48 protein-coding genes are annotated in these 43,840 nt (G+C 26.9%); 11 read left to right on the forward strand and 37 right to left on the reverse strand.

The window, feature by feature from the left end; genetic code table 11:
* The 4 genes from MBCUT_RS03620 to MBCUT_RS03635 all read right to left on the reverse strand — a co-directional run.
* Nucleotides 1–3,633 (reverse strand): beta strand repeat-containing protein (locus MBCUT_RS03620; protein ID WP_157082462.1); only part of this gene is annotated, 3,633 nt, incomplete at its 3' end.
* A gap of 717 nt (nucleotides 3,634–4,350) precedes the next feature.
* A complete protein-coding gene (locus MBCUT_RS03625) occupies nucleotides 4,351–5,178 on the reverse strand; it encodes a BRO family protein (protein ID WP_067258985.1) in 828 nt (275 codons plus the stop codon).
* Nucleotides 5,179–5,773: 595 nt separating this feature from the next.
* Complete coding sequence (locus tag MBCUT_RS03630; RefSeq protein WP_067258988.1) at nucleotides 5,774–6,979, reverse strand: glycosyltransferase; 1,206 nt, start codon at nucleotides 6,977–6,979, stop codon at nucleotides 5,774–5,776.
* A 255-nt stretch (nucleotides 6,980–7,234) separates the two neighbouring features.
* Nucleotides 7,235–8,230: an NAD-dependent epimerase/dehydratase family protein gene (locus MBCUT_RS03635; RefSeq protein ID WP_067258990.1), complete on the reverse strand. Its 996-nt coding sequence runs from the start codon at nucleotides 8,228–8,230 to the stop codon at nucleotides 7,235–7,237.
* 419 nt (nucleotides 8,231–8,649) lie between these two features.
* Here MBCUT_RS03635 and MBCUT_RS11255 point away from each other — a divergent pair, with 419 nt between their 5' ends.
* The 7 genes from MBCUT_RS11255 to MBCUT_RS03650 all read left to right on the forward strand — a co-directional run bounded on the left by MBCUT_RS11255 (nucleotide 8,650) and on the right by MBCUT_RS03650 (nucleotide 11,915).
* Nucleotides 8,650–8,832 (forward strand): hypothetical protein, encoded by a 183-nt coding sequence (locus MBCUT_RS11255; RefSeq protein ID WP_169805383.1) that lies wholly within the window; start codon nucleotides 8,650–8,652, stop codon nucleotides 8,830–8,832.
* A 117-nt stretch (nucleotides 8,833–8,949) separates the two neighbouring features.
* On the forward strand, nucleotides 8,950–9,078 hold the full coding sequence (locus MBCUT_RS11260) for a hypothetical protein (protein ID WP_245634934.1): 129 nt from the start codon (nucleotides 8,950–8,952) through the stop codon (nucleotides 9,076–9,078).
* Nucleotides 9,079–9,141: 63 nt separating this feature from the next.
* A complete protein-coding gene (locus MBCUT_RS10815) occupies nucleotides 9,142–9,315 on the forward strand; it encodes a hypothetical protein (RefSeq protein ID WP_157082463.1) in 174 nt (57 codons plus the stop codon).
* On the forward strand, nucleotides 9,284–9,418 hold the full coding sequence (locus tag MBCUT_RS11695; protein WP_281177929.1) for an OB-fold nucleic acid binding domain-containing protein: 135 nt from the start codon (nucleotides 9,284–9,286) through the stop codon (nucleotides 9,416–9,418). Before MBCUT_RS10815 ends, MBCUT_RS11695 begins: the two co-directional genes overlap by 32 nt.
* 109 nt (nucleotides 9,419–9,527) lie before the next feature.
* Complete coding sequence (locus MBCUT_RS11875) at nucleotides 9,528–9,695, forward strand: hypothetical protein (RefSeq protein WP_449288491.1); 168 nt, start codon at nucleotides 9,528–9,530, stop codon at nucleotides 9,693–9,695.
* Between the two features lie 56 nt (nucleotides 9,696–9,751).
* Nucleotides 9,752–10,126, forward strand: a complete 375-nt coding sequence (locus MBCUT_RS03645; RefSeq protein WP_067258992.1) for a calcium-binding protein — start codon at nucleotides 9,752–9,754, stop codon at nucleotides 10,124–10,126.
* An 85-nt stretch (nucleotides 10,127–10,211) separates the two neighbouring features.
* Nucleotides 10,212–11,915 carry an SWIM zinc finger family protein gene (locus MBCUT_RS03650; RefSeq protein ID WP_067258996.1) on the forward strand — a complete coding sequence of 568 codons (1,704 nt, stop codon included), beginning with the start codon at nucleotides 10,212–10,214 and terminating at the stop codon, nucleotides 11,913–11,915.
* A gap of 328 nt (nucleotides 11,916–12,243) precedes the next feature.
* Here MBCUT_RS03650 and MBCUT_RS03655 read toward each other — a convergent pair whose 3' ends face one another.
* The 4 genes from MBCUT_RS03655 to MBCUT_RS03670 all read right to left on the reverse strand — a co-directional run bounded on the left by MBCUT_RS03655 (nucleotide 12,244) and on the right by MBCUT_RS03670 (nucleotide 14,878).
* On the reverse strand, nucleotides 12,244–12,435 hold the full coding sequence (locus MBCUT_RS03655; protein WP_067258998.1) for a hypothetical protein: 192 nt from the start codon (nucleotides 12,433–12,435) through the stop codon (nucleotides 12,244–12,246).
* 166 nt (nucleotides 12,436–12,601) lie between these two features.
* On the reverse strand, nucleotides 12,602–12,850 hold the full coding sequence (locus tag MBCUT_RS03660; protein ID WP_157082464.1) for a hypothetical protein: 249 nt from the start codon (nucleotides 12,848–12,850) through the stop codon (nucleotides 12,602–12,604).
* 68 nt (nucleotides 12,851–12,918) lie between these two features.
* Entirely contained in the window at nucleotides 12,919–13,779 is an 861-nt protein-coding gene (locus MBCUT_RS03665; RefSeq protein ID WP_067259003.1) for an Rpn family recombination-promoting nuclease/putative transposase, read from the reverse strand.
* A gap of 172 nt (nucleotides 13,780–13,951) precedes the next feature.
* The gene (locus MBCUT_RS03670; protein WP_067259005.1) at nucleotides 13,952–14,878 is read right to left on the reverse strand and encodes a tetratricopeptide repeat protein; all 927 of its coding nucleotides are present in this window, start codon (nucleotides 14,876–14,878) and stop codon (nucleotides 13,952–13,954) included.
* Nucleotides 14,879–15,775: 897 nt separating this feature from the next.
* Here MBCUT_RS03670 and MBCUT_RS11265 point away from each other — a divergent pair.
* The gene (locus MBCUT_RS11265; RefSeq protein ID WP_067259008.1) at nucleotides 15,776–16,033 is read left to right on the forward strand and encodes a hypothetical protein; all 258 of its coding nucleotides are present in this window, start codon (nucleotides 15,776–15,778) and stop codon (nucleotides 16,031–16,033) included.
* 153 nt (nucleotides 16,034–16,186) lie between these two features.
* Here the strand turns inward: MBCUT_RS11265 and MBCUT_RS03680 are convergent, their stop codons facing one another.
* From MBCUT_RS03680 to MBCUT_RS03695, 4 genes are all read right to left on the reverse strand, one after another.
* Nucleotides 16,187–16,714: a hypothetical protein gene (locus tag MBCUT_RS03680; protein ID WP_157082466.1), complete on the reverse strand. Its 528-nt coding sequence runs from the start codon at nucleotides 16,712–16,714 to the stop codon at nucleotides 16,187–16,189.
* Between the two features lie 16 nt (nucleotides 16,715–16,730).
* A complete protein-coding gene (locus MBCUT_RS03685; protein ID WP_169805384.1) occupies nucleotides 16,731–17,087 on the reverse strand; it encodes a hypothetical protein in 357 nt (118 codons plus the stop codon).
* A gap of 104 nt (nucleotides 17,088–17,191) precedes the next feature.
* Complete coding sequence (locus tag MBCUT_RS03690; protein WP_067259016.1) at nucleotides 17,192–17,707, reverse strand: hypothetical protein; 516 nt, start codon at nucleotides 17,705–17,707, stop codon at nucleotides 17,192–17,194.
* Between the two features lie 81 nt (nucleotides 17,708–17,788).
* Nucleotides 17,789–18,442: a hypothetical protein gene (locus MBCUT_RS03695; protein ID WP_067259019.1), complete on the reverse strand. Its 654-nt coding sequence runs from the start codon at nucleotides 18,440–18,442 to the stop codon at nucleotides 17,789–17,791.
* A gap of 270 nt (nucleotides 18,443–18,712) precedes the next feature.
* On the opposite strand from MBCUT_RS03695, the gene MBCUT_RS03700 reads away from it, so the two are divergent.
* Nucleotides 18,713–18,931, forward strand: a complete 219-nt coding sequence (locus tag MBCUT_RS03700; RefSeq protein ID WP_245634935.1) for a MarR family transcriptional regulator — start codon at nucleotides 18,713–18,715, stop codon at nucleotides 18,929–18,931.
* Between the two features lie 226 nt (nucleotides 18,932–19,157).
* Here the strand turns inward: MBCUT_RS03700 and MBCUT_RS03705 are convergent, their stop codons facing one another.
* The 25 genes from MBCUT_RS03705 to MBCUT_RS03825 all read right to left on the reverse strand — a co-directional run bounded on the left by MBCUT_RS03705 (nucleotide 19,158) and on the right by MBCUT_RS03825 (nucleotide 40,261).
* Complete coding sequence (locus MBCUT_RS03705; RefSeq protein WP_157082467.1) at nucleotides 19,158–19,697, reverse strand: hypothetical protein; 540 nt, start codon at nucleotides 19,695–19,697, stop codon at nucleotides 19,158–19,160.
* Nucleotides 19,672–20,265 carry a hypothetical protein gene (locus tag MBCUT_RS03710; RefSeq protein WP_067259026.1) on the reverse strand — a complete coding sequence of 198 codons (594 nt, stop codon included), beginning with the start codon at nucleotides 20,263–20,265 and terminating at the stop codon, nucleotides 19,672–19,674. Before MBCUT_RS03710 ends, MBCUT_RS03705 begins: the two co-directional genes overlap by 26 nt.
* A gap of 472 nt (nucleotides 20,266–20,737) precedes the next feature.
* Nucleotides 20,738–21,781: an epoxyqueuosine reductase gene (locus tag MBCUT_RS03715; protein ID WP_067259028.1), complete on the reverse strand. Its 1,044-nt coding sequence runs from the start codon at nucleotides 21,779–21,781 to the stop codon at nucleotides 20,738–20,740.
* A 402-nt stretch (nucleotides 21,782–22,183) separates the two neighbouring features.
* Entirely contained in the window at nucleotides 22,184–22,819 is a 636-nt protein-coding gene (locus MBCUT_RS03720) for a CBS domain-containing protein (RefSeq protein ID WP_067259030.1), read from the reverse strand.
* A 276-nt stretch (nucleotides 22,820–23,095) separates the two neighbouring features.
* Nucleotides 23,096–24,025: a 4Fe-4S binding protein gene (locus MBCUT_RS03725; protein WP_067259033.1), complete on the reverse strand. Its 930-nt coding sequence runs from the start codon at nucleotides 24,023–24,025 to the stop codon at nucleotides 23,096–23,098.
* Nucleotides 24,026–24,380: 355 nt separating this feature from the next.
* The gene (locus MBCUT_RS03730) at nucleotides 24,381–25,367 is read right to left on the reverse strand and encodes a carbohydrate kinase family protein (protein ID WP_067259035.1); all 987 of its coding nucleotides are present in this window, start codon (nucleotides 25,365–25,367) and stop codon (nucleotides 24,381–24,383) included.
* A gap of 397 nt (nucleotides 25,368–25,764) precedes the next feature.
* The gene (locus tag MBCUT_RS03735; protein WP_067259082.1) at nucleotides 25,765–26,652 is read right to left on the reverse strand and encodes a formylmethanofuran--tetrahydromethanopterin N-formyltransferase; all 888 of its coding nucleotides are present in this window, start codon (nucleotides 26,650–26,652) and stop codon (nucleotides 25,765–25,767) included.
* A 364-nt stretch (nucleotides 26,653–27,016) separates the two neighbouring features.
* The gene (locus tag MBCUT_RS03740) at nucleotides 27,017–28,072 is read right to left on the reverse strand and encodes a hypothetical protein (protein ID WP_084270703.1); all 1,056 of its coding nucleotides are present in this window, start codon (nucleotides 28,070–28,072) and stop codon (nucleotides 27,017–27,019) included.
* Between the two features lie 169 nt (nucleotides 28,073–28,241).
* A complete protein-coding gene (locus MBCUT_RS03745; RefSeq protein WP_394327049.1) occupies nucleotides 28,242–29,597 on the reverse strand; it encodes a 4Fe-4S binding protein in 1,356 nt (451 codons plus the stop codon).
* A gap of 302 nt (nucleotides 29,598–29,899) precedes the next feature.
* On the reverse strand, nucleotides 29,900–30,934 hold the full coding sequence (locus MBCUT_RS03750; RefSeq protein ID WP_067259038.1) for a 4Fe-4S binding protein: 1,035 nt from the start codon (nucleotides 30,932–30,934) through the stop codon (nucleotides 29,900–29,902).
* Nucleotides 30,935–31,274: 340 nt separating this feature from the next.
* Nucleotides 31,275–32,399: a hydrogenase large subunit gene (locus MBCUT_RS03755; protein WP_067259041.1), complete on the reverse strand. Its 1,125-nt coding sequence runs from the start codon at nucleotides 32,397–32,399 to the stop codon at nucleotides 31,275–31,277.
* Nucleotides 32,396–32,845 (reverse strand): NADH-quinone oxidoreductase subunit B family protein, encoded by a 450-nt coding sequence (locus tag MBCUT_RS03760; protein ID WP_067259044.1) that lies wholly within the window; start codon nucleotides 32,843–32,845, stop codon nucleotides 32,396–32,398. The genes MBCUT_RS03755 and MBCUT_RS03760 overlap by 4 nt, the downstream gene beginning before the upstream one ends.
* A gap of 498 nt (nucleotides 32,846–33,343) precedes the next feature.
* Nucleotides 33,344–33,727 (reverse strand): DUF1959 family protein, encoded by a 384-nt coding sequence (locus MBCUT_RS03765; RefSeq protein ID WP_067259047.1) that lies wholly within the window; start codon nucleotides 33,725–33,727, stop codon nucleotides 33,344–33,346.
* 53 nt (nucleotides 33,728–33,780) lie between these two features.
* Nucleotides 33,781–34,104 carry an energy-converting hydrogenase subunit EhaL family protein gene (locus tag MBCUT_RS03770; RefSeq protein ID WP_067259049.1) on the reverse strand — a complete coding sequence of 108 codons (324 nt, stop codon included), beginning with the start codon at nucleotides 34,102–34,104 and terminating at the stop codon, nucleotides 33,781–33,783.
* 209 nt (nucleotides 34,105–34,313) lie between these two features.
* Nucleotides 34,314–34,571, reverse strand: a complete 258-nt coding sequence (locus MBCUT_RS03775; protein WP_067259051.1) for a hypothetical protein — start codon at nucleotides 34,569–34,571, stop codon at nucleotides 34,314–34,316.
* A 90-nt stretch (nucleotides 34,572–34,661) separates the two neighbouring features.
* Entirely contained in the window at nucleotides 34,662–35,525 is an 864-nt protein-coding gene (locus MBCUT_RS03780; RefSeq protein ID WP_067259054.1) for a respiratory chain complex I subunit 1 family protein, read from the reverse strand.
* A 45-nt stretch (nucleotides 35,526–35,570) separates the two neighbouring features.
* Nucleotides 35,571–35,786 carry a DUF788 domain-containing protein gene (locus tag MBCUT_RS03785; protein WP_067259057.1) on the reverse strand — a complete coding sequence of 72 codons (216 nt, stop codon included), beginning with the start codon at nucleotides 35,784–35,786 and terminating at the stop codon, nucleotides 35,571–35,573.
* A 372-nt stretch (nucleotides 35,787–36,158) separates the two neighbouring features.
* The gene (locus MBCUT_RS03790) at nucleotides 36,159–36,839 is read right to left on the reverse strand and encodes a proton-conducting transporter transmembrane domain-containing protein (protein ID WP_067259059.1); all 681 of its coding nucleotides are present in this window, start codon (nucleotides 36,837–36,839) and stop codon (nucleotides 36,159–36,161) included.
* Nucleotides 36,840–36,995: 156 nt separating this feature from the next.
* Nucleotides 36,996–37,667 carry an EhaG family protein gene (locus MBCUT_RS03795; protein ID WP_067259062.1) on the reverse strand — a complete coding sequence of 224 codons (672 nt, stop codon included), beginning with the start codon at nucleotides 37,665–37,667 and terminating at the stop codon, nucleotides 36,996–36,998.
* Entirely contained in the window at nucleotides 37,668–38,219 is a 552-nt protein-coding gene (locus MBCUT_RS03800) for an EhaF family protein (RefSeq protein WP_067259064.1), read from the reverse strand.
* Complete coding sequence (locus MBCUT_RS03805) at nucleotides 38,216–38,476, reverse strand: EhaE family protein (RefSeq protein WP_067259066.1); 261 nt, start codon at nucleotides 38,474–38,476, stop codon at nucleotides 38,216–38,218. Before MBCUT_RS03805 ends, MBCUT_RS03800 begins: the two co-directional genes overlap by 4 nt.
* On the reverse strand, nucleotides 38,469–38,747 hold the full coding sequence (locus tag MBCUT_RS03810) for a DUF2108 domain-containing protein (RefSeq protein ID WP_067259067.1): 279 nt from the start codon (nucleotides 38,745–38,747) through the stop codon (nucleotides 38,469–38,471). Before MBCUT_RS03810 ends, MBCUT_RS03805 begins: the two co-directional genes overlap by 8 nt.
* Nucleotides 38,748–38,881: 134 nt before the next feature.
* Nucleotides 38,882–39,133, reverse strand: coding sequence for a DUF2109 domain-containing protein (locus MBCUT_RS03815; protein WP_067259069.1), 252 nt, complete (start codon nucleotides 39,131–39,133; stop codon nucleotides 38,882–38,884).
* Between the two features lie 298 nt (nucleotides 39,134–39,431).
* A complete protein-coding gene (locus MBCUT_RS03820; RefSeq protein WP_067259071.1) occupies nucleotides 39,432–39,932 on the reverse strand; it encodes a hypothetical protein in 501 nt (166 codons plus the stop codon).
* The gene (locus MBCUT_RS03825) at nucleotides 39,929–40,261 is read right to left on the reverse strand and encodes an energy-converting hydrogenase A subunit A EhaA (protein WP_067259073.1); all 333 of its coding nucleotides are present in this window, start codon (nucleotides 40,259–40,261) and stop codon (nucleotides 39,929–39,931) included. The genes MBCUT_RS03820 and MBCUT_RS03825 overlap by 4 nt, the downstream gene beginning before the upstream one ends.
* Nucleotides 40,262–40,966: 705 nt before the next feature.
* Between MBCUT_RS03825 and MBCUT_RS03830 the strand changes: the two genes are divergently transcribed.
* Entirely contained in the window at nucleotides 40,967–41,911 is a 945-nt protein-coding gene (locus tag MBCUT_RS03830; RefSeq protein ID WP_067259076.1) for an NAD-dependent epimerase/dehydratase family protein, read from the forward strand.
* A 292-nt stretch (nucleotides 41,912–42,203) separates the two neighbouring features.
* Complete coding sequence (locus tag MBCUT_RS03835; RefSeq protein ID WP_067259078.1) at nucleotides 42,204–43,628, forward strand: flippase; 1,425 nt, start codon at nucleotides 42,204–42,206, stop codon at nucleotides 43,626–43,628.
* Nucleotides 43,629–43,840 lie beyond the last annotated feature (212 nt).

A 43,840-nucleotide genomic window follows, 5' to 3' on the forward strand; every position in this document is an offset into this window, starting at 1 on the left:
ATGACCAGAAAGACCAACAACAACATTAATAGAACCAGTACGAACAGTAGTATAATTCAAACTCCAACCACCAGAACCATTAACAGCAACATTAAACTGTATACCATCAACAGTAACAGTAACACTAGATATCCCAGTATAATTAACTAAAACACCGCTAATAGTAGTATTTAGACCAATATTTACAGGATTAGGATTAACAACAACAGTTGAATTAGTACTATTCTTAGCTACAGTAAAAGTTGTAGAATTACTGAAATCAGAGAAATTGCTATGACCAGAAAGACCAACAACGACATTAATAGAACCAGTACGAACAGTAGTATAATTCAAACTCCAACCACCAGTACTATTAACACTCACTACTTGAATATTACCATCAACAATAACATTAACACTAGTTATCCCAGTATAATTAGCTAAAACACCACTAATAGTAGTATTTACACCAATATTTACAGGATTAGGACTAACAACGATAGTTGAATTAGTACTATTCTTAGCTACAGTGAAAGTTGTAGAATTACTGAAATCAGAGAAATTGCTATGACCAGAAAGACCAACAACAACATTAATAGAACCAGTACGAACAGTAGTATAATTCAAACTCCAACCACCAGAACCATTAACAGCAACATTAAACTGTATACCATCAACAGTAACAGTAACACTAGATATTCCAGTATAATTAGCTAAAACACCGCTAATAGTAGTATTTAGACCAATATTTACAGGATTAGGATTAACAACGATAGTTGAATTAGTACTATTCTTATCTACAGTGAAAGTTGTAGAATTAATAAAGCTTGTGTAATTATCATTACCATTAAAAAAAACAATTACAGTTAAAGTGCCAGTTCGAGTTGTAGTATAATTCAAACTCCAACCACCAGTACTATTAACAGTCACTAATTTAATATCTCCATCAATAATAACAGTAATCTGACTTATCCCAGTATAATTAGCTAAAACACCGCTAATAGTAGTATTTACACCGATATTTACAGGATTAGGATTAACAACGATAGTTGAATTAGTACTGCTCCTATTTACTGTGAAAGTAGTAGAGTTATTAAAAGCTGTATAATTTTCATTACCAGCAAAGCTAACGATAACCTCTAAACCAGTTCCAGTTCGGTTGGTAGTATAATTTAACTCCCAATAACCAGAACCATCAACAGCCACATTAAATAGTGTGCCATCAACAGTAACATTAACAAAACCAATACCTGTATGATTAGCTAAAACACCACTAATAGTGATATTTTCACCAAAATTCACAGAATCAGGATTAACAACGATAGTAGAATTAGTACTGTTCCTATTTACTGTGAAAGTAGTAGAGTTACTAAAAGCTGTATAATTTTCATTACCAGCAAAGCTAACGATAACCTCTAAACCAGTTCCAGTTCGGATGGTAGTATGATTTAACTCCCAGTAACCTGAAGCATCAACAGCTACATCAGTAAATAGTGTGCCATCAACAGTAACATTAACAAAACCAATACCTGTATGATTAGCTAAAACACCACTAATAGTGATATTTTCACCAATATTCACAGAATCAGGGTTCACAATAATAGTAGAATTAGTACTGTTCTTATTTACTGTGAAAGTAGTAGAGTTACTAAAAGCTGTATAATTTTCATTACCAGCAAAGTTAACGATAACTTCTAAATCAGTTCCGGTTCGGTTGGTAGTATAATTTAACTCCCAATAACCAGAACCATCAACAGCCACATTAAATAGTGTGCCATCAACAGTGACATTAATACTAGTTACTCCAGTATGATTAGCTAAAACACCACTAATAGTGATATTTTCACCAATATTCACAGAATCAGGGTTCACAATAATAGTAGAATTAGTAAAAGCTTTTGTCGCATTAAAAGGCATAGCTACATTTTCACTATCTAAAGAAGCAGCTACATACTGAGTTCCTACAGATAAAATAGTAAATACATAACTAAAATTTCCATCACGGCTAGAATTATAAGCGTTACTATTAAAAGTACCATTAATAACAAAATCAGGTAAATTTCCAACACCAGTATTAATCAAAGTATCATTCAATACTAACAGATAAAAACTAACATTATCATCAAAATGAACATCATCCAAACTACTAGAGTTAGTAATATTCAAAATATAATGATTATTAGTAATAATACCCAAAGTTTTACCAGTTATATCATTAACTCCCCACCAATTATAGTCAAAACTGCTACCACTATCAAAACCAGTAATATTCACACCAGTATTAGCTAATATACGATTATACTCAACAGTAACATTAACCAAAGAACCAGAATTTAAATCAGAGAAATCCAAACCAACACCACCAATAGCAAATATATTATTACCCTTAATAATAAAATCGCTAACATTATAAGTACCAGATGCGAAATAAAAACCACTGCCAGTAGAATTAACAGTATTATTCAAAAAATAAAAACCATTATTAGCACTAGTAACATACATCCCATAATTACCACCAGTAATGTTGTTGTTGGCAAAGGTAAATTGTGAGTTATTGTTGTATGAATCCAGAAAAACGCCCTGGGTTGTTCCTGTGATGTTGTTGTTAGTGACTGTAAATTGTGAGTTGTTGTTCGAATCTCCACGCAGAGTAAAAGCAGTGTTGGTTGCTCCTGTGATGTTGTTGTTGATGAAGGTAACTTGTGAGTTGTTGCTCATGGGTGTATCCACATTAACATTATTGCCGGCTGTTCCTGTGATGCTATTGTTGGTGAAGGTAACTTGTGAGTTGTTGTTCCTGTCTGCATACAGATAAACATTACAGGTGGTTGCTCCTGTGATGCTATTGTTAGTGAAGGTAAATTGTGAGTTGTTGCTGCCGGTTACATCCAGATAAACATTATAGTTGCCTGTTCCTGTGATGCTGTTGTTGATGAAGGTAACTTGTGAGTTGTTGTTCCTGTCTGCATACAGATAAACACCACTCCTTCCTCTCATGGTGTTGTTTTCAAAAATTAAACCAATAGAACAACCACGAGCATCAAAACGAACACCACGAGAATTAATCCCAGTATTAGCAGTTATATTGTTATTAATCAAAGAAACATCAATAACAACCCCACTATTCTGTATAGCAGAAACATAAACAGCACCACGATTAACATTATTTACTGAAGAAACAATAAGATTATCCTCAATAGTTATATTATTTAAATCCCCACCAGAACTAGCTAAATTAATACTAACACCAGAACTTGTAATATTATTACCACTAATATTTAAATTACTGGAATTTGAAGTTATAGCTGTAGTATAACCAACAATAGTTAAATTAATAATACGAACATTCGGTGCAGTGATATTAAACAAAATACCGGACCCAGAACCTGTTATTACTGGATTATTTTTACCCTGAATAGTAACATTACTACGATTCACATTAATCTGACTTAAAATACCATTGTATGAATCACTAGTAAGATTAATTTCTAACTCAGCATCAGTATCAGTATCAATAATATTCTGAAAATCCTGAGTGTTGTTAGAATTAGTAAAATCATAAGAACCAGCACTAACACTAGATATAGTAAATAAAAGCATTATAGCTAAAACCATTAAACTAAATGACATAAATCGTTTATTTTTTATAAACATTATTTTTTCATCTCCTTATACAATCAATCAGATACAAAATAAATCTATAAAATATTTAATAAAATTTATAGAAAGTTAGAAAATAGAAAATAATCACTATATATCTAAACAAGAATAATTATATTCTATGCCACATATAAACTTTATTGAAAAATAATATATATATATATATATATATCATAAACAAAGAAATAAAAAATAAAGACAAAAATATTTATTATGAAATATTATAAATCGAAAATATGAAAATTTTTTAAAATAAGTTATATGATGATTAAGCTTTGTATCAATACTATACACTCATATAATAAAATAATGTTTTAATTTTTTATTATAGAATAAAATATCTTTTAAATAAATAATTAAGATTTATGTATAATTATTTGATAAAAATGAGTTTAGATATTAGAATATTTATATAGAAATTAAAAATTGTTTTGTTGAAACAATTACAAATATCTAACTAAAAATAAATTTTGCACTATAAAAATATAAAAAATCAGAGATTTTTTTAACTTATCCAATATAAAAATGAAAATTTTTTAAAAAAATATAAAAGCTCATACAATAAGTCCAGCACCAAACTTTTGGAACAAAATTTGTCGATTATATAATAAATAAGCTGCAAAAATTAGTGGAAAAAAATTAAGTTTCTGACTATATAATAATTAGTTTTCTCCTTACAGCACTTTTTTTGTGTTGTTGATGGGAATTTTTTTATTTTTCATCTAACAATTTAGGATTCTTAGAATTTTTCTTAGTTAGTACACTTTGCCCAATTCTTTTTTCTAGATTTTTCCTAGCATCTCCAGCAACACTCCCTCCTTCATATGCAATTTGTTTACTTTCTTCAAAGCCCTTTGGATTTTCAGCTTTTGATATTTCTGTTGTAGATGCTTCCGCTAACAAATTGAGAACTAATTCTATATTGTTCATACTATCTCTAAGATTTTCTTTTTTAAGTCCTTTATAATCTTTATATTCTCTAGTTGTCATTCCAGACCAGGCTTTACTAACTTCATTTGTTAAAATAGCATATTCTATTCCTTCTTCAACGCCTGCACGGTTCCATTCTGCAGTAAGTTCTTTTCGAAATTCTATTGTTTTTAATCTTTGAGTAATCCAATCTTCAGAGTACCCTTTTTTCCGGTAATTACTTATTGCTCTTTCAATAGCTAATTGAGGATCAGTTATTTCATCCAATCTTTCTTTACCTATCTTAGCTAACCATCTTTTAAATGGTTCTGCGTTTGGTGATGGTATTGATTGAATAATTCTTAACATCTGTTCAGTATCAGCTACATCAGTTTTATAAAATTTACCATCAGAAGAAGGCATTTTCAGTTTGTCACAATTTGTGACAGACTCATTTCCTTCTTTTTTAAGTCTTTGTTTTAATGTACTCCAATAAGAGTTAGGGTTTTTACTCTCACTCAATACAGCTACTACATCGATTACTGAGAAAAACCATTCTTCTTTATTTTCATCCCATTTAGTCCTTATTTTATGATCATTGAATAATTTTATCTGATTTTCATTTGTCATTTTTTATCACTATAATTTAGTTTAATTTTTCATATTATTAATTATTTACAAAATATCATAGGTGTTATTTTGTTAACTTTTCTAATTTATCAAAATCAATATTATTAACTTTATCATTCAAATTTTCAACAATTGGAGTGAGTCTATTTATCTCATTGTTTAACATCCCATTCTCTTGTTTTTGTTCTGAACAGTTTTTTCAATGTTAAATATTATTTAGATCTTTTAATCATACTTGCATTGCCATACAAAGCAATATTATCCAAACATAAAATATACTCTTCCCCAAAGCAATATAATCTTCAAACATGTAAGAACAGTTATTAAGACATATTTTATCAATTATTTAGTATTTAAATGATTTATATGGAAATTAATTTCATGAAAATTTCTAAAAAAAGTGAATTATGAGACACTCCACTAATAAATTTTTTTAAAAAATATGAGCCATGGTCAAAAGTCTAAACCATTAAATCAAAATGGTCTTAAATTCATTTGTTTAGAAAAGAAGAAAATTTTTTTCTTGAAAAATGACTTTTGATCATGACTCATTATAAAATAAAAATAGAAAAAAATGATAAAAAATAGCTAAATTTCATTTATGATAATTTTCAACTAAATCAGAAAGTGTATTTTCAAAATCATCGGTTATCTTTGTCCAATCATTGGATTCAACATACTTTCGACCAGCAATAGCTATTTTTTCATATTCATTATTATCAAGAATGTTATGAACTGTGGTTAAAACTTCTTTAGCTTCATCAACATAGACGATTCCATTATTTTGACCAAATTCTTTAGCTATTCCAGGGAGATCTGTAGCTATTACGACTTTTTGCATGGCCAAATATTCATATAATTTAATTGGAACTATATCTCTCATTATCTTCTCATCTTTATAGGCTGGAAGTAAACAAAAATCAGCTAAGCTTAAAAATTCTGGTATCCTTGTATAAGGTTGTTTTCCTGTGAGAATTAATTGATCCTTTAAATCATACTGCTCTCTAATTTTAACAATAGGTTCATAATCATCACCATCCCCTACTATCACTATTTTTGTATTTGGGTAAAGTTCTTTATTTTTTCCAAGTTCAATAGCTAATTCACGCATACCAGAGAATGTATAAATCCAACCCATAAAGAAAAGTACAATATCATTGCCACTTATACCATATTCGTGTCTAAGACTTGTATCATCCAAATCAGGGTCAAATTCATCAAAATTTATACCAGCATCAATAACAAGAGTATTTTCTTCAGTTGACCCAAGTTCAATAGCTAATTCCTTTAATTTTTGATTTATTGTAATAATCAGATCAGAATTAGCTATTACTTTTTGAATAGCTATTTTTCCAAAAGGCTGTAATATCCTCTCAGGAATTAAATTATATATTAAATCTATTAAATAATAAACAAAAGGAATATTATTTTTTTTAGCATATTCTGAGGCAATAGCAGCATTCATAATGCCCAAACATAAAATTAAATCAGGTTGAAAATCCTCGATCTGTTTTTTAATCTCTTTTCTATGAGAAAAAGCAAGTGAAACATAACTTAGCACTGGAATTCTCACGAAACCCGGCCTTATTACTTGAATATTAGCTCTTTCATCTACTTTAGAAACATTATTATAAATTTTACTATGATATAGTAAATTTTTTGAACCATCTTTAGCCCAATCAATGGGATAATCAATTACTTTGATTTCATGACCCTTCATAGCCATTCTATCCATAAGATGATGCTGTTGATGTGGATTTCTCTCTAACCAATCTGATTCTTGAACAAGTAAAATTTTCATGACAATCCTCTAAATAAATTTTAAGATGATAATATTTTATTATGATTTAAAGCATATTAAAAAAATACTACAAAAAACCCGAAATATCTTAAAATGATATATAATAAACACTTTAAAAAATATCTTAAAATGATATAAATAAACACTTTAAAAAATATCTTAAAATGATATATAATAAACACTTTAAAAAATATCTTAAAATGATATATAATAAACACTTTAAAAAATATCTTAAAATGATATATAATAAACACTTTAAAATTCTACACTGTCTTCAATATCGTTCCAATTATCAACAAACCAATTATAAGTCTGTTTTAAACCATCATCAAAAGAAACAGAAGGTTTGTAATCCAAAATATCTTCAGCTTTTTCAATAGAAGATAAAAGTTTAGTTTTTGCATCCCAATCTCTTCTTGCCATGTAAGCTATTCCTTCTTTATTTCCAGTTAAACTATTGACTTTGTTAGCCATGTCAATAACTTTATGATCTTTACCAGAACCAAGATTTATAGCTTCACCAATGGCTTCTTGTTTTATTCCCATAGCTAGTAAACCATCGACAATGTCTCCCACAAAAGTCCAATCCCTTGTTTCACTTCCATCACCAGTGATAGGAAGTGCATGATTAGTCATAGACCAATAAAAAAAGTTTGGAATCACATTCCTATACTTTCCTGGAACCTCACCAGGTCCAAAAACATTGAAAAATCTTGCATTTACTATTGGAATATCATATAAATTATGGAAATAATTAGTATATAACTCTCCAAGAAGTTTAGTTACTTGATAAGGAGTATGAAGAGAAATTGAAACATCATGTTCCTCAAAAGGCATCTTTGAATCAAGACCATAAACACCACAACCAGAAGATGAGTAAACAAATCTTTCAACCCCAGTTAACTGAGCATACTGAAGAACCTTCAAAATACCAATACCATTTACCATTAGATCATGCTCAGGATTATCCACACTATTTTGATTAGCAAAATGAGCTGCAAGATGGAAAACATGCGATGGTTTTTCTTTAAAAACTCTTTTTAAAACACCATCATCAAGAATATCTCCTTTTATGAATTCAATATTATCAAAATCAGCAATATTCCATTCATAAGCTGAAGAAAGATTATCAAGAATTATAACTTTCTCTGCATCGAGTTCAGCTATTTTTCTTGACAAATTACTTCCAACACAACCTGCCCCACCAGTTACAAGAACCACTTTACCCTGATATTCATTAAATTGACTCATTTTAAACCTCAAAAATTCTATTGTGAATATTTTATCATAAAATTATTATGAACATTTTATCATAAAATTATTATGAACATTTTATCATAAAATTATTATGAACATTTTATCATAAAATTATTATGAACATTTTATCATAAAATTATTGTGAATATTTTATCATAAAATAAATTATCTTTAATCTTAATATTAATTTAATTATTAATAAATTTTAGTAATTGAGAATACTAAAAGAAATAAAAATATCCATAGTATCTTTAAAAAAACTATTCATACGAAACCTCAAATATTAAAAATAACCCAAATAGTATTATGACACCAATGCTGTCAAGTTAATTTTTTTTTATTTTCTGTTGAGATGGTATTTAGTGTTTTTTACTTTTGTTGTGTTTAAAATTTTCTATTACTATTTATTATTAATGTTATGCCTATATGAAGGCAAAGTAAGGACACAAAATCTACAATGTGGGACACTACTAAAGATTACAGGCTTTTATTATGACATGAAAACTATTATTATGTTTGTTAGAACTCCTCGAAGTGGAAGTTTCAGGGGACAGTGGAACAAAAAATGGGTATTGAAAGTGATTTTCAAACTTTAAATTAATCTTATCCAGATCCAGAGGATTTAGCTAACACTCCAGAAATAGGTAATCTTCAAGAAAAAAAGAGAACTTGTTGTAAGATATCTGGGAGGGGAAGATTGGGCTCATCAGTTCATGGCTCAAACTCCCAAACAAGAGAAAGAAAAAGCTGAAGAAGGTATAGCAAAAGCAAGGTTTTTCATCGATACATTTCTTGGGTTAAAGAATAGGATACTATTTGGACCAATCAATGATCTATTGTAGCTATTGATATTAAAGTAGGAGAAATAATGAGTATTATTAAACATCCAAAAAAATGATGGGCTTATGATTTCTAACGTAAACCTTGTAAAAAGAGCTATAAATGTTGTTATTAATGATTTAACTGTTAAAGAAGGTAATAATGTAGCTATAGCTATGTTACCTCCAGAAACTTTTGAAGGATTAGTTAGTGAGGGAATGTTTTTCATTGAGTGGGCATGTTTTTTTCACTTTAGCTGATGATTCTGGTGAAATTGAAGCTACTGCCTATGAGCCAACTAAAGAGTTTAGAGGAGTTGTTAAAAAACTTCTATCTGGTGATCAAGTTCAGCTATTTGGTTGAATAGGCTGTAGTGGAACTTTTAATATAGAAAAAATTAGAATAATTGCTCTCAATAAAAAACACCATTTTGAAAATCCTATTTGTATTTGTGGAAAAAGAATGACTTCTGCTGGAAAAAAACAAAGGATTTAAATGTAAAAAATGTGATAATAAAACCGTTAGTAGTGAAAAAGTAGCTATTGAAGAGGGAAGGAATTTAGTTGAAGGCAAATTCTATGAAACTCCTGTGGTTGCTTGTAGACACCTAGCTAAGGCACTTTGTAGAGTGAATTTTTGATTTAATTTAAAGTTTTATATAATTAATAATAATTAATAATATTTAGGTTGGTTTATATGGATAAAGATGATTATCGTTCTCAAATAGAAGATAAAGTAATAGTTGACTGTTATGATGATGAAGAAATTTCTAATGCTTGGGATTGTTATATGACAGAGCGGTTGTGTGGTTCATTTCCTGCAAAAATAGTCTGCAAAAATCCGAAAATTCCAGTTGATGAAGTGGTAACTGTAAAAGATAATTTGCACCAATTTGATGAAATTGGAACTATCTTCTGGAAAAAATCTGATGCTTATACCATAGATTATCTTGAAGTTCAATGGAATAATGAAGAGTTTGATATTGATATAAATGACTTAGAGGCATTGGATAAAAACAATGATACTCTTGAAGCTATCAAATACTGGAATTATTGGATTACAGAGTTTTAAAGTATTGGATTTTAAATAATAAATGATTGATTTTAAAATATTAAAGTATTTTTGAAGTATTTTTGAGGAACTTTTGAGGAATTTAATGAAAATTAAAGATTTATTAAATAAAGTAGGTGGAGAAATATTCTCTAGAGGAGAAGACTATTATGAAAATGATTACATTTCTTTTTTAACATATAATCCTCAAAAACGTAGCTATTATGGTGAAGTGGAAGGAAGTGGATTTGAAGATTATCAAGTAAGAATTGATCTTGATGAAGAGAATAATGTTGATTTTTACGATTGTAACTGTCCATATGATTGGAGTGACACATGTAAGCATTTAATAGCTATTTTTTTAGCTATTAAAGATGGAAATTATATAGAATCTAATGAAAAAGATATAGAATCAGTTAAAAATATTGAAAAAATGGAAGATGATAAAGAAGATATATTAGATCTTGTAAATAATGCTTCAAAAGAAGATTTAATAGAATTTATTACAGAAAAAGGATTTAAATATGATGATTTTATAACTGATTTATATAGATTCCTCAAAAAACCAGAGGTCACTGAAGAAATTAAATTTTTAGTTGGGGATGTTAAAAGTATTATCAGTGATGCTAGCTATTTTAAATTTGATGATCATCCATATTACTATCAAGATGAAACATCTAAATATACAGATGATTTAGAAAAAATCCTTTCTCAAGCAGAAGAGTCTTTAAACAAAGAGAGATATATGGTTCCTTTCCATGTTTCAATAGAGATTATTAAGGGGGTTAATAGTTTATATGAATTCTCATTTGAGGGTTATTCAATAGATGGTTTAGATTATGATTCTTTTGAGATATTAAAAGAATCTTGTGATTTAATTGAAACTTATGGAACGATGGAAGAAAAAGAAAATGCTTTTAAACTTCTAATTAAAAACTCAGAAAAAGAGTTTATTTCAACTGAATATAATTATAATTTTATTTATGAAACTTTGAAATTTCTAAATAAATCAAATAAAAATGAAATATACGGTGTAATAGACAATATTGGTGATAGTGAATATTATTACTCCAAAAACATGATTTTAAAATCAAAGATTATCGAAATTATTGATGGTAAAGAAGAATCTGAAAAGTTTAAAATGAATAATACCCAAATCGATGAATTTGCTATGGACTTAATAGAAAATGCAATTAATAATAATGATTTCGACTTTGCTGAAAAGTTAGCTTTAGAAAAAGTGAATGAAAATGAGGGATTGCCGAATCAGGTAAAATGGGAAAAAATTTTACATAATATTTATAGATCATTTAAAATTATTAATAAACAAATAAAAATAGCTAATAATCTTCTTAAGAAAGGAAATTCAAAGTATTATTATATTTTAAAGGAATTGTATAAAAATTGTGGTTTATTAGAAGAAAAACAAGAGGAACTGATTACAAATCTTATTGAAAACTCTAGTTTTGATTGCTATGGTCCAATTTTAAAAGAAGAAAAACAATGGGATTTATTATGGCAAGGAGTCAAAGACCATCCTGATACTATTTTTCAATATGGTCCAGAATTATTAAAAATATATGATGAAGAGGTTTATAAATTTTATTACCATCATCTGATTACTCAAGGAGAAATTGCAAATCATAGAAAAGCATATAAATTATTCGTCAAAGACTTAAGAAAGTTATATGATGTAGGGGGAGATAAATATGCAGATAAAGTTTTTGATTACTTTAGAGAGAATTATAAAATAAGAAGGGCTATGCAAGAAGAATTAAATGTTTTAAATTCAAAAAGAAATAGAAATTAGATTATAAGAGCATTTTTTGGGATGTTCTATACACATTTTTTTACTCACAATAGTTTCAATCTTTAAATATTTGGCAGTTTTTACTATATTTTTTGTTGGAATATGTATTCTTAAGTAGAATATGTATTCTTATTTTGAATATGTGTTATATGTATTCTTTGTTGGAATAGCTATTCTTAAGTAGAATATGTATTCTTATTTTGAATATATGTTATATGTATTCTTTGTTGGAATAGCTATTCTTACGTAGAATATGTATTCTTATTTTGAATATGTATTATATGCATTCTTTGTTGGAATAGCTATTCTCGAAGTGACTGTCAATTTGTTAGTTGATGCAATTTTTAAAATTGAATTTTAAGCTTGAATTTACAAATACTTGATTTTTAGAAAAGAAATTTTTCTTAGCAACTAACATTTTGACAGTCTCTAATTTCTTTTTAGGATCTGTTATTGCTCTAGATACATCTTCTACAACTTGGATATTATTATCCCTACACCAGTTACATATTTCTCTCATAGGTTGTTCTGCAGTATATCCAGCAAAAATAGTTAAAAATATAGAAGGAATCTCATTTTCAATGGACGGATTTAAATTTAAAAATTCTTCTAACTTTTTCCTATCTATTAATCCTAAGTTAGTTTTTATAGTAAATACTTCTTTATTTAAAAATTTAGCTATTTGTTTAAAACCATGCCAAGCTCCTTTGATCAGGAATTATTATTGGGCCTTCTGTAGCATTCATAGCTACCATTATAGCTGCATTTCCACTGTTTACAATTTCACAATAATCATGGTTTATTTTTGAGAGAATTTTAGTCTTTATATCTCTTTTTTCATCATTATTTCTATTTTGAGAAATCATTGGAGATTTAGCTACTTTTATCATCCTGTTTTTTGTTTCCTGTGAGGATTCTCGGTATAATAATTTCATATTTTAGTCAAAATTTATTATATAATTTTCATTGAATTGTTTTGAAAGATTATTATTATGATCTAATACTATAATTTTTCAATAGTGTCTTTAGATAATCCTGTAGCTTTAGCAATATCTTCGATAGAAATTCCTATTTTTTTAAAGTTAGTAGCTACCTCTATTATTCCTTCTTTTTTTCCTTTTTCCATTCCTTCTTCAATTTGATTTTCTATTTTCATTCTTTCCATTTCTATTAAATGATATACTCTTAGTGCTTCTCTATCTTGTACAGCTTCTTCAATTTTTTCTATGGCTGCTTTTAATCCTTCATCCATTTTTACCAACTCTTTTCTTTTGTTGTGTGTTGTTTCATTATCAATGAAAGTTAAGTATAAATGTTCTTTGTTTGTTAGGTCTTTTTTAATTTCTCTGAACTTTTTTAATTCAATTATGTGTATTTCTAATTTGAATGTGAATTTGTCATTGATTTTATCTTTTTCATTGATTAATCTATATACATTATGATAATATGGGGATTTGTTCATATTAAAGTTTACTATTGCTATCACTATGATTTTTTTAATTTTATTATAGTTTTCTCCTTTGTTTAAAGAATCTATCATTAATCTGCATAAATAGTAAATTAGTCTGTTTTTGAAATCTTTTGTATTTTGTAATTGTAGCTCTATGTTTATTATAGTATTATTTCCATCTTCTGCTATGAAATCGAGTATGCATGTTTTATTTCCTATAATTTCTGGGGCTATTTTTTGGTTTTTAATCTTAAAATCATCTTTGATAATTATTCCTAATGCTTCAAGAAATGTTCTTTGCTGTTTTTCATTACCTTTCTCACAGAGATATTTGAAAAATATAAAATCATTTAAGGAATTATAATTATCTAAAGATAATTTATTTTTTATTTCTCTTAATTTCTTATTTTTCATTGATTATAGGTATTATATTAAGTTATATTTAAAATTTAGCTAGTTTAAAAGATAAATTTTACACTTTGGTCTTTTTATGTCTTGTTTAGCTAAATTTAACAATGAAAAATTAAAGGACATGTTTTCAGAAAAAAATGGAGTTATGTTAAAAGATAGTATAATATCATATATTCTACATAAAGTTATTAATTCTTTCTTCAAAGACTTTTTCTGCTTCTTCTTCTCTTCCAAGATCATTCAGAACATCATACTTTAAATCCAAGGCAACATCATAATATCGTGGGTCATGTTCTTCTAATGATTGGTTAAGATAATCTAATATTTCATTTAGATCTTTATTTTTTAAGTACATGAAGTTGGCTCGACTAAAAAGAGCATAACCAAATCCAGGCTTATTTTTTAAAGCTTCATCAACTAAACTAATAGCTTTATCATAATCTCCTTTTTTTAGATAATATCCTCCTTTATCTACTAAAGCCCAATTAGGACGAATATTATTTTTAATCCTGTATTCAGTTATTTCTTTAAATTCATCATCTCTTTCTAAAACCATTAAACAAAATGTTTTCTTGGAGTTAGCATTTTCATGATTAGGGAAATCTTTTAATATTTCATCACAAGCATCAATAGCTTCTTTATACATTTCTAATTTTGAAAATAAATTGGCCTTTACAAAATAAATATCTTCCCAACATGGACTATTCTTATCAAGATAGTTGATGAAATCAATAGAATTATCAAACTCTATATTCTCAAGCAAAATACTTGCCAAATAATCATAAAAATCTGAATCTAATTTGTATGTTTCTTTAGAAAGTTCATTAGCTTTATCATATTCTTTCATTTCTATTAAATACTCTAGTAGAACACCAATGTATTTAGTTGTAGATAAATTATTTAAAATATCTTTAAAAATATTAAAAGCTTTTATTTCTTTTTTCAATTCTATAAATGCTATAAATTTGTAAATATATGGTTCAGATTGGTTGGAATTTGATTTGATTATTTCATCAGCTAATTTTATAACTCTTTTAAAATTGCCATTTTTCATTTGCTTTTCCATTTTTTTTAAAAGTTTATCCTTGTTTCTTTTTGACATATTAATCAATAAATTGTTTATTCTTAATAGAAATTCTTATATTTATTTTTTATTTTTATTATTTATATTTTTATTATTTATATTTTTATTATTTATATTTTTATTTTATTTTGGCACAGTCAAGTAGGTTACTGATTTTGGTATTTATTTTCTATGGGCTTATTTTAGGTTGAGTGCGATTTATATATGATAATTATTTGTTAATAGTTCATTAGTCCATTTATTCATTGATTCTTCAAATTTTTCATCTGATTTTTTCTTTCTATATTCATATTTAAGGTATATTCTAAAAGTCACATTATCAGCAACAACATCTAAAATTTACTGACATTTATCAATAGCAGATGCACAATAAATATTATTCTGAATAAACATAATTAAACATATATATTTACTAATATATAAATATTTTCAACTTTAAACAGTTACTAGAAAATATTAACCTCATAAAACAATAAAATAAAGATATATAAAAACCTATTCCCCATTTAAACTATTTAAAAAAGATTTAATAACGACGAATAATCAATAAAAACTATTAATAATAAAGTAATACTATAAAAGTATTACTATAAAATCAATGAAAAATAAAGAAATATAACAAGATATCTCAAAAATTCAAGCCTAAAAAAAGATTATCATAAATAATACTAATAAAGTAATACCAAAAAATTTTCAAATCAGTGACCTACTTGACTATGCCAAAATAATCTACAATTAGAAGAAAATTAATTTTTCATTTTTACTCTATTAGTCGAGTAATTATATAAAAAAAGTTACTCTAAAAATAGAGTAAGTATATAAAAGGTTATTCTAAAAGTAGAACAACTATATATAAAAAATAGAGCATATTTAGGAGTATTAGCTGAACATTTAATTGCTTCTTACTTTTTCAGAATGAAAAAACAATTAGAATACCAACTGGTATTTTTTTATCCTCCAGAAAAAGAAAGTGTTGATTTCCTCTTAAGCAAAATTGATGGAGAGATAGTTCCAGTAGAAGTAGGAATTGGAAATAAAGGTAAAAGACAAGTGAATAATGCAATGAATAAATATAATTCAGAGTATAGAATCGCTATTTCAGACAAAACAACCCTGATTAAAAAAGAAAAGGATATTATTTATATCCCCCTAACAACATTTTCGTTTATTTAAGCTCATTATTTATCAAAATGTCCACATTAATATATACAGCATACTAATACCATTTTAATAACAAATAAGATCGTTACTTTATATATCTAATTTATTATTTTGATTAATACTGACTGTTTAGTATTTTCATTCATTGCATTTTGAAATTGTGCATCATCCCATTACAATATCTTGCCCCGTTAGATTCATGTAAGATCCTATAAATGGATTATAACCAAAATGATTAGTCTTTATCTTTTTCCCATTATTAGTAACTTCTCCACTTCCTTTATACAGTGCATGATTCCATCCATCCATAAAACCATTATCATAGCCAATATTTGCACCATGATTATAACCTGTAAAGTAGCCAGTTGAATTTCCATGCGAATATCCTTCAGTATATCCAATAGCAGTACCAATAAAGAAAAATCCTACTATTAAAAACAAAATAGCAATTATTAATATTATAAGTCCATGTTTTCTCGCTCTTTTATCGTCTCTTGTTATTAGATGTGCTCCAACTATAAATCCAAGTATTCCTCCTAAAAATGACAAAAGATATCCTAAAATTATTTCATTTTTGTAATTTTTGTCCTCTTTATTACTATTTTCCATTTCTTTTTCTCTATCATCCCCCATAATTTCTTTATCGGTTACTTTATTACTATTTTCTATTTCTTTTTTTACTTCATCTTCCATAATTTCACATCTTTTATTAAACTCTTTTAAATGAACCATATAATTCATTAGGACTTATATAAGAATCTTTATTCAAATCTTCGAGATCAAAAACCTTTTGAACCATGTTTAAATCATATTTAACCGTTTTTTGTTGAAGAGAAGACGAGAAAGAATCCATACTATCAAACCAACCTGTGTACTCATTAAAATCTATTTTTCCATCTTCATTTTCATCGAATGCATTAAATGTTGTAACTACCAAACCATAATCTTTGTCTAATGATTTACTTAATCCAAGATTATATGGATCTTCAATTGTTTTTATAGAATATGACACACCTATAACAACAAGCAAAATAGAAATAATTATAATTTTATTTAATTTTCTCATTACAAATCCTCCTAATAACTTTAAGAAATTATTAAAGACATCCCCATTTTTAAGAAATTTTTTTAAATTGACCATATTTGTTTTGCACTATAATCCATAAAATATTAATACATTATTTTAATGGATTCTAATACATTTTTATAATCTTCAGCATTTGTACTTTTAAGTGATATTTCCATAGTGAATTTTTCATTATTTGATAAGAATCTAACAACCATAACATCCCCATAAAGCCCCTCTTTATATTTGCTATCCATTGAATATACCATTAATCCTCCAGGCACACTATCAAGTTCATATGGAAAAGTATATGTATTTTTATCATATTTTTCATATTCACCAAAACCACTAGGATACACATTAATAGAAACATATTCCCTATTATCTACACCGTTGATGTTAAAATGAGCCTCATTCACTTCAGATTGATTCAAACTAAGATGCGATGGGATTGAAAAAGTTATCCCTCCAACTACAACATTTTGTGTGATAATGTTTCCTGTATTGATATTTATATTATTTATTTGTTTAATTTGTCCATCTATTGCAAATAATAATCCAACTAATATTATGATACAGGCAATAACTACTACAACTACTATCTTACTATTTTTATCCATATTTTCAACACCCCAACTTAAAATATCAATGACTCCAACTATTAATAAAATAAAGAAAAGTTAAAAATTAGGAAGAATGACTCATTTCTCCCCTAAATAGTTTCCAGATAAGCTTAAATTTTGTAATCTATCTTTAACTTCTGGATTTTGTTTTAAAAAAGTACCTATATTCTCAATAGCAACATCAACCTTTAAATTTTTTTGATCTTGAAGAATCTTATTTTCTTGTTCTGAAAATTCATCTTGATCTATTGTTGCTATATAGAAATTTCTAGTAAGTTCATATCTTTTAAGTTCTAATTTGTGCCAATCTAGAGATAATTTTTGTTTTTTTAATATTAAATCAATGTATTTTTGGTCAGTTGCATTAGAATATTTTATATTTTCTAAATAATCTATTTCTTTGCCTAATGATTTAATTATGTCTAGTGTAATTCCATAACCTTCGTCTGCTTCACCATAATCTCCAGGTTTAAATTGTATATCAGTGTAGGGATTTGAACTGCCGCTGAAATTTATCATTATTTCATTTGTATCCTCATATAAACCATAAGCACTTATCAAGTCAGAATCAGAATTAGAGCTTCCAACATTTCCAGTGCTTGTTAAACTTATCGAAAGGAAATATATTATAAAAATTAGAATTACTACTATAACCCCAATTTTGAGTTTACTCACTCTACTATCCATAGTCTCTTTATCTATTTTATAAAATAACTTATCTTTGATGTCCATTTAAACGCTCCAAACAAACAAATTTTATTAATAAATACTTTTTATCTGTTAGAAATTTGTAGTAATACTATTAAATTGAAAATTATTACAAGTAAATGTTCCATATAACATAATTATTAGTTATAATAACCCATATATAAAACTTTGTATAAGTTCAGTATTAGTTCAGTGTAACTAATGTGGATTGAGTTATAAATTTTAGAAAAGTTCTTATTTAGTATGAAAGAAAAATTAGAAAAAGAGCTAATAGATGGAATATCACTAGTTGAGATGTCATCTTATCGAGAAAAAGTACTGCTCGATTTAAAAGAAAAAATCAAAACACCTTCTAGAATAGCTAAATCAACTGATATAAGAACAAACCATGTGAGTAACGCACTCAAAGAATTAAAAGAGCACAAATTAGTTGATTGTCTAAATCCCGAGAAAAGGCAAGGAAGAATCTATAAAATTACAAAACTTGGAGAAGAAGTTTTAAAATATATATAATAATAAAATATTCAATTTGTAATATGTTTAATTTGTAATTTTAATTTGTAATTTGAAAAAATAGGGCACAGTCAAGTAGGTTACTGATTTTGGTATTTATTTTCTATGGGCTTATTTTAGGTTGAATACGATTTATATATGATAATTATTTGTTAATAGTTTATTAGTCCATTCATTTATTGATTCTTCAAATTTTTCATCTGATTTTTTCTTTCTATATTCATATTTAAGGTATATTCTTTTTTCTGATCCTTTCATAATGTGCATTCTTCTCTTTACATGTTTTAGGAAGAGTTATTTGGAAATTGAGTTCGGGGGAGTTTGAAGTTTTTGGAACACCATCAACCTTTAAATACCAAAAGAAATCATTAAAATTAGGTATTATAAATTTATTCATCAATTGCTGAATACAAGGATGTAAAAGTTCTAAATTATCCACCATATCTTTAAGTATTAAATCAATTTCTTCTAAATCCTCATTTAAAATCATGTCTATGATTTTCTGCTTCTGCTCTTTAATAAGTTTTCTATCCTTTCTGTTTATTTTACCTCCTTTCTTTTTGTAACTAGCTATTATGTTTTTAATGTTCGTGTTTATAGTTTTAGGTGCGTGTTTTAAACATAATTGTCTTTTAAACCCATATTTTTCTAGTGATTCTTTATATTTAAGGTTTAAATCCACGGCAATGTATTTTTCTTCTGGTAAATATGGAGCAATTGTTTTAAAGTATTCATCCAAGTTAGCTGCGGTTTCTTTGGAGTACATTTTTATCAAAAACCACATTTTCATTAGATGCGTCATTCATGCAAAAGTAGAATGAATTCCATCCTCCATGTGCTTTACACCATAAACTATCAAATATGTACTTGCCAGATGATTTTGAAGGTATAGTATTAGGATTTTCAATCTTAAAGATTATATTTTCAATTGTTTGGTGAGAAACACTCACATTATCGTTTTTGTTTAAAAAGTCTGCAGTGACTCTTAATGGTGCATGGACAGGAGCATTATGATCTTTAACAGTTTCTATGAATTCATGAGAGTAAATAGAGTTTTTAGGAACTATATCCTCAATATTAGCTTCAAAAAACTGAGATTTTCCATTTTCATGTTTATCTTTACATACATAAGTCTGTATCTTAAAATACTCTTTCCCTGTGCTGAAAATGATTAAACGCTCACGACTACCATTTTTATCAACATTCATGCTTCCACAAACTGGACAAATCCTTATTTTATCTTTTAAACATTTGAAATTCTTCTTAAACTTTAATTTAATATTGCCTACAATCTTTAAAGAATTTTCCACCCATTTACAAAATTTATCTGACATAAAAGTCACATTATCAGCAACAACATCTAAAATTTACTGACATTTATCAATAGCAGATGCACAATAAATATTATTCTGAATAAACATAATTAAACATATATATTTACTAATATATAAATATTTTCAACTTTAAACAGCTATTAAAAAACATTAACCTCATAAAACAATAAAATAAAGATATAAAAAAACCTATTCCCCATTTAAACTATTTAAAAAAAATTTAATAACAACGAATAATCAATGAAAACTATTAATAATAAAGTAATACTATAAAAGTATTACTACAAAATCAATGAAAAATAAAGGAATATAACAAAATATCTCAAAAATTCAAGCCTAAAAAAAGATTATCATAAGTAATACTAATAAATTAATACCAAAAAATTTTCAAATCAGTGACCTACTTGACTATGCCAAAATAAATCAAAAATAGGGTAGAAGAATGATACTAATTGTTTATATAAAAAATAAGTTAATCTTCATCTACAAATAGCTTTTTTCTGTCATTTGGTATATTGGCTATAAATTTTTCAGCTTCTTCATTGGTAACTGCTTTTCTATCCCCATTTTCATCTTCTATGACTACTCCACTTTTTATAAGAGATTTATATCTGTTCTTTCGTGTTTTTTTGTCTGGGTGACAGATGAATTGGCAGTTTGAACAAGAGTATTCCATTTGATAACCTGGAGCTAATGGATGATAGAAAACTCCTGCATTACGTTTTCTTTCTAGGTATGCTGGTTTATATTTTAGAATTGATGGAACAATATTTTCATCATCACCAGGTATTTTAAATCTAGCAGAAGACCAAGTAGACCATTTTTTAGAAGGATGTAATCCACAATATCCTGCACAAACTAAAACACACCTTTTTTTCTCATTGTACTTTCGTGTTTCATATTCCTCACCACCAATATCTAATTTAATATTTTCTTTATTTAGATATTTAGACATACAAACAGCAGTACATAGATTACATTTATCACAATAATTCTCTTCTGCAGGTAATTGTTTACTAGGTATCAAATCAGCATTGGTGACAACAGTTGCTAAAGCAATAGCTGAACCTTCATTTTTAGTTAATAATAATCCAGAATGACCCAAAAATCCAACTCCTGACATAACACCTAAAAATATGTGAGAAAGAGGAGGTTTTCTCTCATCAAGTCCATTGGGAGCATCTTTTCTATAAGCATAGTTTGGTGCAGTAGCAACGGCATCATAATCTAATTGATCTAATAAACTAGCTATTTCTAAGCCAATACCTCCTGCAAATGTAGTTGTTCTGATTTTATTTAAATTAAGATCTTGATTTTCTTTACTAAGATATGGTTCTATTAATCTTTGATCAAAAGGAACAGCGAATACAATAGCTGATTTAGCAGTATCTAATACATAGCTTAGATCAACAGTATCCGGACCATTTTTTGCCATTTCTTGACTCACAATCCCTACTTCACATGCCCCTAAATCTAAAGCCATGCTTTTTACTAGTTCTGTAATCTCTTTATCCATATACTTTCTCCAAAATTTTAAATAAACTTAATTTAAATTAGAAAGCTTATAAAAATCCATATTAATTAAGATATTATGTTTATTATAATTATAGTTAGTATATTATATTTACTATAAATATATATTTTATGGTCATTATAATGTAGTTAGTAATATAAGTAGACTACTGAAAATTTGAAACACACAATATAATAATAACAGTTAAAAAAATTCCACAATATGCTATAATAAAAATTAGCAAGACGAAAATAAGATTAATTAGCTTAAAAATGATAAAAATAAACAAAAACTAAGAAAATAACAACTAAAAAGAAATAAAAATGATAAAAATAAACAAAAACTAAGAAAATAACAACTAAAAAGAAATAAAAATGATAAAAATAAACAAAAACTAATAGCTAGCTATTTTCTTGCTTTCCCAACTTTACGAGCTATTACTAATTCTCCAACAGCTATTAAACCAGTGAAAAATCTTTCAAGACCACCAGTAGCCCAAATAGCTTCACCAAAAGTTGAATTCTTAATATTTCGCTCGTAATCCTCTGGTTTGATTCTTTTGCCTGTGGTTCTCCTACTAATTATAGCTGAAGCTTCCATTAGCTCATCCCAACTAACACCTTTAAGTTGTTCTTCCATAGCCTCATAAATTTTAGAAACTTTTACTTCATAAAGAGATGATAAAGTATCTACAATATCAAAAGAACGTATAACTCCTGTTACAACATCATTTTCATTTAATACAGGAATGCTGATTAATTTATGTTTTGAAGTTTCTATAACTGATAATCTAGAAGGATCATTTTCATGGAGATATCGAATTTCCTCTTTTGGGTGCATGATTTCAGAAACTATTTTTTTTCCCTCTCTTAATCCTTTAGTAACATCTAATGAAGTAATCCATCCTACGAGTCTCATCTCTTCATTTACAACTGGTGTTGTGAATCTCCTAGAATTTTCCATTTTTATAGACGCATCAGCGACAGTATTCTCAGGATATACATAGATGAAATTCTTATCCATCATTTCTTTTGCTTTCATTAAAATACCTCTATTTATCACAAATATTATTAATTAATCATCTTAAATATAGAACTATTTAAATTCTTAAAACTGCATTTATTATAGAAAGAAGATTATTATTATATTCTTAATTTATATTATATATTTATTAGATATAACTATTGTTATTCTTATTGATGATTAGCTATTATTAATTTATTATAATTACTATTGTTCTTATAATTAATATTATTGAGATTATAACTAATTATTGTTAATTTTAGAATTCATTATTTTTCTTTTAGGTCCATGTTTTCAATCCTTATTTTCATCAAAATCCTTAACCTCATCAAAATCTTTAGTTTCATCAAGATTCTCAGTCTCATCAAAATCTTTAGTTTCATCAAGATTCTCAGTCTCATCTAAGCCATTATTTAAATTCTTTAAACTTAGAGCATTGACTGGACATTTTGTAGAGCAAACATTACATCTAATACATTTTTCATTATCTAGGACTACTTTGTCATCTTCCAGCTTGATAGCTTCTACAGGACAGGATTCTTCACATAGGAAACATTGAACACAGGTATCTTGATCAATACATAATTTTTTAGTTTCAATTATAGGACCTAAAGTTCTTTTAAGCTCTATTCCTCCTTTTGAACAAAGATTAGCACAAGATCCGCAACCAATACAAAGGTTTTTATCTATATAAGGATATTTTCTATCTTCTAGATCTGGATAACTTTTTTCATTGGCAGCTTCGATTACTGATTTATCTTTTAAAGAAATAGCATTAGTAGGGCAGAATCTAATACAACTTCTGCAATCTCCACATAATTCCATATTAATTGATATATCTTCCATTCTCAGAACACGATGAGGAACATTAATTTCTTTTAAAACAAATTCTGCATCATCCTTTTCTCCATTGATCTTTGATTTTGTCTCCAATGCATAGATACATGAAACAGGACAAGTTTGAGCACAAATTTCACATTTAACACAATTTTCTTTAATTCTTGATCTTTTTACAACGTTTGAAGAAGAGATTGCATCAACTGGACACTCTTCAACACAAAGATCACATCTAACACATCGAGGAGAAATGGTTATAAATTTGTCATCTACCTCATAATCTCCAATATCAACTTGAAAATCATCGATATCATCATCCAAATCTACTGATTTCAACACAACTTCCCTTTGTAGATCTTTCATCGGTTTTTTAAATTTTATTTCCATGAAATACTCCCAATATTTTAATTAGTTCTAAATCTAAAAATATTACAACTTTACAATAATCATAAATCTAAATATTACAACTTTACAATAATCATAAATCTAAATATTACAACTTTACAATAATCATAAATCTAAATATTACAACTTTACAATAATCATAAATCTAAATATTACAACTTTATAAAATAATTATGAATCTAAATATTATGAGTTATAATAATTTTAATAATTAATAGTATATAATATCATATTAATTATATCTTACTATTTACTCTTAGAGACTGTAGTAATATTCTATTATTAATGAAATATCACATCTGTTTTACAAATATCTCCTTGTTTACTATTAAAGTGCCTAAATATCAGAATCAATTGTTTTTTCAAATTCAAGTAATTTGTTTTCATTAGGCATGCCTGTTATTCCAATGTTTTCAACAGATTTAGAAGCCACCCAATTTCCAATCAAACAAGACTTTTCAAGAGAATATCCTTTGAGATAAGAATATAAAAATCCACTATTGAATGAATCCCCTGCAGCTGTTGTATCGATAGTATCTACTTCAAATATAGGAACTTTGACTTCTTGATTTTTATCATTAATCCCATAAACCCCTTTAGTTCCTCTTTTAACTACAACAATGTCAATTCCATCTTCTAAAACATATTTAGCTAAATCTCTGAAAGTTAAGTCTTCATGGATTAGATTATATTTATTAGAATAATGTTCTTTAAATAATATAAAAAGCTCTTTTTCATTGATTAAAAGAATATTTGTTCTGTTTAATATTTTTTCAATAGCTTTAAATCCTTTTTTAGCATATAACATACCAGGATCAAAACTTAAAATCATAGAAGCAGGTAAGATATCTAACAATTCGATTTGAGTATTAAAAGAATCACCAACAAAAGAAGAATAATGAATTATTTTAGCCATATCTATTTGTTCAATATTAAGTTCATTCATAGAAATTTCATCATTAACTCCAGAATCAATATAAAGGGCACGATCTCCATTTTCATCAACAAATCCTAATACATTTCCAGAATGGCCTTTTTCAGCTTCAATCAAATTATTAACAAAAACACCTTCAGAAATAAGATTCATTTCTAGTATTTCTCCTTCTTCATCATCAGCTATTTTTCCAATATATGAAGTAGAAACACCTAACCGAGAAAGTCCAATAATAGTATTAGCTGCAGAACCACCACAATTTAAATCAAATTCTTTAATGTAGCTTTCTTCATCTTCTCGAGCAATATCATTTACATAATATAATTTATCAAGATTAAGAGCCCCAAAACCAATAATATCAACATCAATCTTATTATCTAAAATACTCATGTTTTCACCTAAATTGAATACTTCTACAAGAGATTATTCTTTTTATAATAATACATAAAATGCAATTATTTTGATTAAAGTTATACTGATTAAAATTATTTTATTAAAGTTATACTTAATTCTAGTTATTTTAAATTTAAAGATTTTAAAGCTATTAAAATTATTTTATTAAAGTTATACTTAATTCTAGTTATTTTAAATTTAAAGATTTTAAAGCTATTAAAATTATTTTATTAAAGTTATACTGATTAAAATTATATTAATTAAGATTATATTGATTAAAATTATGATTTTAAGAAGTTAAAACACTCAAATAATTTTTATGTTTATTAAAATCCATAACAAATCTCTATGATCCATATAACTCCCATATCATTCAGAATAAGCTTGAGATGATTTAGAACAAATCCAATAAATTAATGTTATATTCTCCAAGTTCTCCATTGAAATTTCCTGCAGATATTTTTACAACGCCATCAATATTCAAAATTGATTCAATAGCTATTTTTGTGGCTTCTTTTACAACACCCATATTAATTCCATTTATAACTATTTCTGGAATATACTTAACATTATTAGGGACTTTTGAAATATATTCTAAATTTTTTTTAAGGGATGGGCAGTATGGATGATTTGTAGTTGGGCCAATCCAAGGATAATTCGTTTCAACCTTAGATGCAGCAGAACAGATTCCAAAAGGAGCTATTATTCCGCTTAATTTATATAGTTCATCGATAATTATCTTTCCTGCTTTGAGAACTGATTCTTTAGTTTCACACATATACCAAAAATTAGCCCCCATTATTCCTTCACCATAACCTAATTCAGATTCTATCTGAAAATCAGGAACAGCTATTGGAATATTTATCATTTCACGACCATATTTATTTTCAATCCATTCATAACCATCCCCACAATGACCAACTTGTTTCATCATCCCTATTGTACCTTTAGGTTCTGTGGTATAATTGAAAACTCTTGTAAATGGTTTTACTAGAATATCTTGGCGAATTCTATATGATAATTCAAGTTCAAATTTCTCTAAATCATCTGATCCAAACCAATATTGAACGATAGCTCCATCTCTCCCATCAGGAGTTTCATCAGGAGAAACAAATCTCTCAACACCACCCTCAATTCTTCCAATAACAGCACCAGGAGTAGATGTTGAGTCAAATGCAGCTTGCTTCAAAGTATCTTTATCATCAGCAGTTATTAAAGCCCTTATATATTTTCCAGAAAAGCATTCAAAGAATGTATCCTCAATTAAATTTTTATTATCCATTCCTACACCAAAAATTGTTGTTAACATTATAAATATTAAAAAATATCCTTATTAAATCATCTTTACCTATTTAATAGAAACATTAAAAATCTTAATTTTTACTTAATTATTAAATTCTACTTAACTTAATTAATTATTAAAATTCTAATTAATTATTAAAATCTACTTAACCTAATTAAATATTAAAATTCTAATTAATTATTAAAATCTACTTAACCTAATTAATTATTAAAATTCAAATTAATATTAAAATTCTAATTAATTATTAAAGTCTACTTAAGTTAATTAATTATTATATTTTTAATTATTAATATTTTCTTATAATTCATTGTAAATAAAATAAAACACAAGGGAGATACTATATTTATTTGCCTAAAGAGCCTATAGCATTACCTCTAATTTCTTTTCTCATAATAATACTCTTTTTAATGAGTTCATCTAGGTTATCTTCTCTTATTACTTCAATAATAGGGAATTTTCCTTTAAATGTTTCATTGAATTCATCTATCATATCATGCCCAAATTTAAAAGTCTCAAGTGCATTTTGAGGATTTTTAGAGTAGGATCTAATAAATTCAAATACATATTCTTTATTAAATTTAGAATGAAGTTCTAGTAAAAGTGAAGTTGGTAGTGTGTTATTGGTGATAATAGCTATTTCTGCTTCTTTTAAAGCATATTCATTACCGTTAAAAGAAATAGCTAAACCTCCATTTTTTTTTGCATATTTTAAAGGTTCAACATCAGTTATACTATCTCCAACATACATGATTCCATTTTTATCACAATCACATTTAGATACAATATCTTTAATAGCTAATTTCTTTCCTTCACCACCAACAGTATTAATATTTTCAATTAATTTAGCTATTTCCATTTTAGGAATCTCATCAAAAAATATTTCATTTAGTTTATCAAAATCAGGACTATTCTCTCTAGCTATTTTCACAATCGTATCTCTAAATTCAAAGAGTTTTTCTTTTTCATTGTCTGATAATTCATATGAATCATACATATCTAGATGAGTATAATATGTATTTTCAAAAGGAAAATCAAGATAATTACATAATGCTTCAATATATTGACCATAACTAGTACTAACTATAAAAGAAGACATAGCATTCTCTGCTAATTCAAGGGTCTTTTCCACACCATCGACAAGATTTATTTTTTCTTTTGAAAAATCAATAATTTTCTGATTGGTTATGCCATAAGCTTTAAAAAAAGGAACTATTAATTTAAGTGTACCACCTGCATTATAATCAGGCTTTTTAGCTATATCGACTAAGTAATCATCAAATTTACTTATAATTTTAAAGAATTCATCACCTTCAGGAATAAATTCCGAACTGATTTCATAAGCATTATCATTTAAAGATAAAGGTCCTTCACAATCGGTTATAAATAATTTTTTAATCAATATATAAATCCTCCACAAACATTGAATAAAAATAAGAAAAATTATTGAGGAATAGCTATCACTACACAATAATTAATTGAATATGTAGTATTAACAAAGAAAACTATGAGTTATGAGGTTAGTAGCTAAAATGATATAAAAATATAAACTGAATATTAAAGTAGATATATTACTGCTTTAAATCAATTTTAATAGCATTTACAGGGCAAATTGATTCACATTCTCTACATGAGATACATAAATCTTGATTTACAACTATTTCATCATCCCTTAAACTTAATGCGTCTACAGGACATTGATTTGTGCAAACTCCACAGGCTTGGCAAAGGTCTTTACTAATTGTGAATTTACCAACTCTCATTTCTTGAATGTTTTCTCTAATAAAATAAATATCGTTACCTCTATTCTCAAAGAATTCTTCCATTAGTTCAATAGCTGTTACTGGACATGTTGAAACACATTTTCCACAGAATACACAGTTATCTTCAATATGAATCGGAGAAGGTAATTCAAGCCAAATAGCATTAACTGGACAAATACCCACACATTCCCCACAGCCAATACAGTCTTCTTCCAAAACCCTAATTTTACGAATAGGAGGAAAATATTCAATTAAATTCTTCATAGATATTACAGAAATGTCAGAAGCGATTATTTTCTCTAATTTTTTAGATATTATGTCAGTAACATTTATTTCAAAACTTTTTTCATTATTCTCTTTGGTTAATTTTTGTGATAGCTTAGATAAGATTGAATCAATTTTAGTTATATCATTAGATAATTTATTAATGTCTTTATCAATAATTCCTGAAACTATATCTAATGATCTAATTTTATTGAAAGATTCATAAGCTTTTTTACGAGAGGAATATTTAATAGCTGAACTTGGACAAACATCCATACATTCTTCACATCTTGCACAATAAGATGGGTCAATATAAGGTAATTTACTTGTTTTGCCCACATTTATAGCTCCTCTAGATGGACAGATTCTTGTACAAGTCATACAGCCAATACAAGCATCTTGATTTATTACAATAGCTCTTCCACCAGACACTGTTCTTGGTAGGATTTCACCATATTTTATTGCATCAGTTGGACAAGACCTAAAACAATATCCACACCTTACACATTTATTTTCATCAATTTCACTATGTACTTCTTCATTCCCTGAAGATGTTAAATGAATAGCTCCTGTTTTACATGAAGAAACGCAAGCACCACAAGCCTTACATAGTTTTGAATTTATGTTAGGAATATTTTCCCTAATGGGTTCAGATAATTTTGTTTGCATTTTGATAGCATCATGAGGACAGGCTTCCCTACATAGAACACAACCAAAACATTTATCATTGATTTTAGTTGTACCTTCACTACTATCAATGTATGTTGCTCCAACTGGGCATGCTTTAAGACAAGGTTTATCTTCACATATTTCACATTTGTTGTTCTCAATCTCATAATCGATTTCAACTTCCCTCAAGGGTTTAGTGCATTTTTTAGTGGAAACCTCGATATTAATCAACTCCTAAAAATATAAATATTAATCATTATTACAACTAAACATAAACAATACAACTATTAATCATTATTACAACTAAACATAAACAATACAACTATTAATCATTATTACAACTAAACATAAACAATACAACTATCAATCATTATTACAACCAAATATAAACAATACAACTATCAATCATTATTACAACCAAATATAAACAATACAACTATCAATCATTATTACAACCAAATACAACAGTATAGATATTAATCAAATACAATTAACATAAACATCAAAGTGTTATAGAATTATGAGATTAGATATTAGTCATTTCTATTATTAGCTAATTTAGACTCTTTTAAAGTGATTAAAATAATCTTTTCTCCATCAATTTCATCAAGTAAGAATTTAGCAACAAAATATCTAACTACACAGAAAGGACATGTCTGATAACAATTACTACATCTTAAACACTTATTTGGATCTCTTGAAACTTTATTACTTTCTTCATCATAATTTATAGCACCAGTTGGACATTCATCCACACACAAACGACATTTATTACATTTAGATTCATCCCATGTAATAATATTAATTTTTAATCTATCAGTAGCATTTTCAATAATTTCTAAAGCTATTTCTTCATCAGGTAAAATCTCTAATGCTTTATCCCATATTTTAGATAGTGGTAATTGTAGTTTTAAAAGTTTTTCATCAGGCAAATTTTGCAATTCTTCTTCTTTATTTTCTATATACTCTTCAAGTGTATTAACAACTAGACGAATAATAGCTTTTTGGTCTTCAAGATTATCTATAAATACTCCTTTCATAGCTCCCTTCACAGGACAAGCTTCTAAACAATCCCCACAAGAGATACATTTAGCTTGATTCACATGAATCTTATTATCAACTTCTTCAATTGCATCTACAGGACAAGATTTCATACATTTTTTACATTTAATACATAAGAAGTCATCTATAAGATACTGTCTTTTTGAAGGAATTATATTAAATTCTTCTCTGATTAAATGATTCTCACCACAAAGAAGAGTTTTAGGATCTGTTGGGCATACTTCTGCACAAAAACCACATCTAATACATGCTCGGTTATTAATCACTGGATAAGTTATACCTTCATTTTCTTCGCAGTCTTCTTCTCGAACAAGCTTAATAGCATGTGGAGATGGACAAGATGAAGTACAGGCACCACAACCTATACAGTACTCTTTAAGAACTTCAGGAAAATCTCTAAACCTATCAGGTTTTTCTACTATATCATGTTGGGATTTTGCATCAGTAAAACCTTCTAACCAAGTTTTTCTTGCAAATTCATATAAATACCAAATTACAGAAGACATAATCCACCTTTTAAATAGTAAATAACAATTAATAATATAATAATCATAATAGTGCTAATAAATTGTGCTAATAAATTATGCTAACAAATTGTGCTAATGAAATAATGCTAATAAATTATGCTAATGAAATAATGCTAATAAATAATGCTAATAAATTATGCTAACAAATTGTGCTAATAAATTATGCTAATATAACAGTAACACTAATAATAACAATAGAATATTTTGATAAAATTAATGATAATAATGATATTAATATACTAATGATATCAATAAAAAAATCATTAATTTCTTCTAATAATAACAAAATACGATCAATTTCAATTATTGAGTATTAATATTACCTTAAATTAAAAATATCCTTAGAAACTTCTCCTTTATCTACATCAACAATAGTTACTCTCTCAGCACAAGCTATACAAGGATCAGCTGAAGCATATGTAGCTACAGCATCTGAAACAGTTGCAACATCTTTGAGCATATATTTAGCACATGCATCAATATTCATTATACTTGGAGTTCTAATGGATATATGTTTTATTAAATTACCATTAGTTTCAGCCATATAAACTACTTCTCCTCTTGGAGCTTCATTTCTCCATTCAGCATATCCAGATCCAATATCAACTTTAGTTCTAATATCTCCTTCAGGTAAGTTAGCAATAGCTTGCCTAACTAAATCAATAGATTGAGGGATCTCATTAAATCTATTCATAGTTCTTGCGAAATTATCTCCTTCTTTTCTCCAAATAGGCTTAAATTCAAAATTATCCCTATAAGTATGATGTTGTTCTCTTAAATCATGTTTTAATCCAGATGCTCTGCCAATAGGACCAACTGCTCTTCCTTTCAATGCTTGATCCCTAGTCATTTTTCCAACATCTTTAGATCTAAGACCTACAAGAGGTCCTTGTTCAAAGATTTCTATATATCTACCAAGATCTTTTTCAATAGCATCAAGCTTTTCTAGTATTTGATCAAGATGAACCTGTTTTGCATCCATCCTAACTCCACCAACTACATTCCACCCCATGTTAACTCTATTACCAGTTAAAAGTTCAATTGCATCCATTGCATGTTCTCTTAAAGATAATACATACATAAATAATGTTTCATGTTCTAGGGCTTTAAAATAAGTAGAATTAGCTAAAAAATGACTTTGAATCCTATCTAATTCATTGGTAATTACTCTCAAATATTGAGCTCGTATTGGAGCCCTAACATCAGAAATTTTTTCAATAACTTCTGCAAAAGTTTGAGTATGTTCATAAGAACAAATCCCACAAACTCTCTCAGCAAGATAAATACATTTTTGCCATGTTTTACCTTCCATGATTCTTTCTATTCCTCTGTGAACATAACCATAATCAATTTCAGCATCTATAACTCTTTCTCCCTGAGTGTGAAGTTTAAGTCTTAAAGGCTCTTTTAACCCTGGATGAATTGGACCAATAGGCAATATCATGATTTTTCCCTCCCTTTAGCTGCAATGGCACCTGGAGCTACCGAAAGAATCCCTTCTAAAATCTCACTTGGCCTTGGAGGACATCCAGATATTTCTGCATCAACTGGTATAAAATCAGATACTGGAGCATGAACATTTCCCCCTTCTTGATTGAAAACATCGCCAGATAATGGACAATTTCCAATACAAGCAACAACTTTAGGTTCAGGAGCCTTACTATAAATTCTTTTTATTTTTTTAATCCATTGCTCTGTAACAGCTCCAGTTATTAATATAACATCAGCTTCACGAGGATTATTATGTACATAAATACCATATTGTTCAAGATCATATCTTGGAGAAAGCAAAGCTACGATTTCTACATCACAGCCATTACATCCCCCACAATTAACAAGACAAACATGAATTGAACTTTTTCTTACAATATCCTTAAGAGTATTTAACATTTGGTTACCTCTTATTATCCTCTTTATAAATTTGATTATGTGTAAAAATGATTATATCTAACTAATTATGTGCAAATTTTGAATACAATATTATTTCTAATTTTAATGATATTCACTTCAATACTAGCAAATTAAATAACATCATGTCCAATAATAGCAAATTAAATAACATCATGTCCAATAATAGCAAATTAAATAACATCATGTCCAATAATAGCAAATTAAATAATATTTTTTTTTACTTATTGAAATACTCATTTAACTTATTTAAATTATCTATTATTTTTTTTATTTTTTTACTTATTGAAATATTCATTTAACTTATTTAAATTATCTATTATTTTTTATAATATATAATTTTATTATGATTATTTTTATGATTATTTATGAATATATTATGATTATTAATATGATTATTAAATATGAGTATTATAATAATCTTACTTGATTACAAGAATCCTCTAAATAAATATTTAGTACTATAACTGATAATAATGATTACTCTTGAAGTAAAGTTAATATTTGCTTTTTACCTAAAGTTAAAGCTTCTTTATAATCTTTTCCACCGATTATTTCTTTTACTAATTTTATTTTAATTTCATCAGCTTCTTCAATGGATAGTAAATCCATCACATCACATAGCCAACATAGTCTCAAATCAGCATGTAATTTCTCACTAAGACAATGTGGTCGAGCTGATTCAAACGTAGCATGAAGTGCCTCTAAACTAGACATATCTAATTTATTCATTAAAATTTTTTCCATATCTTCATTTGTTATTTCTAACTCAATAGCTAATGGATTAACAACATCTTCTTTCCATTTGAAACTTCTAAGAATTCTAAGCTTCATCTTCTCCAATAGCTCTTTATCTTCATCCACATTATCACCTAATAATTGCGATACTTAATATTTAAATAGTTTATTATTTATTATTAGAACAAAATATAACTTATAATCCATATAATAGCTGAAATAATTATCCCTAGAAATGTCTCTTTTCTCCCATAACCTGGCCTCATTCCAAATACTAAAGCTATTAAAAATAAAGCTATAGCTATTAGAATATAAGATGAAATGAATGGGAGTAAAGCATAATTAAATAGAAGTATCCAACCTATAATAGCTATTATTAAAGATACAATGTCAATTTTATTGATTATGAATGCCTCACCATGTTTTTTGTAACTAATTAACAGACCTAAAACAGATCCAATTATAAATGCTAATAAATATAATAGATAGGATAATTCAGTCATGGTATCATCTTTTTTTACAAATAGGATTAAGGATTATAAATTTGATATATTTTCAATAAGTTTTTATAATGAAGTTAGACTAATAATATTTATTTAAATTACTAGTTTATTAATTATAAGTCGTATATAGGAATATAAAACACTACAAACATTACACACAAATATAAAACACTACAAACATTACACACAAATATAAAACACTACAAACATTACACAGGAACATAAAGTATTGCAAAAGATATTGCAATAATGAATAAAGTAAGTAAGAATACAATTTTTTCTAAATTTTCAGCTAAATGCACACCTTTTTTAGTAGTTTGTATCCATAATAAAGGAAACATTACAAGACCAAATAGAGCAACAGGGAAAACTATCATAGTTTGTAGTGTTGCTGCTAGACCACTAGCTACTATGATTCCAATAGCTACAAGTGAAGTCAATACAACAAGATCTTTTTCTTTATTCATTTATTATCTCCTTAAAATTCATTTATTAAATTAATCATAGTATCAAATTTACACATATTATATATTATATTGATATATTACTGGATCAAATTAGACAATAAGCATTATTAACAAAGAACCACCGATCCCAATAATAGCTATTGAAACTTGACTCATAACAGAGTGATTTGGATTGAGTATTGGAGTTATAGTATTTATAATTGCAATTAGGGCTGTGATGACTACCATACCAATTAAATACCCCAATAGGGATAAAGGTCCGATGAACACAGTCAAGAATACCCACAATAAAATATACCAAGATATGGATTCTGAAAGCATCATATATCCCCTTAAAACGCCAAAATGCTCAGTTTCATAACCAGAGATTATATCTTTTCCCTTGGTAATCGAAAACGGAGAATATGGTGATTTAGAAACCAATAAGATGAAGAACATCAAAGCAGCTAGAGGTATTGAAAATATTAAAGGTCCATTGGCAGATTGATACGCGACAATTTCTCCTAAATTCATAGTTCCAGTTTGGAAGAATATAATAACTAAAACTGCAAAAAGGGGAATTTCAGCAGCCGCTGAGAAAACTGCTCTTACACAACTCATTTTACCATAAGGAGAACCTGAAGAAGATCCAGCATTATGTTCAACAATTTTATAAACTGCATAAATTGCAAATATTAATAATAATGACCCATAGCTAATAGGACCAACTATAACTGCTGTGATCCATATAGCACAATACATACAAGCTATAGCAACATAAAAAGGCATAGCCGCTGTTTTTGGAAAAGATGTCTCTTTAAAGAAGAATTTCAATGAATGGAGAAAATGTTGTATTATTGGAGGGCCAGGCCTAAGTTGTATTCTTGCCATGACCTTTCTATGGAATCCTAACAACAAACTTCCAACTAAGAAAGCTATTACAACATTTATAATGATATTAGCCATTAAATTCATGTTATCGTACTTTTTAAAAAAGATAATTATCGATACTAAAATATCTCAGTATCCAATAAATGGTTCTTCTTTTCTTTCCTCCTGTTCTTCTTTGTTAGATTTTGCCATGGTTATTAAACCTAATGAAAGGATGAACAATGGTATAAACACAATAGCTATTCCATACACAATCCAAACTGCAGGATTAAATATTAAAGCAAATATTATCAATATTGAAGATATTATAAGCGATAAATAGCTACTTATCATCATTCCGTTCATTTTTCACACCTTAATTATTATTTTTATAATTTTAATTATGTTGTATTAAATTCTATAATTATTAAATATTCTATAATTTTAATTATAATTTTAATTATGTTGTATTAAATTCTATAATTTTAATTATAATTTTAATTATGTTGTATTAAATTCTATAATTTTAATTATATTGTATTATATTCGAAAATTTTAATTATATTCTATTAAATTCTATAATTATTAAATATTCTATAATTTTAATTATATTCTATTAAATTTCCATGATTTAATTTACTAATCAATTATTATAATTCTTATTTATATTTTTTTATGATTTATTATTCTTTATTTGTATTTTATTATTATCTTATCAAATTTAATAATGATTTAGAGTCATATTATTTTTATGATTATAAGAAGTATTTCAATCGTTCTTATAATTACAAATAATGAACTTAAATGAATGATTAATATAAATGGAGAACCTGGAGTCCTAAACATCTCTGCCTTTGTAGCGAAAAATGGAGCTATACCAGTCTCACCAGCTACTCCCATCAATAATAATAATGATCCAAAAATCATCATAGGAGTTGCAGTTGCCATACTAGCTAATTCAAATAGACTAAGAGTTCCAGTAGATGCTAATATAATCGATGCTCCCCCAAATAAAGGAAGTGAACATATCATAGCTATTATTCCATATTGATAAGCTGCATCAAGAACATCAATTTGCTTAACTGCTGAAACTATTCCCACATTAACTATACCAATTAAAGCTATGAATAATGTGAAATTAAATAAATCTCCAGTTATCATTGCTCCTGCAGTAGCTAAACCACAAATAATAGCTAAAAATCTTCTAGATTTAAATTCAGATAAACCAACAGAAACTTTATGATCTTTTAATGTGCCGAAACTTCCTTCAACTTGAGTTTCAGTTCGGCTAATAGCTATTAATGCAGTAAATATTAACACAACCACAAACATAAATAAGTGGAATGGGGTCACATATAATACAATATCTCCTAAAGGTATTGTTCCAAGTATATTCCCACCTAATGATGCTAAATCCATTTTAATCCTCTTTATTTTTAATTTTAATAGATATATACTAAGTAGACTTTCTAACTATTAAATAAGTAGACTTTCTAACTATTAAATTAGTGTCTTATGAACATATTTTATGAACATTAGTTATTAAGATTAGTAAACTTTATAATTATAAGATTATTACTCTCTGTTATATTCTTCTCTTATCATAGCTCCAATTAATCCAATTTTAGAAGCTACTTTAAGGACTAAACCACATGCAGCCATGAACAAGCTTAACAACCATAAATCTGGAGCTATGAAGAATAATACAAATCCAATTATCCACAAACACCAAGCTATTCCAGAAACTCCACCAATACCCTCAATTTCAGCTATTGGTAAACCTCTTGATTTTCTTGAAATTATATAAAGTAATATTCCTCCACCTGCCACTGCACCACCAGTGAAACCAGTTAAAAATGCACCAAAAGCTAATAAAACTAAAACTAAGAAATTAGGGGCTGTGGTCATGATTTCCATATCAAGAACCATAGGTAAAGGTAACAGAGAAGATTGCTTATTTGATTTTCTCATTTCTCGAGATATCAATATTTCGGATATAGCTAGTATTTCAGCTAATTCTACTACCAATCCTGGTAAGATTAAAGCTTCAGCCAAATCAGTTCCAACAGCAGCTACAAATATAAGCATAGCTAATCCTACAATGTCTGTAAGGATAAGTATGTGTATATCTCTTTTTTGAATAGCTATTCCAATTAATCCAATGAAAGCTATAATTATCCCAGCATATATTGCAGGAACATACCAAGAAGCAAAAATTGCCGGAACAAATTCAGGAACTACAATCATTTATTCTTCCTCACTTAATCTCTCGGATTCAATAGTTGGATCATAATATTTAGAATTTTTATCAGGAGCTTCTCTCTTCTTTCTATTCATAGTGAAGTTAGCAGCTAAGAAAGAAGCTATTATGAATGACATCATCAAGATGGTAGATTCTAAGATTGTATCGAATCCTCTAGTATAATAAAGAATCTCATCTATTAAACCTCCAGGAGATGAATAAATTGAAGTCCCAAAATAGGGAGATATTGATTGAACATAAATAGCCTGTGGAGACATATAGGAGGTTATCCATCCTATTGATTTAGAATTTTCTGGATATTGAGCTTTTGTAATTCCAGGTAATTTTAAAACTTCTCCACCCCTATCATAAGGAGCTGTTGGTATTCCTTCATCTATTTGGACTTGAGGAACAGGTCTTGGATAAATTTGATCTACATTTAAGTCAAGAGGTATTACAAATCCAACAAGTAATAATAATCCTAAAACTAATGCAAATAATTTTGGAATTCTATCAGGATTAGCTAATTTATTCCAAAATCTCCCAATTCGACTCATGCGTCACTCCCCATTTCTTCTAAACGAGATATAGCTCTAAGTAAAATTAAAACAATTACTACTGATGTAGCTACCAATGTCATAAGTGCTAACATATGATTATAAGTAAGTAATATTAATGAAACACCAATTGAGGCAACTTCAGTATTAAATGTTCTTACGATAGGGTCTTTAACACCAGGACCAATAACTGTAGCTATACTCCCTAGAATAGCTAATATGATACCAGCATACAACCAAATACTAAGATCAAACAACTTTTTCTGCCTCCTTATTTCTTTTTCTTATTTCATTAACTTTGATTATGGATAATAAAAATACTATAGTAGAAATTGGACCAAATAAAGCTATAGCTAACGCTACATCCAAATATTTAAAGGAAACAACAGCTAATACAAAACCTGCTTCCATAATTGCAAACATTATAATCTTATCTAAAGGTTTAATCAACCATATAATTCCTAAAGCACCTACAAACATTAGTACTAAGGACACAGTTGTAATATTAATAAGATCTAAGGGATTCATCATATTCACCAGTAATTAGTATTATGGTAATGTATATCTTAATCTATCAAATATTTTATCATTGTATATGTTATTGTAAATTTATTATTGAGTTATCTAAATTTCTTTTACTATTAAATGGTTGATGAATTAATTCATTCATCAAGTATGATTTCATCATCTAATCTATTCAATGTGTAAGCTATAGCATTAGACCCTATAGTAGAACTAATGAAGAATACAATAGCTATTATAAGACCAAATGGTGTATTGATATACAATGCAATCAATGCAGAGACTGAAAAATCAATAACATTGATATATAGCATTCTTTCAGCCCTATCTCTAGTTACAAAAGCTCTTACTGCCATTATAATAACAATTATACAAATAATTTCTTCTATCATACTACCATTCTATGGGTTAATTATACATTTAATTATTTTTTAATAATATGTTAATTAAGTAAATTAGTTAATTTAATTATTTTTATTAATTATTTTTTAATAATATGTTAATTAAGTAAATTAGTTAATTTAATTATTTTTAATTAATTATTTTTTAATAATATGTTAATTAAGTAAATTAGTTAATTTAATCATTGTCATTAAAGTAATTATATTCAATAATTATCATTAAAGTACTTAATTCAACTATTTATTCATTAGTTACGATTATTCATAAATTTTATAAATAATTTTCATCTTATTCTAACTCAGTGTATCTACCCATTAGTTTAGCTATTTTTCCAAGTAATTTAGAGGAATATGGATGATAAATACCTTGAATTGTCAATATAGCTATGATCATGCCAACAATGAACATTTCTGGAGTTAAACCAATGAAAGAACATAAGAGTATAATAATTGTTGCAGTCAATGCCCCAATTGTACCAGCATAACCTGGATCAGCACAAAGCCTATTACCAATAAATACAAAGAAAGCAGCCATTATTCCTCCTTCAAGACCTATTAGCATGACTCCTATTGAAGCAAGCAATGTTCCTGCAGAAGCATCTGGAGAGCATAATACGTTACCCTGGAAAAATCCTCCAGCTAAGTCTCCATCATGTTTAGCTATAGATCTTCCAACGATATTCGCACCTTTAACACCAGGATACTCAGGTAAACCAAAGTAAGTATCAATTATAACGAAATTAAGCCATGCAATTACAGTAGCAATAGCTATTCCTAATATTTCATTCATTGAATTACCTCTTGACTATCTTCAGTTACTTCAGGTGGTTTAGGAAACACATAATCAAATAAATATTTTGTAAATAAAGCTGAAAAACCTCCAAGTAAAATAGCTAATACCATTCCATCATAAATCCAATAAATATTTAATGAAAAGCAAATAGCTAGAAGTCCAATAGCTATAACTGGAGTTGGGAATAATGCACTAGTTTCAAATGAAAACCTTATTGGTTTATTAGGTAACAATGGCAATCTCAATCCTAAAGCTATTATTATTGAAATAGCTATAGCTATTAAATAATCTATAAATAAATATATCTCACTAACATGAATAATCATGATAAAATGTAAGCATTACTAGATATATAAATGTTGTTACTTGAAGTTAAGAAATGTCAAAATGTTAGTTAGTAAGAAAAATTTCTCTTCTAAAAATCAAGTATTTGTAAATTCAAGCTTAAAATTCAATTTTAAAAATTGTATCAACTAACAAATTGACAGTCCCTGAAGTTAGTAAAACTTCAATAAATCAAACAATTATAATCACAAAACAGTAGAAATATTATGAAAAGAAGAAAAGGAATATCCAATTAATTACAGATGAATAAGAGAAATTCGAAACTTAACAATATATACAAATCTAAAAGTAAAAATTCTAATTAGAATTAATCTATTAAGCTATTAGAAAAATAGTGTTTTAATAAAAATAGTAGATAATAATAATTTATCAAAATAAAATATTTCTACAAAATAATATTTTATCAAAAAACATTAGATAATTAGTAGATAATAATAATTTATCAAAATAAAATATTTCTATAAAATAATATTTTATCACAAAACATTAGATAATTAGTAGATAATAATAATTTATCAAAATAAAATATTTCTATAAAAAATATTGTTATTAAATTTAATAGTAATGAAAATAAAAAATTAATTAACAAATAAAATAATATATGTTATTAATTATAACAAATAAAATAGAATATGTATTATTTGCTTTTTAATAATATTACTTTAATCAATTTAGAGGTCATTTAAATGAAAAACAAAAAAATAGTTGTTACAGGTGGTCTTGGATTCATTGGATCCCATATTGTTGATGAACTAATTGATGACAATTATATTACTATACTCGACAACAAATCTTCTGGAAAAATTGAAAATCTGAATAATCCCAATCATGAAAACTTAAATATAATTATTGGTGATTTAAATGACTTGGACTTATCAGATATATTTATAGGTATAGATTATGTTTTCCATTTAGCAGCTTTAGCTAGTGTTCCAATGAGTGTTGAAAATCCGCTTCTTTCTCATGAAAATAACACAGATGCTACAACTAAACTACTTATAGCTGCAAAAGACTGTGGTGTTAAAAAAGTTGTTTTCTCATCTTCATCAGCGGTTTATGGTGAAAACCCAAATATGCCACTAAAGGAAGATGAGCCTTTAAGTCCTACTTCCCCATATGCTGCAACAAAGGCTGCAGGAGAACTATACTGTCAATCTTTTACAAAAACTTATGGAATACCAACAGTTTCCCTTAGATATTTTAATGTTTTTGGGCCAAAACAAGATGTCAATTCTCATTATGCTGCAGTTATTCCTAATTTTATTTTTGCATTAATAAATAATCAACAACCTATTATATATGGAGATGGTGAACAAAGCAGAGATTTTATTTTCATCAGCGATATTGTAAACGCCAATATATCTGCTTGTGAATCTGATTACACTGGAACTGTTAATATAGCTTCTGGAAAAGCCATGACAATAAATGAACTTTTCAATATTATAAAAAAAGCAGTGAATTCTAATATAAATCCTAATTATCGCCCAGAAAGATCTGGAGATATAAAACATTCCTTAGCTGATGTTAATAAAATGAAAAAAATAAATTTCAAAGTTGATTCCAGTCTATTCCCACAACAATTAAAAACAACCATTGACTGGTTTAGAGACAACTATTTAAATCAAGAATAATAAATCATGTGAAGTATCTAAATAATCAAATTAAATAATCAAATCAACTACCTAAAAACAAAGCAAAAATAAATAAATAAAATATTCAAAGAATCAAAACCACTACCCCAAGATGTAACATAATAACATAATAAAAAATAACTTAGAAAATTAATAAAAGAACTTAGAAGATAAATAAAATAACTTAGAAGATTAATAAAATAGCTTAGAAAATTAATAAAATAACTTAGAAAATTAATAAAATAACTTAGAAGATTAATAAAATAACTTGGAAGATTAATAAAGTGAAATTATGAGCATTATAAAGTCTGTTTTTAAAAATACAAGTTGGTTGATGATTTCACAAATCGTGACAAGTGTGTTAGGCTTTTTTTGGACAATATTAATAGCCCGGTACTTAGGAGTATTTAATTTCGGAATAATTACATTTGCGACATCTTTTACTGGAATAGCTGCTATAGGAATGGATATAGGGTTCAGTACTTATGCAACACGTAATGTTGCAAGAGATCCAAGTTTAACAAGTAAATATTTAGGAAATGGAATCCTTTTAAAATTAATTTTATCTTTATTAACAATAATAGCTATTTTAATCCTTTTAAAATCGATGAATTATGACTACCTAACCATTGAAGTCTGTTTTATATTTTCAATACAAATCTCGTTTCTTACTATGAGTTATTTATTCAATGGAATATTTCAAGCTCATGAAAAAATGCAGTATCAGGCAGTGGGGATAATAATAAATAGTGGGCTGTTATTAGGATTTACATTGATATCAATATATCTAAATATTGGAGTTATTGGAATTGCAATTACATACCTACTTTCAAGTGTTATAACTTCAATTTATCTTTATATGAGAACTACCTCTAAAATAGCTATGCCCAAATTTGAAATTGACTTGAAATTTTGGAAAAATTCAATAAAATCTTCTTTTGCTTTTGGATTAACCAATTTTTTTACAAATATTTATTTTATGATAGATACTGTTATGATATCTATTTTTATTGGAGCAACAGCTGTTGGAATTTATAGTTCTGCTTATAAGATAATATTTGTATTTACGACACTGTATTCAGTTTATAATTTTGTTATTTTTCCTTTAATGGCTAAATTATATACAAATTCTGAGGAATTATTAAAAATTAGTTATGAAAAATCTGTTAAATATCTTTTAATGATAATTTTACCATTGGCTGTTGGGATCACATTTTATGCAGATAGTGTTATTCTATTAATATATGGTAATGAGTTTTCTTTAGCAGCAAATGTCCTAAAGATATTGATATGGAATGTTGTGTTCCTATTTGTAAATGGAGCATCAACCTTACTTCTAAATTCATCAAATCATGAAATTGGAGTTACAAAAATAAATGGAATAGCTTGTTTTTTTAATGTTGTTTTAAACTTAATCTTAATCTATTATCTAAGTTATATTGGAGCAGCTATAGCCACAGTATTAACTGGATTATTAATAGCCATCTTAATGAATAACATAATATCAAAGAATATTTTAAAAATAGAGAATAAATTAATAATAGAAATTCTTAAAATCAGCTTTTCAGCTCTTATTTTAGCTATTGTCTTATTTATATTCAAAGTTTCATTACTAATAGCTATTCCTTTAGGAATAATAATATATTCTGTGATGATTATATTAACAAAAACTTTAGATACTACAGATAAAAGCATGATAACTGAAATAATCAAATAAATGTATTAGAAAATCTATATAAATAAAAATAATTAGAAAATCTATATAAAGAAAAGTAATTAGAAAATATATATAAATAAAAATAATTAGAAAATATATATTAAATAAAAGTAATTAGAAAATCTATATAAATAAAAATAATTAGAAAATCTATATAAAGAAAAGTAATTAGAAAATATATATAAATAAAAATAATTAGAAAATATATATTA

Source organism: Methanobrevibacter cuticularis (assembly GCF_001639285.1).
Taxonomy (GTDB): domain Archaea; phylum Methanobacteriota; class Methanobacteria; order Methanobacteriales; family Methanobacteriaceae; genus Methanobaculum; species Methanobaculum cuticulare.

Excerpts from the sequence above, each read along its gene's own strand:
- MBCUT_RS03790 (WP_067259059.1), bottom strand. The coding sequence starts at position 36,839 with ATGGATTTAGCATCATTAGGTGGGAATATACTTGGAACAATACCTTTA.
- MBCUT_RS03775 (WP_067259051.1), bottom strand. The coding sequence starts at position 34,571 with ATGAATAAAGAAAAAGATCTTGTTGTATTGACTTCACTTGTAGCTATT.
- MBCUT_RS03825 (WP_067259073.1), bottom strand. The coding sequence starts at position 40,261 with ATGATTATTCATGTTAGTGAGATATATTTATTTATAGATTATTTAATA.
- MBCUT_RS03700 (WP_245634935.1), top strand. The coding sequence starts at position 18,713 with ATGTCATCTTATCGAGAAAAAGTACTGCTCGATTTAAAAGAAAAAATC.
- MBCUT_RS03725 (WP_067259033.1), bottom strand. The coding sequence starts at position 24,025 with ATGGAAATAAAATTTAAAAAACCGATGAAAGATCTACAAAGGGAAGTT.
- MBCUT_RS11255 (WP_169805383.1), top strand. The coding sequence starts at position 8,650 with ATGTTATGCCTATATGAAGGCAAAGTAAGGACACAAAATCTACAATGT.
- MBCUT_RS03630 (WP_067258988.1), bottom strand. The coding sequence starts at position 6,979 with ATGAAAATTTTACTTGTTCAAGAATCAGATTGGTTAGAGAGAAATCCA.
- MBCUT_RS03695 (WP_067259019.1), bottom strand. The coding sequence starts at position 18,442 with ATGGACATCAAAGATAAGTTATTTTATAAAATAGATAAAGAGACTATG.
- MBCUT_RS11265 (WP_067259008.1), top strand. The coding sequence starts at position 15,776 with ATGAAAAAACAATTAGAATACCAACTGGTATTTTTTTATCCTCCAGAA.
- MBCUT_RS03730 (WP_067259035.1), bottom strand. The coding sequence starts at position 25,367 with ATGAGTATTTTAGATAATAAGATTGATGTTGATATTATTGGTTTTGGG.
- MBCUT_RS03785 (WP_067259057.1), bottom strand. The coding sequence starts at position 35,786 with ATGAACGGAATGATGATAAGTAGCTATTTATCGCTTATAATATCTTCA.
- MBCUT_RS03635 (WP_067258990.1), bottom strand. The coding sequence starts at position 8,230 with ATGAGTCAATTTAATGAATATCAGGGTAAAGTGGTTCTTGTAACTGGT.
- MBCUT_RS03760 (WP_067259044.1), bottom strand. The coding sequence starts at position 32,845 with ATGTTAAATACTCTTAAGGATATTGTAAGAAAAAGTTCAATTCATGTT.
- MBCUT_RS10815 (WP_157082463.1), top strand. The coding sequence starts at position 9,142 with ATGATTTCTAACGTAAACCTTGTAAAAAGAGCTATAAATGTTGTTATT.
- MBCUT_RS03690 (WP_067259016.1), bottom strand. The coding sequence starts at position 17,707 with ATGGATAAAAATAGTAAGATAGTAGTTGTAGTAGTTATTGCCTGTATC.
- MBCUT_RS03800 (WP_067259064.1), bottom strand. The coding sequence starts at position 38,219 with ATGAGTCGAATTGGGAGATTTTGGAATAAATTAGCTAATCCTGATAGA.
- MBCUT_RS03735 (WP_067259082.1), bottom strand. The coding sequence starts at position 26,652 with ATGGATAATAAAAATTTAATTGAGGATACATTCTTTGAATGCTTTTCT.
- MBCUT_RS03750 (WP_067259038.1), bottom strand. The coding sequence starts at position 30,934 with ATGTCTTCTGTAATTTGGTATTTATATGAATTTGCAAGAAAAACTTGG.
- MBCUT_RS03660 (WP_157082464.1), bottom strand. The coding sequence starts at position 12,850 with ATGAAATTATTATACCGAGAATCCTCACAGGAAACAAAAAACAGGATG.
- MBCUT_RS03680 (WP_157082466.1), bottom strand. The coding sequence starts at position 16,714 with ATGGAAGATGAAGTAAAAAAAGAAATAGAAAATAGTAATAAAGTAACC.
- MBCUT_RS03670 (WP_067259005.1), bottom strand. The coding sequence starts at position 14,878 with ATGTCAAAAAGAAACAAGGATAAACTTTTAAAAAAAATGGAAAAGCAA.
- MBCUT_RS03835 (WP_067259078.1), top strand. The coding sequence starts at position 42,204 with ATGAGCATTATAAAGTCTGTTTTTAAAAATACAAGTTGGTTGATGATT.
- MBCUT_RS03645 (WP_067258992.1), top strand. The coding sequence starts at position 9,752 with ATGGATAAAGATGATTATCGTTCTCAAATAGAAGATAAAGTAATAGTT.
- MBCUT_RS03665 (WP_067259003.1), bottom strand. The coding sequence starts at position 13,779 with ATGAAAAATAAGAAATTAAGAGAAATAAAAAATAAATTATCTTTAGAT.
- MBCUT_RS03705 (WP_157082467.1), bottom strand. The coding sequence starts at position 19,697 with ATGTACTCCAAAGAAACCGCAGCTAACTTGGATGAATACTTTAAAACA.
- MBCUT_RS03770 (WP_067259049.1), bottom strand. The coding sequence starts at position 34,104 with ATGACTGAATTATCCTATCTATTATATTTATTAGCATTTATAATTGGA.
- MBCUT_RS03780 (WP_067259054.1), bottom strand. The coding sequence starts at position 35,525 with ATGAATTTAATGGCTAATATCATTATAAATGTTGTAATAGCTTTCTTA.
- MBCUT_RS03715 (WP_067259028.1), bottom strand. The coding sequence starts at position 21,781 with ATGGATAAAGAGATTACAGAACTAGTAAAAAGCATGGCTTTAGATTTA.
- MBCUT_RS03655 (WP_067258998.1), bottom strand. The coding sequence starts at position 12,435 with ATGAGAGAAATATGTAACTGGTGTAGGGATAATAATATCCAAGTTGTA.
- MBCUT_RS03830 (WP_067259076.1), top strand. The coding sequence starts at position 40,967 with ATGAAAAACAAAAAAATAGTTGTTACAGGTGGTCTTGGATTCATTGGA.
- MBCUT_RS03625 (WP_067258985.1), bottom strand. The coding sequence starts at position 5,178 with ATGACAAATGAAAATCAGATAAAATTATTCAATGATCATAAAATAAGG.
- MBCUT_RS03650 (WP_067258996.1), top strand. The coding sequence starts at position 10,212 with ATGAAAATTAAAGATTTATTAAATAAAGTAGGTGGAGAAATATTCTCT.
- MBCUT_RS03720 (WP_067259030.1), bottom strand. The coding sequence starts at position 22,819 with ATGAAAGCAAAAGAAATGATGGATAAGAATTTCATCTATGTATATCCT.
- MBCUT_RS03810 (WP_067259067.1), bottom strand. The coding sequence starts at position 38,747 with ATGAATCCCTTAGATCTTATTAATATTACAACTGTGTCCTTAGTACTA.
- MBCUT_RS03710 (WP_067259026.1), bottom strand. The coding sequence starts at position 20,265 with ATGTCAGATAAATTTTGTAAATGGGTGGAAAATTCTTTAAAGATTGTA.
- MBCUT_RS03795 (WP_067259062.1), bottom strand. The coding sequence starts at position 37,667 with ATGATTGTAGTTCCTGAATTTGTTCCGGCAATTTTTGCTTCTTGGTAT.
- MBCUT_RS11260 (WP_245634934.1), top strand. The coding sequence starts at position 8,950 with ATGGCTCAAACTCCCAAACAAGAGAAAGAAAAAGCTGAAGAAGGTATA.
- MBCUT_RS03685 (WP_169805384.1), bottom strand. The coding sequence starts at position 17,087 with ATGAGAAAATTAAATAAAATTATAATTATTTCTATTTTGCTTGTTGTT.
- MBCUT_RS03820 (WP_067259071.1), bottom strand. The coding sequence starts at position 39,932 with ATGAATGAAATATTAGGAATAGCTATTGCTACTGTAATTGCATGGCTT.
- MBCUT_RS03815 (WP_067259069.1), bottom strand. The coding sequence starts at position 39,133 with ATGATAGAAGAAATTATTTGTATAATTGTTATTATAATGGCAGTAAGA.
- MBCUT_RS03755 (WP_067259041.1), bottom strand. The coding sequence starts at position 32,399 with ATGATATTGCCTATTGGTCCAATTCATCCAGGGTTAAAAGAGCCTTTA.